Source organism: Mesorhizobium wenxiniae, assembly GCF_002284535.1.
Lineage (GTDB): Bacteria > Pseudomonadota > Alphaproteobacteria > Rhizobiales > Rhizobiaceae > Mesorhizobium > Mesorhizobium wenxiniae.
On record NZ_NPKH01000037.1, the window covers coordinates 1 to 57,671 of the forward strand.

Annotated in this window: 41 protein-coding genes and 10 pseudogenes (1 of these 51 running past the window's edge); 34 read left to right on the plus strand and 17 right to left on the minus strand. The window is 59.4% G+C overall.

The window, feature by feature from the left end:
• Positions 1-782: 782 nt before the first annotated feature.
• Both CIT31_RS28625 and CIT31_RS28630 read right to left on the minus strand, forming a co-directional pair.
• Positions 783-1,442: a DUF2161 domain-containing phosphodiesterase gene (locus CIT31_RS28625; RefSeq protein WP_095521286.1), complete on the minus strand. Its 660-nt coding sequence runs from the start codon at positions 1,440-1,442 to the stop codon at positions 783-785.
• A gap of 139 nt (positions 1,443-1,581) precedes the next feature.
• Positions 1,582-1,878, minus strand: a complete 297-nt coding sequence (locus tag CIT31_RS28630; protein ID WP_029353114.1) for a DUF982 domain-containing protein — start codon at positions 1,876-1,878, stop codon at positions 1,582-1,584.
• A gap of 234 nt (positions 1,879-2,112) precedes the next feature.
• On the opposite strand from CIT31_RS28630, the gene map reads away from it, so the two are divergent.
• The 6 genes and pseudogenes from map to CIT31_RS28665 all read left to right on the plus strand — a co-directional run bounded on the left by map (position 2,113) and on the right by CIT31_RS28665 (position 8,467).
• Positions 2,113-2,940, plus strand: coding sequence for a type I methionyl aminopeptidase (gene map, locus CIT31_RS28635; RefSeq protein ID WP_095521287.1), 828 nt, complete (start codon positions 2,113-2,115; stop codon positions 2,938-2,940).
• A gap of 68 nt (positions 2,941-3,008) precedes the next feature.
• Positions 3,009-3,663 (plus strand): annotated as a pseudogene (locus tag CIT31_RS28640) (JAB domain-containing protein).
• Positions 3,664-3,838: 175 nt separating this feature from the next.
• A complete protein-coding gene (locus tag CIT31_RS28645) occupies positions 3,839-5,080 on the plus strand; it encodes a tyrosine-type recombinase/integrase (protein ID WP_095521288.1) in 1,242 nt (413 codons plus the stop codon).
• A gap of 62 nt (positions 5,081-5,142) precedes the next feature.
• The gene (locus CIT31_RS28650) at positions 5,143-6,057 is read left to right on the plus strand and encodes an HNH endonuclease (protein WP_095521289.1); all 915 of its coding nucleotides are present in this window, start codon (positions 5,143-5,145) and stop codon (positions 6,055-6,057) included.
• Positions 6,058-6,130: 73 nt separating this feature from the next.
• Positions 6,131-7,123: a DUF4365 domain-containing protein gene (locus CIT31_RS28655; protein ID WP_095521290.1), complete on the plus strand. Its 993-nt coding sequence runs from the start codon at positions 6,131-6,133 to the stop codon at positions 7,121-7,123.
• A 438-nt stretch (positions 7,124-7,561) separates the two neighbouring features.
• On the plus strand, positions 7,562-8,467 hold the full coding sequence (locus CIT31_RS28665; RefSeq protein ID WP_095521292.1) for a LysR substrate-binding domain-containing protein: 906 nt from the start codon (positions 7,562-7,564) through the stop codon (positions 8,465-8,467).
• 279 nt (positions 8,468-8,746) lie between these two features.
• Here the strand turns inward: CIT31_RS28665 and CIT31_RS28670 are convergent, their stop codons facing one another.
• From CIT31_RS28670 to CIT31_RS28685, 4 genes are all read right to left on the minus strand, one after another.
• Positions 8,747-9,856 (minus strand): mandelate racemase/muconate lactonizing enzyme family protein, encoded by a 1,110-nt coding sequence (locus CIT31_RS28670; protein WP_095521293.1) that lies wholly within the window; start codon positions 9,854-9,856, stop codon positions 8,747-8,749.
• A gap of 394 nt (positions 9,857-10,250) precedes the next feature.
• On the minus strand, positions 10,251-12,701 hold the full coding sequence (locus CIT31_RS28675) for a GcvT family protein (RefSeq protein ID WP_095521294.1): 2,451 nt from the start codon (positions 12,699-12,701) through the stop codon (positions 10,251-10,253).
• A gap of 73 nt (positions 12,702-12,774) precedes the next feature.
• Positions 12,775-13,704, minus strand: coding sequence for an electron transfer flavoprotein subunit alpha/FixB family protein (locus CIT31_RS28680; RefSeq protein WP_095521295.1), 930 nt, complete (start codon positions 13,702-13,704; stop codon positions 12,775-12,777).
• A gap of 23 nt (positions 13,705-13,727) precedes the next feature.
• On the minus strand, positions 13,728-14,474 hold the full coding sequence (locus tag CIT31_RS28685; RefSeq protein WP_095521497.1) for an electron transfer flavoprotein subunit beta/FixA family protein: 747 nt from the start codon (positions 14,472-14,474) through the stop codon (positions 13,728-13,730).
• Positions 14,475-14,712: 238 nt separating this feature from the next.
• Between CIT31_RS28685 and CIT31_RS28690 the strand changes: the two genes are divergently transcribed.
• The 6 genes from CIT31_RS28690 to CIT31_RS28715 all read left to right on the plus strand — a co-directional run bounded on the left by CIT31_RS28690 (position 14,713) and on the right by CIT31_RS28715 (position 21,534).
• Positions 14,713-15,321, plus strand: coding sequence for a helix-turn-helix domain-containing protein (locus CIT31_RS28690; RefSeq protein ID WP_095521296.1), 609 nt, complete (start codon positions 14,713-14,715; stop codon positions 15,319-15,321).
• A gap of 164 nt (positions 15,322-15,485) precedes the next feature.
• Positions 15,486-17,744, plus strand: coding sequence for an FAD-dependent oxidoreductase (locus CIT31_RS28695; RefSeq protein WP_165778581.1), 2,259 nt, complete (start codon positions 15,486-15,488; stop codon positions 17,742-17,744).
• A 145-nt stretch (positions 17,745-17,889) separates the two neighbouring features.
• The gene (purU, locus tag CIT31_RS28700; protein ID WP_095521298.1) at positions 17,890-18,780 is read left to right on the plus strand and encodes a formyltetrahydrofolate deformylase; all 891 of its coding nucleotides are present in this window, start codon (positions 17,890-17,892) and stop codon (positions 18,778-18,780) included.
• Positions 18,781-18,783: 3 nt separating this feature from the next.
• Positions 18,784-19,689: a bifunctional methylenetetrahydrofolate dehydrogenase/methenyltetrahydrofolate cyclohydrolase FolD gene (gene folD / locus CIT31_RS28705; protein ID WP_425350671.1), complete on the plus strand. Its 906-nt coding sequence runs from the start codon at positions 18,784-18,786 to the stop codon at positions 19,687-19,689.
• 492 nt (positions 19,690-20,181) lie between these two features.
• Entirely contained in the window at positions 20,182-20,478 is a 297-nt protein-coding gene (locus tag CIT31_RS28710) for a hypothetical protein (protein ID WP_133116220.1), read from the plus strand.
• Between the two features lie 42 nt (positions 20,479-20,520).
• The gene (locus tag CIT31_RS28715) at positions 20,521-21,534 is read left to right on the plus strand and encodes an Ldh family oxidoreductase (RefSeq protein ID WP_095521300.1); all 1,014 of its coding nucleotides are present in this window, start codon (positions 20,521-20,523) and stop codon (positions 21,532-21,534) included.
• A 171-nt stretch (positions 21,535-21,705) separates the two neighbouring features.
• On the opposite strand, the gene CIT31_RS28720 is transcribed toward CIT31_RS28715, so the two are convergent.
• Positions 21,706-22,809 (minus strand): mandelate racemase/muconate lactonizing enzyme family protein, encoded by a 1,104-nt coding sequence (locus tag CIT31_RS28720; protein WP_095521499.1) that lies wholly within the window; start codon positions 22,807-22,809, stop codon positions 21,706-21,708.
• Between the two features lie 229 nt (positions 22,810-23,038).
• Between CIT31_RS28720 and CIT31_RS36200 the strand changes: the two genes are divergently transcribed.
• The gene (locus tag CIT31_RS36200) at positions 23,039-23,245 is read left to right on the plus strand and encodes a LysR family transcriptional regulator (protein WP_425350679.1); all 207 of its coding nucleotides are present in this window, start codon (positions 23,039-23,041) and stop codon (positions 23,243-23,245) included.
• Between the two features lie 395 nt (positions 23,246-23,640).
• Here CIT31_RS36200 and CIT31_RS28730 read toward each other — a convergent pair whose 3' ends face one another.
• Complete coding sequence (locus tag CIT31_RS28730; protein WP_165778582.1) at positions 23,641-24,534, minus strand: LysR substrate-binding domain-containing protein; 894 nt, start codon at positions 24,532-24,534, stop codon at positions 23,641-23,643.
• 141 nt (positions 24,535-24,675) lie between these two features.
• Here CIT31_RS28730 and CIT31_RS28735 point away from each other — a divergent pair, with 141 nt between their 5' ends.
• The 6 genes from CIT31_RS28735 (at position 24,676) to CIT31_RS28760 (ending at position 30,461) form a co-directional block, all read left to right on the plus strand.
• Positions 24,676-26,028 carry an NAD(P)/FAD-dependent oxidoreductase gene (locus tag CIT31_RS28735; RefSeq protein WP_095521302.1) on the plus strand — a complete coding sequence of 451 codons (1,353 nt, stop codon included), beginning with the start codon at positions 24,676-24,678 and terminating at the stop codon, positions 26,026-26,028.
• Between the two features lie 22 nt (positions 26,029-26,050).
• Positions 26,051-26,923: a dihydrodipicolinate synthase family protein gene (locus tag CIT31_RS28740; RefSeq protein ID WP_095521303.1), complete on the plus strand. Its 873-nt coding sequence runs from the start codon at positions 26,051-26,053 to the stop codon at positions 26,921-26,923.
• Between the two features lie 82 nt (positions 26,924-27,005).
• Positions 27,006-27,278 (plus strand): hypothetical protein, encoded by a 273-nt coding sequence (locus tag CIT31_RS28745; RefSeq protein WP_133116221.1) that lies wholly within the window; start codon positions 27,006-27,008, stop codon positions 27,276-27,278.
• Between the two features lie 58 nt (positions 27,279-27,336).
• Positions 27,337-27,957 carry a short chain dehydrogenase gene (locus CIT31_RS28750; RefSeq protein ID WP_095521305.1) on the plus strand — a complete coding sequence of 207 codons (621 nt, stop codon included), beginning with the start codon at positions 27,337-27,339 and terminating at the stop codon, positions 27,955-27,957.
• A gap of 70 nt (positions 27,958-28,027) precedes the next feature.
• A complete protein-coding gene (locus CIT31_RS28755) occupies positions 28,028-29,521 on the plus strand; it encodes an aldehyde dehydrogenase family protein (protein ID WP_095521500.1) in 1,494 nt (497 codons plus the stop codon).
• Positions 29,522-29,639: 118 nt separating this feature from the next.
• A complete protein-coding gene (locus CIT31_RS28760) occupies positions 29,640-30,461 on the plus strand; it encodes an SDR family NAD(P)-dependent oxidoreductase (RefSeq protein ID WP_095521306.1) in 822 nt (273 codons plus the stop codon).
• Positions 30,462-30,586: 125 nt separating this feature from the next.
• Here the strand turns inward: CIT31_RS28760 and CIT31_RS28765 are convergent.
• A pseudogene (locus CIT31_RS28765) lies at positions 30,587-30,995 on the minus strand (integrase core domain-containing protein); the annotation flags it as partial.
• A gap of 315 nt (positions 30,996-31,310) precedes the next feature.
• Between CIT31_RS28765 and CIT31_RS28770 the strand changes: the two are divergent.
• From CIT31_RS28770 to CIT31_RS28780, 3 genes and pseudogenes are all read left to right on the plus strand, one after another.
• Complete coding sequence (locus CIT31_RS28770; RefSeq protein WP_095521307.1) at positions 31,311-32,309, plus strand: glycine betaine ABC transporter substrate-binding protein; 999 nt, start codon at positions 31,311-31,313, stop codon at positions 32,307-32,309.
• A gap of 103 nt (positions 32,310-32,412) precedes the next feature.
• The gene (tpa, locus tag CIT31_RS28775; RefSeq protein WP_165778583.1) at positions 32,413-33,786 is read left to right on the plus strand and encodes a hypotaurine--pyruvate aminotransferase Tpa; all 1,374 of its coding nucleotides are present in this window, start codon (positions 32,413-32,415) and stop codon (positions 33,784-33,786) included.
• A 204-nt stretch (positions 33,787-33,990) separates the two neighbouring features.
• Positions 33,991-34,257 (plus strand): annotated as a pseudogene (locus tag CIT31_RS28780) (transposase); the annotation flags it as partial.
• Positions 34,258-34,495: 238 nt separating this feature from the next.
• Here the strand turns inward: CIT31_RS28780 and CIT31_RS28785 are convergent.
• Positions 34,496-35,549, minus strand: a pseudogene (locus CIT31_RS28785) (IS110 family RNA-guided transposase).
• A 65-nt stretch (positions 35,550-35,614) separates the two neighbouring features.
• Here CIT31_RS28785 and CIT31_RS28790 point away from each other — a divergent pair.
• Positions 35,615-36,527: pseudogene (locus tag CIT31_RS28790) on the plus strand (IS3 family transposase); the annotation flags it as partial.
• Positions 36,528-36,542: 15 nt separating this feature from the next.
• On the opposite strand, the gene CIT31_RS28795 reads toward CIT31_RS28790, so the two are convergent.
• Complete coding sequence (locus CIT31_RS28795; RefSeq protein ID WP_095521309.1) at positions 36,543-36,956, minus strand: GMC family oxidoreductase N-terminal domain-containing protein; 414 nt, start codon at positions 36,954-36,956, stop codon at positions 36,543-36,545.
• Positions 36,957-37,242: 286 nt separating this feature from the next.
• Here CIT31_RS28795 and CIT31_RS28800 point away from each other — a divergent pair, with 286 nt between their 5' ends.
• Complete coding sequence (locus CIT31_RS28800) at positions 37,243-38,241, plus strand: glycine betaine ABC transporter substrate-binding protein (RefSeq protein WP_095521310.1); 999 nt, start codon at positions 37,243-37,245, stop codon at positions 38,239-38,241.
• A gap of 195 nt (positions 38,242-38,436) precedes the next feature.
• Here CIT31_RS28800 and CIT31_RS35505 read toward each other — a convergent pair.
• Positions 38,437-38,727 (minus strand): annotated as a pseudogene (locus CIT31_RS35505) (transposase); the annotation flags it as partial.
• 372 nt (positions 38,728-39,099) lie between these two features.
• Here CIT31_RS35505 and CIT31_RS28810 point away from each other — a divergent pair.
• The 3 genes from CIT31_RS28810 to CIT31_RS35515 all read left to right on the plus strand — a co-directional run bounded on the left by CIT31_RS28810 (position 39,100) and on the right by CIT31_RS35515 (position 41,343).
• Positions 39,100-39,945 carry a cupin domain-containing protein gene (locus CIT31_RS28810; RefSeq protein ID WP_133116222.1) on the plus strand — a complete coding sequence of 282 codons (846 nt, stop codon included), beginning with the start codon at positions 39,100-39,102 and terminating at the stop codon, positions 39,943-39,945.
• 383 nt (positions 39,946-40,328) lie between these two features.
• Complete coding sequence (locus CIT31_RS35510) at positions 40,329-40,838, plus strand: LysR family transcriptional regulator (RefSeq protein WP_245316499.1); 510 nt, start codon at positions 40,329-40,331, stop codon at positions 40,836-40,838.
• Positions 40,738-41,343 (plus strand): LysR substrate-binding domain-containing protein, encoded by a 606-nt coding sequence (locus CIT31_RS35515; RefSeq protein ID WP_245316520.1) that lies wholly within the window; start codon positions 40,738-40,740, stop codon positions 41,341-41,343. Before CIT31_RS35510 ends, CIT31_RS35515 begins: the two co-directional genes overlap by 101 nt.
• 185 nt (positions 41,344-41,528) lie before the next feature.
• On the opposite strand, the pseudogene CIT31_RS35520 reads toward CIT31_RS35515, so the two are convergent.
• From CIT31_RS35520 to CIT31_RS28850, 4 genes and pseudogenes are all read right to left on the minus strand, one after another.
• Positions 41,529-42,325, minus strand: a pseudogene (locus CIT31_RS35520) (transposase); the annotation flags it as partial.
• Positions 42,326-42,368: 43 nt separating this feature from the next.
• A pseudogene (locus tag CIT31_RS28835) lies at positions 42,369-42,850 on the minus strand (IS630 family transposase); the annotation flags it as partial.
• Between the two features lie 86 nt (positions 42,851-42,936).
• A complete protein-coding gene (ltrA, locus tag CIT31_RS28840; protein WP_095521316.1) occupies positions 42,937-44,196 on the minus strand; it encodes a group II intron reverse transcriptase/maturase in 1,260 nt (419 codons plus the stop codon).
• Positions 44,197-44,734: 538 nt separating this feature from the next.
• Positions 44,735-45,195 (minus strand): annotated as a pseudogene (locus tag CIT31_RS28850) (helix-turn-helix domain-containing protein); the annotation flags it as partial.
• Between the two features lie 579 nt (positions 45,196-45,774).
• Between CIT31_RS28850 and CIT31_RS28855 the strand changes: the two are divergent.
• The 4 genes and pseudogenes from CIT31_RS28855 to CIT31_RS35525 form a co-directional block, all read left to right on the plus strand.
• Positions 45,775-46,662: an ABC transporter permease gene (locus CIT31_RS28855; RefSeq protein ID WP_095521317.1), complete on the plus strand. Its 888-nt coding sequence runs from the start codon at positions 45,775-45,777 to the stop codon at positions 46,660-46,662.
• Positions 46,655-47,725, plus strand: a complete 1,071-nt coding sequence (locus CIT31_RS28860; RefSeq protein ID WP_095521501.1) for a quaternary amine ABC transporter ATP-binding protein — start codon at positions 46,655-46,657, stop codon at positions 47,723-47,725. The genes CIT31_RS28855 and CIT31_RS28860 overlap by 8 nt, the downstream gene beginning before the upstream one ends.
• A gap of 780 nt (positions 47,726-48,505) precedes the next feature.
• On the plus strand, positions 48,506-51,979 hold the full coding sequence (pyc, locus tag CIT31_RS28865) for a pyruvate carboxylase (protein ID WP_095521318.1): 3,474 nt from the start codon (positions 48,506-48,508) through the stop codon (positions 51,977-51,979).
• A 46-nt stretch (positions 51,980-52,025) separates the two neighbouring features.
• Positions 52,026-52,397, plus strand: a pseudogene (locus tag CIT31_RS35525) (autoinducer binding domain-containing protein); the annotation flags it as partial.
• Here the strand turns inward: CIT31_RS35525 and CIT31_RS28875 are convergent.
• Positions 52,328-52,969 (minus strand): SOS response-associated peptidase family protein, encoded by a 642-nt coding sequence (locus tag CIT31_RS28875; RefSeq protein WP_095521320.1) that lies wholly within the window; start codon positions 52,967-52,969, stop codon positions 52,328-52,330. The pseudogene CIT31_RS35525 and the gene CIT31_RS28875 sit on opposite strands and share 70 nt — an antisense overlap.
• 259 nt (positions 52,970-53,228) lie before the next feature.
• Between CIT31_RS28875 and CIT31_RS28880 the strand changes: the two genes are divergently transcribed.
• From CIT31_RS28880 to CIT31_RS28890, 3 genes are all read left to right on the plus strand, one after another.
• The gene (locus CIT31_RS28880; RefSeq protein WP_095521321.1) at positions 53,229-54,425 is read left to right on the plus strand and encodes a DUF932 domain-containing protein; all 1,197 of its coding nucleotides are present in this window, start codon (positions 53,229-53,231) and stop codon (positions 54,423-54,425) included.
• Between the two features lie 165 nt (positions 54,426-54,590).
• Positions 54,591-56,687, plus strand: coding sequence for a ParB/RepB/Spo0J family partition protein (locus CIT31_RS28885; RefSeq protein ID WP_095521322.1), 2,097 nt, complete (start codon positions 54,591-54,593; stop codon positions 56,685-56,687).
• A gap of 65 nt (positions 56,688-56,752) precedes the next feature.
• A protein-coding gene (locus tag CIT31_RS28890; protein ID WP_095521502.1) for a DUF7146 domain-containing protein crosses the window boundary here: on the plus strand, positions 56,753-57,671 show its 5' portion. Its footprint extends 119 nt past the window's final position; only the first 919 of its 1,038 coding nucleotides appear in the window; it begins with the start codon at positions 56,753-56,755; its stop codon lies off the right edge, out of view.

The following is a 57,671-nucleotide window of genomic DNA, read 5'->3' on the forward strand; positions in this document are numbered from 1 at the left end:
ATGTATTGAACGTCGACCAGATTGAAACCGGCGCTAGCGACTTCTGTGGCGGACCCACCTGCTGCGAAATGAAGTGCCATTGATAATCCTTTTTTCTTAGCGCCCCGCGGTGGCCTGCCTACTCGACGGCGTATATTAGCGCCAAATCAAATACCCACACCCCTCTGATAGAATTTTTGAGATTTTTGGTATTGCATCGAGTGCCGCAGGCCGGATTTCACCGCACAAAGTGCGCGCTCCTGCCAATGTCGAATTCGTGAAAACAATCCGTAGACAGTCTTGATGAACTACCAGAATATTCCTTTTTTGTTCCTAGGCGTGCCGATCCGTTCGACGCGCTTGGTAACGCAAATATCAACATTTGTTGTTTCTGGATGCTGCCTTCACTGTCTCCTGCCACCGCATCGCTCGATTTTTGCGCTCTGGCGTGGCAGTGACAATGGAGGCGACGCGCTGGCCGCCTCATAGCCAGTTTGGACTATTGTTTGAACAATCTTGCCCCGGGCGATCGCAGTTTGCGATATCTCGTCGGCGACGGTGCCCATTGCCGCGTTTGAGTTCGACGCAACTCATCTTGTCGTATTTCGAGGCATCAACGGGTGTGCACAAGGCAGATGAGCAACTCGGAAGAGGCTGTCACGTTTCGCCTGGTGCAATAATGCTTTCCACGGCCAGCGACAAACGATACAGCCCGCGCCGACTCTGATCGTTGCCAAGTCGGGAGAGGTTCGTTGTCTCCCCTGCCCGCGGCAAGCCGCTCAAACAAACTCGGCGCCGCCTCGTTATGGAGCCGGTTGGGGCCAGCGCTGTAACGCAGCACGGCCAACGTCCGTAAGCGCATAGACGCCGCGCTCAGCCCTGGCGAACCAGCCATAGACATTGTGAAGCAGGATCTTGGCGGCGCGTGGTGAAATGGTTTTCAAGTCGCGCGGGCGCTTCGGGCCGTCGACCATCGCAGCGGCGCAGGCCAGCGCATCCTGCCGGTAAGCGGTCATTATCGGCGTACGCGAGCCGCCGCCGACTACAGGGTCGCCGCGCCGGCGACGATGCTCGTCCACCAGGCGCGATCTTCGTCTCGGGTCTCGCCGGGGCGGCAAGGCGGCCGGGCTGAGCAGCAATTCGACGCTGCCGGCGGAACCAACCCCCAGAAGGCCGAAGCCGAGCCGCCGGCAGAGTGCGCGGAACCGGCGATCATGCTCGCGGCCTTTGCCGCGGGCCGACATCCGCGCCGCGAGCCAGACCTCATCGCATGACGCAGCACGATCGAGACCTTGAAGTATGAGTTCGAGGTTGAACTGCAATTTCAATTCGCAGATGACGACCACGGGCGGCTCGCCGTCACGCAGTCCCACGACGTCGCAACCACCAACTTCGCCTTTAACGGTGAATTCCAGGCTCTCAAGAAACCGCTTCACCGGGATGTAAAGAGACGTTTCCTGCATGCCGGAGCCATAGCCGATTCGTGACTGGCTGGCACAGCATTACCGAAGGCATGCCGCTCTGGGGCAGATTTGCCGCTCGTCGAACGCATGGAAGTGTGGGATGCATTAAGCAGTTCGCTGGGACCGCCCGGCTCGGCCGCTAAGCCCGCAGCCCCCTCGCCTCGCCTCCGCGCCTGCGCGGAACCAGCATGTCCCTGGCCAGGAGGCGGCTTACCCGGCAGAACGCCATGAACGCCCGGCAAGCATCCTCGGTCTCGACCAGGTCGACCGTGGCGCCAAAGCAGGCATTGAATGCGGCCTGATAGACCGGGCCCTGCCGGCGAACCGGCCAGCCTTGCAGGAAATCCAGCGCTTGTTCGACGCTGTAGATTTCCTCGACCGGCAGGCCAGGCGCTGTCGTGATGCGCACCGGCACCTCGAATTGCAATCTGTCCATTCGTGTCTCTCCAGAACGCGTTCCCCACTTGTTGCTCAGAAATATGTCGTCAGTGCGGACGAACACCCCGGCACGGGCTGGACAGGCACAGGATGAAGCCGCAAGACATGAATATCGCCGGCTTGAGCCCATCGCCGGCAGTTCGTCCTTGAACCTGGCGCCGTCCGGTGCCAAATCTGAGAGACTTTTCGCGCGGGCTCATCAGAAGCCCTTTCTTCCGGCAAGACGGACACAATGGTCACCTATCTCGACGCCGCCACGGCACCACTCAGAAACACCGGCCAGATCCGCCTCTACGGCGAAGAGGGCTTTGCCGGCATGCGCAAGGCCTGCGACCTCACCGCACGCTGCCTCGACGAACTGGTGTCGATCGTCGCGCCGGGCGTTACCACTGAAACCATCGATCGCTTCGTCTTCGAATTCGGCATGGATCACGGCGCATTGCCGGCGACGCTCAACTATCGCGGCTACACGAAGTCATCCTGCACTTCGATCAACCACGTCGTCTGCCATGGCATTCCCGACAACAAGCCGTTGAAGGACGGCGACATCGTCAACATCGACGTCACCTACATCCTCGATGGCTGGCACGGCGACTCCTCGCGCATGTATCCGGTGGGCACGATCAAGCGCGCCGCCGAGCGCCTGCTCGAGGTCACGCATGAATGCCTGATGCGCGGCATCGCGGCGATCAGGCCCGGCGCCCGCACCGGCGCCATCGGCGCCGCCATCCAGACCTATGCCGAAGGCGAGCGCTGTTCGGTGGTGCGCGATTTCTGCGGCCACGGCGTCGGCCAGCTCTTTCACGACGCGCCGAACATCCTGCACTATGGCAGCGCCAGCGAGGGCGTCGAGATGCGGCCGGGCATGATCTTCACCGTCGAACCGATGATCAATCTCGGCCGGCCGCACGTAAAAGTGCTGTCGGATGGCTGGACGGCGGTGACACGCGACCGCTCGCTGTCGGCGCAGTACGAGCACACGATCGGCGTCACCGAGACCGGGTGCGAGATTTTCACGCTGTCGCCAAAAAACCTCGACCGCCCGGGCCTGCCGGCATAGTGTCCTGCCGGTATAGTGTTCGACAAGTCGCGGGCATCTGCCCGGTAAATGCTGGATATGGGCGGCCTATGGGGAAAACCAGCGACGAAGACGAACGCATCTTCTTTCCCGAAAGACCGATAAAATCGCTCGCGAAAGCCAAGTCGGTCGAAAAGCCGCATTATCTCGGTCATCGCGACCGCTTGCGCCAACGTTTCGCGGCCGCGGGTTCCGACGCCCTCCCCGACTACGAATTGCTGGAGCTCTTGCTCTTCCGCCTGATCCCCCGCTCCGACACCAAGCCCGTCGCCAAGGCGCTGCTGGCGCGTTTCGGCACGCTTGCCGAGGTGCTTGGCGCGCCTGTCGCGCGACTTGAAGAGGTCAGGGGTATCGGCCCCGGCAGTGGCGCTCGATCTGAAGATCGTTGCCGCGGCCGCCCAACGCGCGGCACGTAGCGAGATCAAAGGCCGCGAGGTCTTGTCGTCCTGGACGCAGGTTCTCGGATACTGCCGGTCGGTAATGGCCTTCGAGGAGCGCGAGCAGTTCCGTATCCTGTTTCTCGACAAGAAAAACGCGCTGATCGCCGACGAGGTGCAGCAGGTCGGCACCGTCGACCACACGCCGGTCTATCCGCGCGAAGTGGTCAAACGCGCGCTCGAACTCTCCGCCACGGCGATCATCTTGGCGCACAACCACCCCCAAGTGCCCGTTTCGATCCCGCAGGATCACGTTCTATCACACTGATTCATCTGTATTTTCCAGCTTGTCGTAAACCCGGTTAGCGTGGCAGATTCGAGGTGCCTTTAGGGGGATCAAAACCCCTTCAGACCCCAGTTGCCGACCCTTCTTTTTTGGTGGGTATAAACCCCACTCCTCATCCGTCGGCAAAGTCCACTCTCAACCCAAGGGGAGAACAAGCATGCCGATTATTTCAGATGGAGAAATACGTGCCGCAATCAGGCGGATCGAACAAAGTGGAAAGCAGGAAACGCTTGTTGATGGCGACGGGCACGGCACCGGCCGGCTCATACTCATTCTCAAGCCCATGCCGACCCGCGTGACGGCAGATTGGATGGCGCAACAATGGCGCGACAAGAAGCGCGTCAAAAAGAAGATCGGATCCTACCCGTCGATGTCTCTCGCCACGGCGCGCGAGATTTTCGACCGCGATTTTGCAAGACTTATTCAGAAGGGCCGGAGCATCAAGATCGCGACTGACGCACGGGCCGGGACTGTCCAAGACCTTTTCTCAGGCTATGTCGCCGCCCTCAAGAGCGCGGGCAAGCCCTCCTGGAAAGAGACGGAAAAGGGTCTCAACAAAATCGCCAACACGCTAGGCCGCCACCGCCTTGCCCGCGAAATTGACCCTGAGGAAATTGTGGAGGTGATCCGGCCGATCTATGAGCGCGGCGCCCGCGCCATGGCGGACCACGTCAGAAGCTATGTCCACGCCGCCTATGGCTGGGGCATGAAATCCGAACACGATTATCGGAACTCATCACCGCGCCGGTTCCGGATTCCGTTCAATCCCGCTTCCGCGATTCCGACCGAGCCGAAGGTGCGGGGCACACGCTGGCTCGATGAGGCCGAATTCGCCCGTCTCTATTGGTGGCTCGACTGCCCTGACGTCCCGGTCCACCCCTCCTATCCGCGCGCAATCCAACTCATCATGCTCACCGGGCAGCGCGTTGAAGAGATCGCACGTCTCCATGTGGAACAATGGGATGCGGCCGAAAAGATAATAGACTGGTCGAAGACGAAGAACGATCAGCCGCACGCCGCGCCCGTACCGTCCCTGGCTGCAGAACTCATCGAGTCCATCACTCCGAACGAATATGGCTGGTACTTCCCATCGGCGAACGATCCATCCCGGCCGGTCAGCCACGGCTCGCTCTACAGTTTCGTATGGCGGCAACGGGACCGCGGGGTCATACCTTTCGCGACCAACCGAGACCTACGGCGGACCTTCAAAACCCTCGCAGGCAAAGCCGGCATCTCGAAGGAAATCCGCGACCGCCTGCAGAACCATGCGCTGCAGGATGTCAGTTCGAAGAGCTACGATCGCTGGACCTACATGCCTGAGAAGCGCGCAGCGATGAAGAAATGGGACGCATATGTCAGGAGGCTCATCACGCGGAAGTCGTTCGCACGAGCGGCATAAGGAGTATCTTCCCATCGACAGCATGCTTGCGACGAATGAAAACCTAATGCAATCGTCTTGCCATGGTCAGCATATTCGTCGGCGTCACCGATCAGAACTGGTTCGACTTCCTGTCGGCACGACAATTCACGGAGGTGAACTTCTGGGCGCCGAGTGGAAGGACCAACTTCAAGGCCCTTGATCCAGGCGAATTGTTCCTTTTCAAGCTCCATGCTCCACTCAATTTTATTGTGGGCGGCGGGATATTCTCTCACGCCTCGCTGCTTCCAATGTCGTTGGCGTGGGATGCATTCGGCGAGAGCAACGGGGTGTCATCCGCCATCGAAATGAAGAGACGTATCGGCCGGTATAGAAACGACAGCGATCCAAGATCTGACCCGACAATTGGTTGTCGCATCCTGACACAGCCATTCTTCTGGCCGCGAGAAAAATGGATACGTGTACCGGCCAGTTGGTCGCCGAATATCGTAGTGGGTCGAGGCTATGACACCGCTAACGCTGACGGCCTGCAACTCTGGAACGAAGTTATGGCTAGGGCTGCTTCAATCATTGGGACGGAGGAAATCATCGACCGACCAAGGTTCGGTACGCCTGTCTTGGTCAAGCCTCGGCTGGGCCAGGGTGCCTTCCGGGTCCTCGTGACTGACTCGTATGAGCGCCGTTGTGCGGTAAGCGGCGAGCGAACACTCCCGATCCTCGACGCTGCTCACATTCGGTCATACTCGGCGGGCGGCGTGCACGATCCGTCTAATGGCTTGCTCCTACGCACTGACATTCACAAGCTCTTCGACCTTGGATATGTGACAATCGATGAGGACAAGCGCTTCGTAGTCAGCGGCCGCCTGAAGGCAGATTTTGACAACGGCAAGCACTACTACGACCTGCAGGGCACCCGTCTGCGACCACCCACGACGACCGCGCGAGGTCCGTCCGAGGACTCGCTCAGATGGCATCGTGACCATCCGTTTCTAGGCTAGTACTGTGCTTGAGCCCCTAGGTCGCGGGGCGCGCCAGAACGGGCCAAACATCTCGGTTTCCCAAGGCAGGATTATGAAGACACGGACGAACTTCAGCACAGAACGGGTTGGGGTCAATCACATTAGGACCATCGTCGAAAATGCAGGTTGCTTCTTCAAGGAGGTCGATCTCCTTTACGACGTAGGGCACGACGCAAGTGTGGTGTTGGTGGTGGACAATCACGTCCATGCCAAAGAGATCGCCCTCCAGATCAAGTCTGGCTCCAGCTTCGTGAAGTCGCACCAATGTCGATTCCCTGCGTCTTCAGCGCATCTCGAATATTGGGCCAAACACGATCTCCTAACGCTGGGCGTCGTCTATGACCCCGAAGAGCAAGTGGCATATTGGGTCGACCTGCGCGAAGAGTCCAAGATCCGAATTGGAGCGCGGTCAGGGACCGGAACGAGCATTTCCTTCGAGAAGTCGGCCTGGAACCGGTTCGACCGAGATCAATTCTCGTCCATACTGGTCCCGATGCTCCTCGGCGAGGCACCGCTGCTCTCTTTGAATACTGCGTGCGATTGGCTGAATAGCGCCGAGATGAGCACGCATCACCTGGGCCTTAGGATCCTATGTGCACGGCACAGACAATCTATGTCGGCTTGGCAGTCCATCATCGACGCGTTCAGAGCCAGACCCTTGGACGCCCTAACCGCCGATACTCCGATCGCAATTGCGCGGATGCTGGGACACGACGATATCGGCTTCCATGATATCCCACAAAGTGTCCGAAGTGACGCGGTCGCGCTCGCACTTGACTTCGGACCGCACGAAATAGCCAAGGCACTCGCCCTGGTCGAAGACTCAGATTTCGAGAGGCCGAGCCTCGGCTACAGCATGATGCCGCTGTGGGGCATGACCGCGAGGTCGCCGCAAATACTCGCGTCGATCATGGATGACGCCCGGTTTGACGGGGCGGTCCGAAGGAAAGCAGCGGGCTTGCTCGGGTGGTACCGCAATGACCCGGAATGGTGGCGTTTCTGGCTGCGCGACGGCAGCGACAAGACGGACCGCCCTTCGCTATAAGCGTGCGGCCTGCCGACCTGGTTCGGTCGCCACGAGGGGCTTCACGATAGCTCCGAACTCGGGCGCTGGTTCTTGCTAGACCTGGCCAAACCGGTAGTTCGGGCTTAACGCCTTCGATGCCTGCAGACAGCGCTCCCGGATGGCGCTAAGGTGCGACGGAGAGGCGTAGTGTGATGAAAGAGTTTCTTGGTTTTCTTCGACAGAAAAGGGCCGCGATACTTAAGGCCTACGACTCCCCCCTTGCCTTCTGCCAAACCCTTTCCTCGGCGGCACCTCAAGATGAACTCGCCACCGAGGCAGCGGCTTACCTTCTAGAGTTTACTCCGGATGTTAGGGACTATGCGGTCGCAAGTGCCTACGCCGTACTGATCAGCTAAATCCTGATCTTTGCGAGATTTCGGTAGACAGTAAAGAATCGTCGTGACATGAATCCCAGTCATGTCTCCCCTACGCACCAAAATTCCTTCCCCGCAGGCGCTGTTCGCGTTTGCCGCCGCTGCTGATGCGCTAAACTTTTCTAGGGCAGCGGAAGAGCTCAATGTCACCCAATCCAGCATTTCCCATTCTATCAGGAGTCTTGAACAGCACCTCGGCACACAGCTCTTCATCCGTGCGAACCGAGGAGTGATGCTTACGGGCCATGGCAAGCATTTGTTCAAGGCGGTCAGCGGGAGCTTTGCGACAATTGAGACCGCGATCGACGAACTTCAGCGGCGGGAGCTGAGCTTCATAACCATAGCCGCCTCAACGTCGATGGCAACGAATTGGCTGATGCCCCTTTTTCATGAGTTTCAAAATGTGCACCAGGGGATAAAGCTCAAAATATTGACGATCGACAGGAATGTTGAGCCGGACGACTCTATTGATCTGACCATCCGGCTTCTACCAATCGGGACCGAGCGAAAAAACGCGTGGCTTATGGCGAGGGAGACTGTGTTCCCGGTCTGCTCTCGGCTGTATTTGGAAGATGCTGCGCCATTGGAGAAGATTGACGATCTGCCAAATCATAAGCTCCTCTCCTATGAGGATCCGTACCGGCAAAGGATAAATTGGCCGGAATTTTTTGCGGCCTTCGGTGAGAACCCGAGATCCATCGAGCCGGCGGCAATATTCAATGACTACCAGCTCGTTTTGCACTCTGCGATGGCCGGCGAGGGGATCGCAATTGGCTGGACTCTGACGTGCAAATTTCTTCTCGAGCAGTCCCTGCTTTGCCGTCCTTTGCAGGCGGAAGTGACCACTCAACAAGGCTTCTTCGTTCTGGGGCAACCTGGTAAGTCTCTTCGCAAAGATTCAAAGTTGCTGGTAGATTGGCTACTCAAGCAGTCGTCTGAGCTTCGCTAGGAATCAGAAACGATAGCGGATGCGAGGTGTATTTGCCTCCGACGTCGCCAAGTTGCACGCACTTCTAGACCGGCTGACCACCACCATTGCCACATTCACGACACCAAAAGCGAAAGCTGCCGGTTCAAGTACACCTCTGCCCACAACGCCAAAAAGACAATTCCAGCCATAATGGTCGAACGCGCCTGTGGCAGTTGCACCTTGAAAAGATTCTGCCAAGGGCATCCGAGCGCTGCATCCTGCCCATCGCTACAGATCGTCATGTGATCTTTGAACGCGTCAACTGAAAGACGCCACAGGTTTTCCAAACAGGCTCTCATCCGGAACCACACCGAGGCCCGGTCCGGTGGGAAGACTGATGTGTCCGTCCACGACCTTAACCGCGTTCTCTGGATCGTAGTGGCCTTCCACGAAGGGCTGGGCAATCCATACGCCCTCAAGCAGGCGAGGGTGTACTGTCGCACCTATATGGGTGCTGGCCGCCGCGATAATGTCGCCGCCCCAGGCGTCGTCGCAGGTATGCGGGATTGAACGGGTTTCGCAAATGTCGCGGAATGTTGCCATCGCATGCAGGCCGCCGATCCGGGTGCCCTTCATTGCGAAGCCGTCGCAGATGCCATCGCCGACAGCGCGGAGCACGGTGTTTAGATCTTCGCAGTTCTCGTCGAGGTAAAGACCGTGGTGTAGCTGACTGCGGATCGCCTTGATTTCCTCAATCGTGTTGCAGGGCTGTTCGATAATGAAAGGAATGTCCAGGCACTCCCGGCTGAGACGCAGCGTGTCCCGCGTCGTCAGCGACCTGTTGCCGTCGACGGCAAGCCGCACGCGAGTGCCTACGCGCTCCCAAACCTTCCTGACCATCTCGATATCGACTTCGATCGGGCGGCCGCCGCCGACCTTGAACTGCATGCGCGGATAGCCTTCGTTAGCGCGTTCTTCGGCTATTCTGGCTACCTCGTCCGGCTCCCCGAGGCCGCAGGCATAGTAGGACGGAACGCGTTCGGTCACCGCGCCGCCCAACAGGTCGGCCACGCGCATATTCACCTGTTTTCCTAGAATGTCGTAAGCCGCGATGTCCAACGGGGCCTTGGCATAACGGTGACCGTTGAGAAGGCTGTCCATCCTACGACGTAAAGCCAGCGGCTGAAGCGGATCAGCACCGATAAGTCCCGGAGCCATCTCTTCTAGCGCGGCCAAGGCGCCTTTCGAGTGCTGGGGCTGGTAGGTCGGGCCGATCGGGCAGGTTTCGCCCCAACCGAAGAGATCATTGTCGGCGACGATCTTCACCAAAGTCGTCTCGAGCGCGTAAACGGTGCTGCTTGCAATCCTATAGGGGCCGTTCTTGACGGGCAATTTGTACGAATAGACGTGAATTTCTCTAATCTTCATTTCAGTATCTCCAAATAAGGCGGCCCTTCATGGAAGAAGGCCGGTTGAGGGGAATCAAAATGAATCCCTTGGTGACAAAATTCGACAGAATTTCTGGGAGCTTTAGGGTTAGTGGCATAGTCATTATGACTCAACACAACCGAACAACCGACCGCCAAGGGCGCCCTGGAGAGACCGCGTCGTCGATTTTTCCGCAGTACCCCGCCCATCGCTGGATGACTTATTGGGTCACGGATTGAGGATACAAAACGTCCGCCCTTGCACGGCTCGGTGCATTTCCCGTCGATATGCAATGGGCTTCTCATGAACTTCCTGTTCAAGGGCTCCAAGTAAGGACAACTGGGATAGTTCTGATGTTGACGGTTTGTCCTAAGCGCTCGTAGCGATGCTAAACCTACATCTTGGTACGCTCTGACTTCGGGTCGTACATGGGGCGAAGCGATGCCTCCGCTCCGTATCGAACGCCAGCAATTTCGATCTCGTAGTTTGACGCGAGAACCTGATCCTCGCTTTCACCTTCGCAAGGCACATACCCCATGCCAATCGCGCCACCCAGATAGTGGCCATAGTTGCCGGAGGTGATGATCGAAACAATTTTCCCATCGCGGACCAACGCCTCGTTATGGAAGAGCAGAGGCGCGGGGTCTTTCAAGCGGAACTGGAGCATTCGGCGCTTCAGCCCCTCCTGTTTTACCCGCAGCACCGCATCGCGCCCGATGAAATCGCCCTTGTTCGGCTTGACAGCAAATCCGAGTCCGGCTTCCAGAACATGATCCTCGTCGGTGATGTCGTGGCCGAAATGCCGGAAGCCTTTTTCAATACGGCAACTGTCGAGCGTATGAAGGCCACAGAGCTTCAAGCCGAACTCGTGGCCGGCTTCTTCGATCGCCTCGAAGACATGTGCCGCCTGGTCGCTGGAGACATAAATCTCCCAGCCTAGTTCACCGACATAGGTCACGCGATGCGCACGCGCCAAGCCCATGCCGATTTCGATTTCTTGCGCCGTTCCGAACGGGAAAGCTTCGTTGGAGAAATCATTCGGACTGACGCGGCTGATGACATCACGGGCCTTCGGTCCCATCAGAACCAAAACGGATTCGGCGGCCGTGATATCTGTGATGACGGCAAACTGTTCGGTCTTGATCTGTTTGCGCATCCAAGCGAGATCGCGCTGCAACGTAGCGCCGGGAACCACAGCAAAGAAGGCTGTGTCCGACAAGCAGGTGATGGTCAGATCGCTCTCGATGCCGCCTCGTTCATTCAGCATTTGCGTATATACTATCTTGCCCGGAGCGACATCCATCTGATTGGCGCAAACGCGTTGCAGGAAGGCCAGCGCGTCGCGACCCTCAATGCGTATCTTTCCAAAAGACGTCATGTCGAACAGACCGACGCCATTGCGGATCGCCAGATGCTCTTCTTTCTGGTTATCGAACCAGTTCTGCCGCTTCCAGCTATAGCGGTATTCGCGCTCCTGGCCTTCCTTGGCGAACCAGTTGGCGCGTTCCCAGCCGGCGACTTCGCCAAACACAGCGCCGCGAGCCTTTAAGTGCTCATGCAGGGGCGAGCGGCGCACGCCGCGCGACGTTGCCATCTGCCGATAGGGAAAATGGTCGGCGTAAAGCAGGCCGAGCGTTTCCGACACGCGCTCCTTGAGATAGCGACGGTTCTTCTGGAACGGCTGGGCACGACGGATATCGACCTCCCATAGGTCGAAGGGCGGCTCGCCGTCGTTCATCCACTGCGCCAGCGCCATACCCGCTCCGCCTGAGGAGACGATGCCGATCGAATTGTAGCCGGCGGCAACCCAGTAGCCCTTCAACTCTGGCGCTTCGCCAAGATAGTAGCGGTCATCGGGCGTGAAGCTCTCGGGACCATTGAAGAAGGTGTGGATACCCGCTGTTTCCAGCATTGGCATGCGGTTGACCGCGTTCTCCAGGATCGGTTCGAAATGCTCGAAATCCTCAGGCAGCTGATCGAAGCAAAAATCCTCGCGGATGCCATCCATGCCCCAAGGCTTGGCTTTCGGTTCGAAGGCGCCGAGCAGCATCTTGCCCGCATCTTCCTTGTAGTACGCGCATTCGTCGGGAACGCGCAGCACAGGCAGACGGGCAAGGTCAGGAATCGCCTCGGTGACGATGTAGAAATGCTCGCAGGCATGCAGCGGCAGCGTGACTCCGGAACGGCTGGCGAGATCCCTTCCCCACATGCCGCCGCAGTTGACGACGTGGTCGGTCTCGATCGTGCCCTGTTCGTCGCCCTGCACCCAGGAGACGCCGGTGACACGGCCGTCACGGTCGTGCACCGCGGTAACCTTGACGTTCTCAATCACCTTGGCGCCAAGTTGGCGTGCGCCTTTGGCCAACGCCATGGCGATATTCGCCGGGTCGCACTGACCGTCGAGAGGTAAGTGCACTGCTCCGAGCACATCGGAAATATTGAGATGAGGATAGAGGTTCTTCACCTCCTGTGGAGACACTTCGTGAACATCGATGTCGAAGGCACGAGCCAGGCTGGCCTGACGGTAAATCTCTTCCCTGCGCTCTTCCGTCAGCGCCACGGTGATCGAACCGTTTTGGCGCATACCGGTGGCAATGCCCGTTTCCGTTTCCAGCTTGACATAGAGATCGGCCGAATATTTCGCCAGTCGCGTCATGTTCTGCGACGCACGTAGCTGGCCGATGAGACCGGCGGCATGCCAAGTGGTGCCGGATGTCAGCTGCTTGCGTTCAAGCAGGACAATGTCCGTCCACCCCAGTTTGGCTAGATGGTAGGCGACGGAGCATCCAGAAATGCCGCCACCGATGACGACAGCGCGTGCTTTTGTAGGAATGTTGCTTATCATCCTGGTTCCGTAGAATGGACGCCGGCTAACAGCGCGGTCTGTCTTAAGTGCCAAGGGGGAAGAGCGAAAACTATCAAAGCGCTTTGTGCAACGCCGGCAGGATGGTGAAGAGATCGCCGACGAGGCCGTAGTCCGCGACCTGGAAGATCGGGGCTTCCTCGTCCTTGTTGATGGCGACGATGACCTTCGAGTCCTTCATGCCGGCGAGATGCTGGATCGCGCCAGATATGCCGACAGCGATGTAGAGTTCCGGCGCCACGACCTTGCCGGTCTGGCCGACCTGCCAGTCGTTCGGCGCATAGCCGGCATCGACCGCCGCGCGGCTTGCGCCGACGGCAGCGCCGAGCTTGTCGGCCACCGGCAGGATCACCTCCTGGAACTTCTCCGACGAGCCCAGCGCGCGGCCGCCCGAGATGATGATCTTGGCCGAGGTCAGTTCCGGGCGGTCGCTCTCTGAAAGCTTGTTCTCCACGAAGATGGAAAGGCCCGGGTTCGCGGCAGCGTTAACCGTCTCGACGGAACCCGAACCGCCTTCGCCGGCTGCCTGGAAGGAAGCGGTGCGCACCGTGATGACCTTCTTGGCGTCGGTCGACTGCACGGTTTGGATCGCGTTGCCGGCATAGATCGGACGCTTGAACGTGTCGGCTGAAACGACCTCGATGATCTCCGACACCTGCATCACGTCGAGCAGGGCCGCCACGCGCGGCATGACGTTCTTGCCCATCGTGGTGGCCGGCGCGACGATCGTGTCGTAATTGCCCGCGACGCTGACGACGAGGGCGGCGACCGGCTCGGCCAGGCGCTGCTCGAGCTCGTCGGCTTCCGCCAGCAGAACCTTGCGCACGCCGGCCAGCTTGGTGGCGGCGTCGGCTGCGGCCTTGGCGCCCTTGCCAGCAACCAGCACGTCGACGTCGGAGCCGATCTTGGAGGCAGCAGACAGCGCCTTGGCGGTCTGGTCGGAAAGGGTTGCGTTGTCGTGTTCGGCAACGAGAAGGATAGCCATGTTCTTTATCTCCTATCCGAACCTTAGACGATGCCCGCGCTCTTGAGCGCGCCCACTAGCTCTTCGACGGACTTGACCTTGACGCCCGCCTTGCGGCCGCCCGGCTCCTCGGTCTTCAGCACCTTGAGGCGCTGCTTGACCTCGACGCGGTAGTCGTCGGCAGCCTTTTCATCGAGCGGCTTCTTCTTGGCCTTCATGATGTTGGGCAGCGAGGCGTAGCGCGGCTGGTTCAGGCGCAGATCGGTGGTGACGATCGCGGGCGTCTTGACGTCGATGACCTGCAGGCCGCCGTCGACCTCGCGCGTCACCTTGGCCGAACCGTCGGCGAGCTCGATCTTGGAGGCGAAGGTCGCCTGGCTCCAGCCGAGAAGCGCAGCCAGCATCTGGCCGGTCTGGTTCGCGTCATCGTCGATCGCCTGCTTGCCGAGGATGACCAGGCCCGGCTGCTCGGCATCAGCGACGCCCTTGAGGATCTTGGCGACCGTCAGCGGCTCGACGATCTCGTCGACCTCGACCAGGATGCCGCGGTCGGCACCCATGGCGAGCGCGGTGCGGATCGTCTCGGCAGCCTGCGCCGGTCCTATCGAAACCGCGATGATCTCGGTGACCTTGCCGGCTTCCTTCAGCCGGATCGCCTCCTCGACCGCGATCTCGTCGAAGGGGTTCATCGACATCTTCACATGCGAAAGGTCGACGCCCGTCCCATCAGGCTTCACACGGACTTTGACGTTGTAGTCAATTACACGTTTGACAGGTACGACGATCTTCATGGCTAAGCCCCGGATCTCAAAAACTGTGCTGATCCTGCCGATCATGTGCCTAAACGGCAAAAGCAGTCCCGGATCTTTTACGACAGAAAAATCCTGTTTTCAACCATGAAATTTTTGCCTTGCTTTTTCATGATGGCGCTGCTATCGTATAGTAGTTTGATCGCGCTGCAGTGTTGGAGAATTTCGATGTTGTATCGGTGAATGTATGACGTTATTGGGTAGAGGTGGTTGAGAAGGGATGATCGTGCCACCACGTGCCGCTGAGAGAACTGAGGAAATCGAAGGGTCACCTCGCCAAGAGGACGCCATCGGCTTCCAGATCAGGGAATTGCGGAAAGCGAAGGGCATGACGCTTCAGGGTGTGGCAGACGCTGTGGGCATCTCCGTCGGCTATCTAAGCCAGATCGAGCGCAACCAGTCTCAGCTGCCGATCGGAATCCTGAAGAAGATCAGCACAACACTGGGCGTGCAGATTAACTGGTTCTTTCATGCCAGCGACCTGCCGGCGGATGAAAAAGACATCATCGTTCGTGCGGAGAACAGGCGAAAGCTGACTTTCACCAAGCTGGGTATCCAGGAGGAATTGCTCTCGCCCAATCTCAGCGGACCGCTGGAAATGCTGATGAGCACGATCGACGTCGGAGCAGACAGCGGCGACTACAGTCACGAAGGCGTGGAAGCTGGGCTAGTGATATGCGGCATACTCGACCTCTGGGTCTCAGGTCAGCATTTCCGGCTGAACGCAGGCGACAGTTTCTCTTTCAAGAGCACGGAAACGCATCGTTGCGCCAATCCGGGCGACGAGCCGACCAAGGTCGTTTGGATAATAACGCCGCCTCAATACTGACTGCGCGCCGCATCCGATTGAGCTCGCCCACATCGCTTTGAATTGAAGCGCCTCAACACCACACATGAGCGACCCGCATCGTTCCATGCGGGACATACAACCTGAGTGAAGCGCTTTGGCCGGCCGCAATGCAACAGATAGACAAAAGGTGGAATGGGACCGCAATGAGAAAGCTTGGAACCGTTGAAGCACTTTGGCGATACCCTGTCAGTTCTGTCTGCGGAGAGCGTCTCCAACGTGCCGAGTTCACCGAAGCCGGCCCCGTCGGCGACCGTCTTTACGGTATCTTCGATGCAGAGACCCATGAGATCGTCTTCCCATCGCGTCAGAAGCGCTGGAATCTGGCACCGCTGATTTCAGCCAGGCTCGACCATGACGACCAACTCCAGATGTCCCTGGATGAAGAAAATTGGCACAACCCTGACGACGACCGTTTTCAGCAAAAGCTTGGGGAACTCTTTGGGTGTCCGGTGACTGTCGTAAGGTATGGAGCTGACCTCCTCGACGGGCAGTCTGCCAAACCGCGATACCAACATAGTCCCATCCATCTTCTCAGCCGCCAATCCATCGAGGCTTTGAAAAGGTTGCTTCCGGAAAGCGTGATCGACGAACGGCGTTTTCGCCCCAACGTACTCGTTGATTTCGAAGGAAGTGGCGCAACATCACCGGAATATGGACTTCTCGGAAAGGAGTTTCGCATTGGCAATCTGCGTCTTCGCGGAACGCGCGAATGCGGTCGATGCAGCTTCACGACCTTGGCACAGCTCGGCTTGCCGGAAGACCGTAGTGTACTTCGCGCGTTGAACAGCAATTTCGAGAAGAACTTTGGCATTTACTGCGACGTCCTTGACGAAGGCACGATGGAGAGTGGCGACGAGGTGAGCATCGCCATACCGGCCGAGCAAGAGAAGACGGTGCTAATCGTTGGCGCCGGACAGGCTGGTGGAATGGTTGCAAAACACTTGCGTGACCTTGGCCATGTCGGCCCGATATCCATTTTCGGAGACGAGAGGCATACGCCATACGAACGTCCGCCCCTATCTAAGCCCGCGAAAACACTTGGCCCCGATTTCGCTCTGACGAAGGTTCTTTCTGGTGCGGAGGCGGTTGATCTTGGCGTCGATATTCACCTGGAAGAAACGGTCGTCAGTATCGACCGCGCCAGCCAGACGATCGAAACCGCCACAGGCGCAAAGCATGCGTTCGATTGCCTTGTTCTTGCAACCGGTGGATTGCCGCGTCGCCTTCCTCGCGTCAACCGCGGCTTTAACCGCGTGCATGCGGTCAGAACCGCCGACGATGCAATGATTCTACAAGCAGCACTCAGGAGCGCCAGGCGCATATTTGTTCTCGGCGGTGGCTGGCTCGGCCTTGAGATCGCGGCCATGGCACGTTCGGCATCCATCGAAGTGGATCTCTTTGCGCGGGATGCCCGCCTCTGCTCGAAAACGCTTCCCAGTGCTGTCGGCGATTTCCTCGCGGAGGTTCATCGGGCGAACGGCGTGAAGCTCCATCTGCTGAGCGAGCCGGCATTTGTCGAGACGCCGGACGGTGTAGAAGTATCCCTCGACGGGAGGAAAGCCCATGCAGACCTTCTCGTCTTGGCAATCGGCATTCACCCCAACGATCACCTTGCGCGGCTGTCGGGCCTCGACACGAGAGACGGCATCCTCACCGATGAGAATGGATTAACAAGCGATCCGGCGATCTTTGCGATAGGCGACGTATCGCGCCAGCGCAGCGGTACCTTCCCCGAGGGAATACGTGTCGAGAGCTGGCAGAATGCCAATGAGCAGGCGCAACGGGCCGCCCGCGCCATTCTGGCTTTGGAACAGTTGCCGACCGCGATACCGCGCTTCTGGTCCGATCAGTACGACCTCAGCCTGCAAATTGCCGGAATGCCGGATGCGTCTGCGGTTCCCCTAGCCGTGGATGGCAGCCACAATCCACTTTGGACATTCGAGAATTTCGTGATCGGAGTTAACCGGTCGCGGGATGTCCACCGCTTTGCACAGGCCTTGGCAGGCGATTCCAGCGTTGGAGTAGCGATCCCACACAAAGCGCCTGAGCATGAAGGCGAGACGGTCCCTCAGTTGCTGGGCAACGACATCCAAATGGCGGACGGAGATATAAGGCGCGTTTCATCGGCCGGGCTAGGCGACCTCGCTCTCGTAAGGAAGGGCGACAGATACTTCGCAGTGGAAGATCGATGCCCGCATGCCGAAGCCTCCCTATCCGAAGGTTTTCTGGAAGGCGATCGCATCGTGTGTCCACTCCATTTCGCCGAATTCAACCTCGTCAGCGGCGCAGCATCCAGTGCTCCCAAAGGGTGCCCGAGTGCACGCACATTCCGTGTCGAAGCAAGAGGCAACTCCCTGTTCCTCCATGTCCCGACAGATTTGCCGGCCAGAGGAGGTATTTGAATAGTTGTCTCTCTCCAATTCTCACAAAATCTATACTGATCGGTAAGCCGCAATGGCGGCCCACCTCATTTTGGTCTGACCATCCGTGGCCAGGCACTGGCCACCACTGTCTTGTTATCACACCGCCAACTACTCCGGAGTCCCCGTGACAACGAACAATCTCGTCCTTACCGTCTCGTGCAAATCGACACGAGGAATCGTTGCTTCCATCTCGGGTTATCTCGCGGAAAAGGGCTGCAACATCACCGACAGTTCGCAGTTCGATGATCTCGAAACAGGGCGCTTTTTCATGCGGGTCGGCTTTCGATCCGAAACCGAGGTTGATGAATCTGAAATCCGCGACGGCTTCGCCGAGGTCGCCAAGCGCTTCTCCATGGACTACGCCCTCAATCGAGGCGACCGGAGGACCAAGGTGCTTATTATGGTTTCGCGTTTCGGCCATTGCCTCAACGACCTGCTCTACCGCTGGAAGATCGGCGCCCTGCCGATCGACATCGTCGGCGTCGTGTCGAACCACTTCGACTACCAAAAGCTGATCGTTAATCACGACATCCCGTTCCACCGCATCCAGGTGACGAAGGAAAACAAGCCGCAGGCGGAAGCCAAGCTGATGGAAGTCGTCGAGCAGTCCGGCGCGGAACTCATCGTGCTTGCTCGCTACATGCAGGTGCTTTCGGACGCCGTCTGCAAAAAGATGCCCGGCCGTATCGTCAATATCCACCATTCCTTCTTGCCGTCCTTCAAGGGCGCCAACCCCTACAAGCAAGCCTTCGAGCGCGGCGTGAAGCTGATCGGCGCGACGGCGCACTACGTCACGGAAGATCTCGACGAGGGACCTATTATCGAGCAGGACGTCGCTCGCATCACCCATGCGCAGTCGGCGGAAGACTATGTGTCGATCGGCCGCGATGTCGAAAGTCAGGTTCTGGCCCGCGCCGTGCACGCCCATATCCACAACCGCGTCTTCATGAACGGCAACAAGACCATCGTCTTTCCGGCAAGCCCCGGATCTTATGCTTCGGAGCGGATGGGGTGAACAATGGCCGCTATGGTAATTGATGGAAAGCGAGTTGCGGCGTCGGTTATCGATGATGTGAAGGCAGCCTCTGCAGCGCTTGAAAAGGACGCAGGCGTCAAGACGGGCCTCGCTGTCGTCATCGTCGGCAATGACCCGGCAAGCCACGCCTATGTGGGCGCCAAAAGCAGGACGGCGCAAGAATGCGGCTTCAACTCGGTCCAGCACACGTTGCCGGAGGACACGACGCAGGAAGAACTGGCAGGCCTCGTAGCGGTATTGAATGCCGATGAAGGCCTGCACGGTATTCTCGTACAACTGCCGCTGCCGAAACATCTGAATCCCGATCCGATCGTCCAGTCGATCCGGCCGGAAAAGGACGTCGACGGCTTACATGTCGTCAATGCCGGTAAGCTCGCCACAGGCGATCTCCAGGGCGGTCTCGTCTCCTGCACGCCGGCCGGCGCAATGTTTTTACTGAAGCGGTGGCACGGCAACGATCTCTCTGGCCTCAACGCCGTAGTCATCGGCCGCTCCAACCTGTTCGGCAAGCCGATGGCGCAGCTGCTGCTCGCTTTCAATGCGACGGTTACCATCGCCCATTCACGCACCAAGGACTTGCCCGGCGTCTGCCGCAATGCCGACATTCTCGTCGCTGCGGTTGGCCAGCCGGAAATGGTCAAAGCCGATTGGGTCAAGCCGGGAGCCACCGTTATCGACGTTGGCATCAACCGGATCGCGGCACCCGAAAAGGGCGAAGGCATGACGCGCCTAGTCGGCGACTTGGCCTTCGGCGAATGCGCAAAAGTCGCCGGCGTCATTACACCAGTTCCCGGCGGCGTCGGGCCGATGACCATCGCCATGCTGATGGCCAATACCGTCATCGCCGCGCATCGCAAGGCCGGCAGGCCGGCGCCGAGTTTCCGATAGACAGGGACAGCCGCTTGATGAGCCGCCTCCCGGAACGCCAAGGTATGGGCATTGACGTGGTAATCATTGGCGCGGGCCGGATGTTTGTCGACAGTGATCCGCCTCTAGCAGCAGGTGACGGTCGGCGTTCTGGAAAGGACGCGGAAGTCGGCGCGCATATCCTTTCCGGCGCTGTTGTCGCTCCCATCGCAGCCTGCTGCCCGGCTGGTGATCACGAAGTTTGATCTCCAGAAGCGCCTCGATTCCGGACAAGCCGTATCTCTCTCCCTTCGAGGAGTTCCGCGCTGTCGGGGCCGAAGCTCTCTTTCCCGGGCGGCTGCAATGCCTTGTCTGCCGAAGCCGCTATGCCCCGCAAGTCTGGGCCCGGCCAACGAGTGATCATGGTAGATGTTGCGGTAACTGGAAGGTTGCGGCGCTGCTGGAATCTTGCCGAAGACGGACATCCGTCACATCGTCACGCCCGATGCGCTTGTCGGCAAGGAGCTAGAGCGAATGTCCGTGGACCTACACGTGCGGCGCGCGCTCGCCAGGCTTCGTCTGCGTTTCGTCACCGAAAGTGCGACCAGGCGCTGGCCGGCAAGAAGGCGCGGATCGTTTCGCTGCTCACCGGGCAGAAACAAGAAGTTGAAGGCGGATACATTCGTCTATTCTGCCACCAGCGCGGCGGGCGATGAAGTGTCGCGCAAGCCGGTCAAACGTGGCATTGTCTTCACGGCGCTCGGCGACTGCACGGCCGCTCGGGCAGCTTTCGCTATACATAATGTGCGCAAGGTGGCGCTTGGCCTGTAGCCGCCCCGGGATATTGTGGGTAGCTCAGTCGGATAGGAGTCAATGACTGACGAGCGGGAAACGATCGAGGTTGCAGACATTCGCGAGCTGGCGATAGAGGCCTGCATCGCCTGCGGCGCGAGCCTACCTGTGACGAGCTCCCTCGTGCAGGCCACGCTATCGGCGGCGTTGTTTGGTAACGAGGCGTTGGGATTTCCGCATTTTCTCGACTATCTGGAGAGCTTTCGATCGGGCAGGATCGACGGCCAAGCCGAACCCTATATTGAGCACCCCCTGCCCGCCATTATTTTGTCTGACGCACAGGGGGGCATCGCACAACTCGGCTTCGACCTCGCCTTCGGCAGACTTGTCGAGCATACGAAGAGCTTGGGCGTCGCCCTATTCACGCAACGAAACAGCTACACAGCAGGTGAGCTCGGCTACTATGTGCGGCGGCTGGCGCTGAACGGCCTCGTCTCGGTGGCGGCAACCAACGGTCCGGCGGTGATGGCGGCCGCGGCCGGCAGCCCGCGGGTATACTGTACCAATCCGCTGGCCTTCGGCGCACCGGCCAGCCCGCCGGCAAGTCCCTTGATTATTGATCAGGCGACAAGCGCAACCGCCTTCGTCAATATCGTTCGGGCAGCCGCCCGCAATGAACCTATCCCCGAGGGATGGGCGACAGACAGCCAAGGCGGCGCCACGACCGACGCCTCAGCCGCTCTGCAGGGCGCGCTGCTGCCGTTCGGGGGTTACAAGGGAGCGAATCTTGCGTTGCTAGTCGAGGTGCTATCGGCGGGCTTGTCGGGATCCTCCTGGTCGGTCGACGCGAACGATTTCCGGTCGGGTCATCAATCGCCCGGCATCGGCTTCACGGTCATCGCAGTGTCGCCGACCGCCATTTCAAAGGATTTCAGTGAGCGCTGCGCCGCACACATGGCGCGGCTGCGTGACCTCGGCGTGCACATTCCGGGCTCAAAGGCGGGCGCGGCAGCGCAGGACGCACCGCCGGTCGTCAGTATCGACCGGTCCGTTCTCGACGCTATCCGCACATATGTAGGTCCGCGTGTGGACTGATTATCCGACCCAATACAACGGTTTCCTGTCAGGCAGCGCCTTTCAACGGATGTTGATTGCTGCGCAAACTAGAGGTGTGCGCTGCCGGGCGAGTACGTTCTTGGTTCTGTACTGAAGTGGCGCGCCGGTTATCCAAGATAGAATGCTTTGATACCGGCATTAGCGCACTAGCTAGGAGAAGCTGGTTACGGGTTCTCCTATCAAGCCTCGGTCAATTTCTATGCCGAGGCCTGGGCCAGTCGGAGCTGCTCCAACTCCGTGTCGAACGCGAGGTTGGTAGCCGGCAACGTGCTCTTCCGTCCAGTCGTTAAAGAAGGACGTCTGGAGCAGGTTCGCCGGTCGCGAGCTTGCTGCAACGTGCGACACGGCTGCGGCACTAATATCTCCGCCCCATATATCTTCAATATTGAAATGCATCCCAAGGTTCTGTGCTGTATCGCGCATATTTGCTGCACGAGTGATACCGCCAACCCGACCGAGCTTTAGATTGATACCACCTGCACCAACCTCGTATTTCGCGCGATACAGATCCGCCAACGTTACAACACTCTCATCCATGATCAGGGGAAGTGGGCTCATTTTTCGGAGTAAAGCGCAGTCAGCAAGGTCCGTGCACGGTTGCTCGAACCATATGTTCAGGTCTTCCATCGCACGCATTCCGATGGACGCTTCGAGTAATGTCCACCCAGCATTTGCGTCAACGTAGAAGAAGATATCGTCGTCTGACGCCTCAATGATCGATCGTACACGAGCCGCGTCACGCTGCGGGTCGTCACCGACCTTAATCTGAAATCGTCGGATCCCGGCCGCGCTCCTCTTGGTCACGAAGTCAATATTCGCCTCGGTAGATGAAAGCGGAATGGCCTCAAAGATCGGCAAATTCTCGCCCAGGACCCCTCCCAGAAGCGCAGCGACTGGTAGGCCCACGGACTTTCCAAAAAGATCCCAGCACGCAATATCAAACGCGCTTTTTGCGTTGTTTTGGCCGGTGAGGACACCATCCATTATTCCCTCAATGCGCTTTATCGCCCGGGGATCTTCTCCGATCAAATGCGGCGCGAGCTCTCTTAAGGCTTCGCGTGTCCCGCCGGCGAAGAGCGGGAGATAGTTCCCAGAAAGAATGGCGGCCTCTCCCCATCCCTCCAGCCCGTCGTCGGCAACTATGCGCACCAAGTTGGATGGCTGCTGGCTGGCTGAACGTCCTTTGGACATGGCGTAAGTGCCGTGGGCGTAAGTCAGCCGGTACTCATAGAGTTCAATTGCCTCGATCCTCATAAAACCGATCTCCGCTGTGGGATTTGCTGGGATCGCGACCCGATCCGCTAATGCAAATAGGCGCACGAACCCAGGCCTTGCCTCAACCGAAATTTGTGAAATATTAGACCCAGAAAATCTGGGGCTCCGATGTCAAGCAGCGTGCCGGTCCGAAACGTGCTTCGCCTGAACGCGCTGGGCATTCGAGGCGGCAGCCCGTCTCGGCGGTTTTTCACCGGCCGCAGATGAGCTGTCCGTCACAGCGGGCGCTATCGCGGCGCAGATCAAAGCCCTTGAAGGCGAGTATGGCGCCCCGTTGTTCGAACGCCATGCGAAAGGTGTACGCCTCACTCCGCTCGGCTCGAAAGCCTTGGAACAAAAAGCATCTCTAGGATCGAGATGTGCTCGACGTTCTCTGCCCGATGTATATTCGGGGCCAACTTCGCGCATAGATTGATCTTCCCAACTCCGATCATCCGCTCCCGAATTGAATATGCCAAGGGACGGCGATGTCGCGGTGTGCGCCGGGGAGATACCTATCTCGCCAACCCCTGGTGTTTTCGCCGTCAGAGAGCGGGCGAACAATATCCAAACACTTACGCAAAGTGAGTTACTTAGGATCCTGGGTAAATGCGAGGCAAAGCCCGCTCTCTCTGGTCGGCTTGCTGGGGACTGTCAGAACGTCTGATCATCAAGAACCGCGGCACGCTAAGGCGGAAGGGCAGGATTTGAAGTAGGGGTAAAAATGCGAGGAAGGCTCGTGAGCAGACCTAAGGCAACTTCGCCTACAAATGGTCGGACCCAATTAGCAGGCCACGCGGCAGCCGGTGTGATCACGCATGCTGAAGCGCGCTAGGTTCGTTCGGAAGCTTTCGCCCCTTCTACGATCCATTCAACCAGTAGCTTTGTTTCCTCCTGCTTGGAGTTCCTCTCGTGTGCGATCACGAAGAACGCGTTATCGGTGTGACATTCCTCTTTAAGAGGTGCCACGAGCACCTTGTTGCTCCGCAGCAGATTCGTTGTCAGCGCCCAGCCCAGCAAGATACCTGCGCCGGAAAGGGCTTCCTGGATGGCCAATTGGTAATCGTTGAGAACCAAATCTGGCTGGACGTTAATGGACTCAGCGCCGAAAATCTCAAGCCATTCGCTCCATCCCATCCGCTCGCGGTAAGGATCGGAAGAATGGATGAGACGATGGTTCGTCAAGTCATTGATTGACCTGATCGAGGGTGCGCTTGCCAGATACGACTGGGTACAAACTGGATAGATGACCTCGCCGCACATGTACCAACTGTTGGTGCGCTTAAACTCACGGGGCCTTATCCAGATCGTCATATCCACCTGATGATCGGGTTCGATGTCGCGATCGGTAGTAACGATCTTGATTTTGATGCCGGGATTGTGGCGCTGGAAAACTGAAAGCGTAGGGACGAGCCAGTGAGCTGCAAGGGACGTGGATGCCGCGACGGTAATGTACTTCGTATCGTTGGACGTGATCGCTTGGAAACTACTCTCTATGCCGTCAAACCCCGAGCGAACGCTGTCGTAGAGCAGTAACCCCGCTTCGGTAAGCTTTACCCCACGGTTCTCGCGAACGAACAAAGCGACCTCACAATAGTCTTCCAGGGCCTTGATTCCGTGCGATATGCTCGGTTGCGTTACATTCAGCTCTTCGGCGGCCCGCTTAAAGTTTAAATTCCTAGCAGCTGCTTCGAAAACGAAGAGCGACTGGCTTGAGGGCAGCATGTAACGCAATCTCGACATGAGCGCAGTTTATACCAGACGTTTTTTTTTCGTCTACAGCCTCGCCGTACTGACTGTTACGTTCTGACAAACGCATAAAATGGCGGGTTGGCCGCCGGGCATCGGCTCCACGGAAATACATACATGGGTTCAGGTTCTCCGCCGCCGGGCAGGCGCATCGCCGTTTCGCCACCGCAATTCGAAGAGACGCCCTCGGGGTGGTATTTGACGGCGGGTCCGGAACTTCCGGTGGCACCGCTAAAGGGCGATGTCGATTGTGATTGCCTGGTGATAGGCGGCGGCTGGATGGGACTTCATGCCGCTCGCCGCTATGCGGAGCTAAATCCTGATGCTGCGGTGGTTCTCATTGATGCCGGCCGTATAGGAAACAATGCCTCTGGCCGTTGCATGGGCTTCGCCATCGACCTAGCCCATAATCCGCGCAATCGCGATTTCGTCGAAGACGTCCAGGGCAACCAGGACGAACTGACTGTGAATCTCGACGGAAACGCCTATCTTCGGTCGGCGGTCGAGGAACTGGGTGTCGAATGCGACTGGGACCCGCAAGGCAAGTATCACAGCGCTGCCACCGACCGCGGGGTAGCCGATCTCGTGAGCTTCTCAAAAGCGCTCGATCGGATGGGGCAGCGATACCGTTGGGTAGAGCGAGACGAAATCCAAGCCATCACCGGCAGCAGGCATTATGACCGGGCGCTTTATCATCCCGGTACGATTCTGATCCAGCCAGCCAAGTATTTGAAGAACGCGACCAGACTGCTGCCAAAAAATGTGACAGTGCACGAGAACACCGCGATCACGGGTGTCCAATACGGGACGCCGCATCACTTCTTTGAAGCGGTGCCCGGCACGATACGTGCAAAGAAGGTCATCATCTGCACGGCCGGGCATCTGACGAAGTTCGGATTTTACCCAAACAGCGCAATACCCGTATACACCTTCGCCAGCATGACTCGGCAGCTGACCGAGGCCGAGTTGGCCAAAGCAGGTGATCGGTCGGCTTACGGGCTCATCCCGGCAGACAGTTTTGGCACCACTGTCCGACGCACGATCGACAATCGTCTGTTCCTGCGTAACGTCTACTCCTATGCCGACAATTTTAGGATGACGCATGCAGAGGTCATGGAGACACGCAAGCACCAGCAGGTGGCGTTCGATCGCCGCTGGCCGGAGCTCTCCTCCATGGGTTTCGAGGCTAGCTGGGGCGGCCTCCTGACCCTTGCGCAGAACGGTGGCATGGTGTTCGGCGAGCTGGCCCAAAACGTTTACGGTGCGGCTTTCTGCAACGGCACGGGCGTATCGCGCGGGACGGCTTTTGGTAAAGCCGTTGCCGAACTAGCTACCGGCCGATCTTCGCCCGTGATCGAGATCCTCAAACGAAAGGCTCCGCCGAGCCGGGCCTATCCGCGACTTATCACATCTCTTGGCGTGCGTTTTGTCACCGGCCGGCGCTTCCGGCAGGCCGGTCAAGAAGTCTAATCGATCTAAAAGGAACCGTCCCATGGCTGACCTCAAGGGCATCAATCTGGCGATGCAGACCCCGTTCAATGATAACGGGAGCATCAATTTCGGCGTTTATGAGGAACTGATCGACAGATATGTCGACGCAGGCGTTCATGGTCTGGTTCTCGGTGCCGGAACCGGTCAACATCCCTACCTCACTGAAGACGAGTGCAACAAGCTCTACGAGATCGGCGCAAAGCGGATAGCCGCTCGCTGTAAGGTAATCTGCCAGACGTCCGCGCTGAATATGGACGAGGTGATCCGTCGCTCAAAGCACGCTGAATCAGTTGGCGCGGACGCGCTGATGATCCTGCCGCCCTATTTCGAAGGCCCTTCGGAAGACGATGGTCTGTTCGAGTTCTATCGCGAGATCGACGCGGCCATCGGCATCGATATCGTGGGCTACAACATTCCGCAGGCTACTGGGATTTCCGTCTCGACCGATCTGCTCAAGCGCCTCGTCGAACTGAAGAATTTCAACTACATCAAAGATAGCGCCGGCGATTTGACGACCCATCAGGAGTATCTGCGGGTGACCCAGGGTGTCCTCAATGGCGCGGACACGACGACCGTCTATGCCCTGATGGCCGGCACCAAAGGCGTGATTTGGGGCGGCGCCAACTACATGCCGCACGAAGCCGTCAAACTCTACGAGCTCGTTACGCAGAAGAAATACTCCGAGGCTCTTGAACTCTGGCACCGCATGCTGCCGTCGCTATTGGTCATATGGCGCACCAAATACACGCCCTCTGTCCTGCGCGCTTCGCAACTTCGCGGTTACGGAACAGGCAAGGTGCGTCGCCCACTTCAGAAGCTGAACGATCAGGAAGACAAGGAACTGCAGCGCGCGCTTGAACCGCTGAAAGTCTAGCCGATTTCAACGTGACTCCGCCACTACCCTTCCCGGAAGCACTATTGCGACAGAAAGCACCGACCAAAGGGACGATAGGTTGTTGACCGCAAACCTGCCCGAAGTGGGCGACGATCTTCGGAGGGCCGCCGATGAATCCGTTCTGCCATCGGTTCAGCGGATCGCCGGGCCGGCAACTCCGGCCGTGGTCTCTCTTGTGATGATGTTGCTTGATGGCCTCGTCGGCGCCGATGGCCTCCGACCGGGGGACACGAGGGATCTGACCCCTGACCGGACCTGGTCCGGGCGGGCATGCCTTCCGATCGTCGCCCTCACGATCGTCATGAACCAGGTCTTCCGTGGATCGATTCAGTAAATCTATCTCGCGAAGACGTCAGGAACGCAGCCGACCTGTCACTAAGGAGCGCATTCTCGTGAAAATCGTCCTCATCGGTTCCAGCGGCGTGATCGGCGGAGCAGTCGATGCCAAACTCCAAACGCGTCACGACATCGTGCGCGTGAGCCGAAACGGCGGCGACTTTCAGGTGGACATCGCGAATCCGGCCTCGATACTGGACCTCTACAAAGAGGTGGGGAAATTTGACGCCCTGGTCTGCACGGCGGGCGCGGTCCATTTCGCCCCCCTCGACCAGCTTAGTCCCGAACAGTTCGAGATCGGTCTGCGAAGCAAGCTGATGGGACAGGTCAATCTCGTGACTTTTGGCCTCAAGCATGTTCGCGATGGCGGCTCGTTTACCTTGACATCGGGCCTGACCAACGACGATCCGATCCCGCAAGGCGTGTCAGCCGCGCTGGTGAACGGCGCGCTCGAGGGGTTCGTACGCGGCGCGGCGATCGAACTCGGGCGCGGACTGCGCATCAATCTCGTAAGCCCGACCGTGGTGGAGGAGTCGGTGCCCCTCTACGGCGCCTTCTTCAGGGGAACCAAGCCGGCCCCCGCCAGCGAGGTCGCGCTTGGATACGTCAAGAGTGTTGAAGGTGCCCAGAATGGTCGCGTCTACCGTATCGGCTGGTCCCGAGAAGGAGCGTCGTAGCCTGTCGTTGAACGGCACGATCCGAAGGCGAGACCAGGCTCGGCGACGAGTTAGAATGAAGGAGGACGACATGCGCAATCAGCTCTATATCGACGGCAAATGGGTCCAGCCATTGAAGGGTGGGAAGCTCGATGTCATCAATCCGGCCACCGAAGAGGTCTTTCACAGCGTAGCAGCAGCGACAGCGGACGACATCGACAATGCCGTCGCATCAGCCCGCAGGGCGTTCGACGTCGGCGGCTGGCCCCGCCTCTCCGGCGCGGAAAGAGCGAGATATCTGCGCGCCATCGCCGAAGAGATCCGCAGCCGACTAGCGGAACTCGCAAGGCTTGAAGTGCTCGACAATGGCAAGCCGCTGCCGGAGGCCGAATGGGATATCGGTGACGCGGCAGGATGCTTCGAGTTCTATGCAGGCCTCGCCGAGCAGTTGGACAACAGCTTCGAGGAGGCGATTGAGTTGCCCGACGCGCGGTTCTCGTCGAAGGTCGTCAAGGAGCCCGTCGGTGTCGCGGGCGCGATCATTCCCTGGAACTACCCGCTGCTGATGGCGGCGTGGAAAGTGGCGCCGGCGCTCGCAGCAGGCTGCACCATGGTTCTCAAACCGTCGGAACTCACTCCCCTGACAGCGCTGGAGCTCGGCGCGATCGTCGACGCAGCTGGCTTGCCGCCAGGCGTTCTCAACATCGTGACCGGTCTGGGGAAGGACGCCGGCCAGGCGCTCGCCGATCATCCCCGCGTCGACAAGATCGCATTCACCGGTTCAGTCCAGACAGGTTCGAAGGTGATGGCCGCCGCCGCGCGCGACATCAAGCGCGTCAGCCTGGAACTGGGAGGCAAGTCGCCCTTCCTCGTCTTCGAGGACGCCGACATCAAGCAGGCCGTCGAATGGATTATGTTCGGCATCTTCTGGAACCAAGGCCAGGTGTGCTCCGCCACATCGCGCGTGCTGGTGCACAAAGATATCTATGAGCCGCTGATGGCGCGCTTGGTTGCCGAAACGGAAAAGATCGTGATCGGAGACGGCCTGAAAACCGGCACGCTGCTTGGTCCCCTTGTGTCCGAGCGGCAGTACGACCAGGTCTGCCGTGCTGTCTCCGCCGCACGCGAGGTCGGCGCAACGGTGAGTTACGGCGGTGGGCGCCCCGACGGATTCGCGAAAGGCTACTTTGTTCAGCCAACAATTCTCACGGACGTTCCGGTCGACAGCGCCGCATGGACCGAGGAGATTTTTGGGCCCGTCGTCTGCATACGCGCATTTTCGACTGAGGAAGAAGCGGTCGGCCATGCCAACGACTCCCGGTTCGGTCTTGCGGCCGCTGTGATGTCGAAGGACGACGCGCGGGCCGAGCGAGTTGCGGCTGCGCTTCGGGCGGGCATTGTCTGGATCAACTGTTCGCAGCCGACCTTCACCGAGGCGCCATGGGGCGGCTACAAGCAATCCGGCATCGGCCGGGAACTGGGCCGCTGGGGACTCGAAAACTATCTCGAGACAAAGCAGGTCACCAAGTATGTCACGGACCAGCCTTGGGGCTGGTATATCAAAGAGGGCGTGTTCGCCTCGTAGGTGATGGATTTGACCTTGCCGTTCTTCCGACCCTCTTATCCCTGGAAGCGGCCTGGACACCCTTCTCAGCAGGGATCACCTCATCTGATATCCGCGATCGCCTCGAAGGACGCTTGTCATGAAAACATGGTTCATCACAGGGGTCTCGCGCGGATTGGGTCTCGCACTCGCCAAAGCGGCAACCGCACAAGGCGATCGGGTGATTGGAACCGTGCGTCAGGATACGCGATCATGGCCGGCCGATGACGGACAAGTCCGACTCCTCCGTGGGGACCTTTCCGATCCCGATCGGATCGCCTCGATGGCACGGGAGGCGTTCGATCTGGCAGGCAAGATTGATGTCGTCGTCAACAACGCCGGTTACGGCTTGCTCGGGGCGGTCGAGGATTCGACAGACGAGGAACTCGTGAGCCTTTTCGCCGTGAACGTCTTCGCTCCGGTGCGGATCGTACGCGCTGCCCTGCCATACCTTCGCGCTCAAGGCAGCGGCCACATCGTCAATATCACCTCTGTGGCAGGGCGAGCGCCAAGCATTGGAGCGGCCCTCTATTCTGCGACAAAGCACGCAATGGAGGGGTTCTCCGCCTCTTTGGCGGAAGAGGTGGCGCCGCTCGGTATCAAAGTCACTGCCGTGGCGCCCGGCCAGCTCCGGACGGATTTCCTGGCGGATGGTTCAATCCGCCGAAGTCGGACTGCGGATCCGTCATACAAGGCGTCGGTGGGAAGGGTCACCTCGACGCTTGATCGTGTAAATCACAATCAGCTCGGCGACCCCGATCGCGCCGCCCGCGCCATTCTCGCGGCAGTACAGACTGACAAGCCGCCGCGCCACTTGCTCCTCGGTTCCGATGCCTTGAGACGAGCCTGCGACAAGACCGAAGACCTCACCCGCGAAATCGAACTATGGAAAAGCTGGACACTCAGCACGGACAATGAGTGAGGTTGTGGTCTGTCCTATTGAACTGGTCCTCAAATAGGTATGGCTTTTGAGTCGATTGAGGAGAGACGAGATGGCCAGGAAACGACATACAGCTGAAGGGGTCCGGTGGGCGGGTTGCTTGAGTCCTACGCGCCTAGTTTGATGGTCTCAAGGGTCGCGTAGTGGTTCGCTTCCGCCTCGGCGGGCGGGATGTTGCCGATCGGTTCCAGCAGGCTATGGTGGTTGAACCAATCGAGCATTCGAGCGTCTTGTACTCCAAGGTCTCGAATGACTTCCATGGCCGGAGCCGTTGGATGACCTCGGTCTTGAACAAACCAATCCCGCTCTCGGCGAGGGCATTGTCGTAAGAGTCGCCGACGCTGCCGAGCGAAGGCTCGATCCCCGACTCGGCCAACCGCTAAGTGAACCGGATGCTGTATTGGACCCCTCTATCGCTATGATGCACGAGGCTCTCGCTCAGCCGACGATGCGGCGGGCGTAGACGCCGATGACGAAGGCGACGTAGACGAAGCCGGCCCAGGTGCTCACGTATGTGGGGTGGAGCTCTCGGAGGCCTAGCGGCCGACGGAACTGGCGCTCGAGCGCTGGCGGTCCGGGTATCGGCGGCTGCATATCCTGCTGCGGCGGGAAAGGCATCGAGCTTGAGCCTCACCACAGTCAAACGGTGCCGAATTCACATGAATCAAACTCATATCAGACGCTATTTTTCCGACTACAGCCCTTAGATGATAACTGGTAATTTTGCCAAGTCGTGAAATTCGATGCCTGTCGGCTAATGGGAGCATTGTACGCGATCGACCACGCATCGGCATCGTTAGACCAGAAGTAAACAAAGAGAGGGGACTTGGCATGACTAAATTCCTGTACACCGCAGCCATGGTGGTGATGCCGCTCGTGACCGGTGGTGCTGCGCATGCGGCCTGCGGCGACATCACCGTCGCAGCCTTCAGCTGGCAATCAGCAGAGGTCAACGCCTATGTGGATCAATTCATCCTCAATAACGGGTATGGCTGCAACGTTTCAGTCGTTGCGGGCGATACGGTACCGACTATCACTTCGATGATTGAGCGGGGGCAGCCCGATATTGCGCCGGCATTGTCGCCATCGGCGGTCGGCGAAGTATATGTTAAGGGCGCTGCTGAAGGGAGGATTAGCAAGATCGGCACCGCTATCAGTAACGGGACCGTGACCGGCTGGTATATTCCAAAGTATATCGCCGATGCTCACCCCGACATCAAGACTATCGAGGACGCTTTGAAGCATCCGGAGCTGTTTCCGGCTCCCGAAAATCCGTCGAAGGGCGGCATCATTCAGGGCCCACAAGGCCGAGGTTCCACAATAGTCACCGGGCAATTGTTCAAAGCCTTCAAAGCTGACGAGAAGGGTTTTGAACTCGTTCCGAGCGGATCTGGCGCCGCTCTCGAGGGGGCCATCACAAGGGCCTACGAGCGCAAGCAGGGCTACATAGCTTATCACTGGGTTCCGACATCCCTCCTCGCGAAGTATCCGATGGTACGCCTGGAAGGGCCCGAACACGACGCGGAAGAATGGGGCCGCTGCACGACCAAGCAGGACTGCCCCGATCCGAAGCCGAACTACTGGAAGCCTGCTGAAGAAGTCACAGCGGCGTCGTCACGGTTCTTGGCCCGCGACGACGTCGAACCGGCGAAGGAATACTTTGCTAAGCGCAGCTGGACGCAGGCCGAAGTCGGCCAGGTCATGTTGTGGATGACGGAAAACCAGGCGAACGGTCAGAATGGCGCCCGGTGGTTTATCGAACACATGCCAGAAGTCTGGACCAAATGGGTTCCTGCAGATGTTGCAGAAAAGGTCAAGGCCGCTCTCTGAGCCCTGATGGGATGATGGTGGCTCCGCATTTCGGGGCCACCGAATCTGTGTTGAGTTTTCCGCGGCAAGAGCTTCGCATCCTTGAATCATTTCGGAGCTGATCATGACCGCGACTTCAAACTACCTCACACACGCGGTGGCAGCCGACCGCGCTCATGTCTGGCATCACCTCAGCCAGCACAAGCCCTACGAAAACACCGACCCCAGGGTTTTTGTCGAAGGCAAAGGTCTCAAACTTTGGGACGCCAAGGGAAACGAGTATCTGGACGCGGTGTCGGGCGGAGTCTGGACCGTCAATGTCGGCTATGGCCGTGAAAGCATCGCCAATGTGGTCCGCGACCAACTTATCAAACTGAATTATTACGCCGGCGCTGCCGGCAACGTTCCTGGCGCGATGTTTGCCGAAAGACTCATCGAAAAGATGCCCGGCTTGAGCCGAGTTTACTATTCAAACTCCGGAAGCGAGGCAAACGAGAAAGTATACAAGATGGTGCGCCAGATTGCGCATCGTCACCATGGCGGGAAAAAATGGAAGATCCTGTTTCGTGAACGCGACTACCACGGGACCACGATCGCAACGCTCGCCACCTCTGGTCAGCCACAACGTGCCGATCACTACGGCCCCTACCCCGACGGTTTCGTAATCGTTCCCCACTGCCTGGAGTACCGAAAGCAGTGGAACGTGGAGAATTACGGCGAACGTGCTGCCGACGCGATCGAAGACGTGATCCTGCGCGAAGGACCGGAGAGCGTGGGTTGCCTGGTATTGGAGCCTATCACCGCTGGCGGTGGGGTGATCGTGCCCCCTCCGGGTTACTGGGAACGCGTGCAGGACATCTGCCGAAAATACGACATTCTCCTGCATATCGATGAGGTCGTTTGCGGGCTCGGGCGCACCGGCACATGGTTTGGTTATCAGCACTACGGAATCCAGCCCGATTTTGTGACCATGGCCAAGGGCGTGGCGTCGGGCTATGCGGCGATCTCCTGCACGGTGACCACAGAAAGGGTCTTCGATCTGTTCAAAGACGCGCCAGACGACGTCATGAGCTATTTCCGGGACATCTCGACGTTCGGAGGCTGCACATCCGGCCCAGCCGCGGCCTTGGAAAACATGCGCATTATCGAAGATGAAAATCTTCTAGATAACACCGTGGAAATGGGAGAACGCTGCCTTTCAAATCTGCGGTCGTTGATGGAGAAGCACGCGGTGATCGGCGACGTGAGGGGCAAAGGGCTATTTCTGGGCGCAGAACTCGTATCGGATCGGGCCACCAAGGAACCTCTGGGCGAGAAAATCGTCCAGGCCGTTGTAGCCCGATGCCTTTCGCAGGGCGTGATTATTGGCGCTACGAACCGCTCGCTCCATGGCCTTAACAACACGCTATGCTTGTCCCCTGCCCTTATTGCATCAGCCGATGATATTGACCGGATCACGTCGGCTATCGATAGCGCACTAGCGCACGTGCTTTCCTAAAGATCGGCGGTGACCGCCGAAGCCGCATTCGAAAAGGAGCCGCTCGTTAAATAAAGTCGCACAGGTGCCGAGGTCAATCGCAGCTTCGTTGATGTGGTTGATGTCCACGTGGGTGGCGACTTCCACCGTATCGTCTGACTGACCTGCCACTGAGTTTTTCCTCCATCTGAGATTAGAGTCCGGCCTGGATTGAAGGACGGACAGATGAAGCGGAAGCGATTTAGGGAAGAGCAGATCATCGGGGTTCTGCGTGAGCACGAGGCGGGTGGGAAGGCTGGCGACCTGGCGCGCAAGCACGGGGTCAGCGAGGCGACGCTGTATAACTGGAAGGCGAAGTATGGCGGTATGGACGTGTCCGACGCCAAGCGCCTGAAGGCCCTGGAAGACGAGAAGAACGCGAAGCTGAAGAAGCTTCTCGCCGACCAGATGCTGGAAGCCTCGGCCCTTCGCGAGCTTCTGGCAAAAAATGTATGGTCCGCCCCGTCCGGGCAAGGGTTCGCGACATCGCCAACGACGATTCCAGTTGCATAAATGTATCCGGCCTCTCGCGAGTGGACTGCTGTTGCAGCCAGGCCATGATGAGATCCGCGCACGCCGTTCCCAATAAATGGTTCGGGCACGAAGCCCGCTTTTTTGCACAGGGCTTACGGCATGCTGATCCACTGTTTCGTCATCGCTATTCCCGAGCCTTGCAATCGAGCCGGAAGCTTCAGGCGAATGCAGAATCCCTGCGTTCGTAGAGCGCTCCTGGCTTGTTCAGAATAACCCACACGATGCGCGCCATCTTGGCGGCGAGAGCGACAACAGCCTTGTTCGGATGCATTCGGCTCTGCAGCCCGTCAAGCCAGCTTCCAAGGCGATCGCGAGTTCGATCCAGATGCCGGAAGCAGGATCGCGCGCCATGAACGAGGAGTTTGCGGACGTAGCGGTTCCCGCGTTTGCTGATGCCGAGGAGCTTCTGCTTACCTCCGGTGGAGTGCTCCCGCGGAACAAGGCCCAGCCATGCAGCCAGATCGCGGGCCTTCTGGAACTGACGTCCGTTGCCGACGGCCGCAAGAACGGCGGTGGCGCCCAGTGCCCCGATTCCGGGGATCGTCATGAGCCGACGGGCGACATCTTCTCGGTCTGCAATCGCGGCGATCTCTCTCGTTACCTGGTCGATGCGCTGCTCCAGCCGGCGCAGGTCGGCAAACAAGTCCCCGAGAAGTCTTCGCATCGCCGGCGAGAGGTCGTTCGATGCATCGTCGAGAACCAGCGGCAGGTCGAGCTTGAACAGGCCAGCTCCTTGTCTCAATGCAATGCCGTACTCCAGGCAGAATGCTCGCATCTGATTGATCAGACGAGTTCGTGTTCCGATCATCTGACCGCGCACCCGATGCAGCGCCTGGAGGTCCGGCCTGTTCCTCACTCTTCATCGCAGCGAACCGCATTGTAGGCCGAGTGGCCGCTTCGGCGATGGCCTCGGCATCGATAATGTCGCTCTTGTTCGACTTCACGTAGGGCTTCACGAACTGCGCCGGGATCAGGCGAACCTTGTGCCCCAGCGCTTGCAGTCTCCTGGCGACCCATTGTGACCCGGCGCACGATTCCATACCGACGATCGCGGGCGCCGCGCGCTCAAAGAACTGCATCAGCGTATCGCGCCGGAAGCGAACTCGCCGGACGGGCTCGCCGCCGCTGTCCAGACCGACGACGTGAAAGACGTTCTTGCCGATATCGATTCCATAAACTGCCGCAGGATGCGACGCATTGCGTGTGGACATTGCAACCTCCTTTGGTGTGACCGCTCAGATGATGCTGGGGGAGGACGGGGCGGACCATCCCATTAGTGGTGACGCCCGCCGCCAAGCGCGAAGCCGTCGCGCATCTGCAGGCCGTCATGGGCCTGTCGGAGCGTCGGGCCTGTTCCTTCGTCGGAGCCGATCGCAAGATGATCCGCTACCGGTCGTACCGTGCGCCGGAGACGACGTTGCGCACACGGTTGCGCGACCTTGCCAACGAGCACCGACGTTTCGGATACCGGCGCCTGTTCGTCCTGCTGCGGCGGGAGGGCGAGCCGTCGGGCGTCAACCGCATCTACCGGCTCTACCGCGACGAGGGCCTGACGGTGCGCAAGCGGCGGGCGCGGCGACGCGCAGTTGGCACGCGGGCGCCGATCCTGGTCGAGGCGAAGGCGAACGCGCGCTGGTCGCTGGACTTCGTGCACGACCAGTTCGCCTGCGGCCGACGCTTCCGTGTGCTCAACATCGTCGATGACGTGACGCGCGAATGCCTGGCCGCGATCCCGGACACGTCGATCTCCGGTCGTCGCGTTGCTCGTGAGCTGACGGACGTGATCTCCCGACGCGGCAAGCCGGGCATGATCGTCTCCGACCACGGCACGGAGTTCACCTCGAACGCCATCCTCGCCTGGTCGAAGGATCATCGCGTCGCCGGGAAAGCCGATGCAGAACGGCTATGTCGAGAGCTTCAACGGCCGGATGCGCGACGAACTGTTGAATGAGAGCCTGTTCTTCGGCCTCGACCACGCCCGCAGCGCCATCGCCGAATGGAGGCAGGACTTCAACACCGCGAGGCCCCACTCCTCGCTCGGATACCAGACCCCGGCGGCCTTCGCCGGAACCCTAACCGCAACCGGCTCCGACGCTTCGCCCGAAAAGGGCTTAGCGTCTCCACCGGTTGCTCAACCCGCGTCCTACGGCGTAACAGAAACGGCCGAGGCTCTAATCGACGCTGGATGACAGTTCAGTGGCAGGTCAGTGGGTGTGGCGCTGATCGGAGACGGTTAAGGGGCCCTCCGATCCATGGAGATCGCCAGAAAACCGTTCGTTGGACTCTGCCTTCTTGAAGTAGGGAAGTACGTCTTTGTAGGACCATCCCGTTGCTCCGCCTTCGTGCCAGCCGTCATAATCTTCTGGAATGCCGCGCATATAGACCATCGCGTTGACGGAGCTGCCCCCACCCAAAACACGTGCCTGAACGAAATGTGGAGAGATGCCATTCGGGTGCCTCTGGGGCTCAATCATATAACGTGTAAGGGCGTCTCCCTGCGATGTCATATAGTAAGTGACTGGAAGGTGTATCCACGGGCTCCAATCGCTGCTGCCCTGCTCGAGTAGCAAGACAGTGGTATCCTTGAACTCGGCCCTAAACCGTCTGCGTGACTTCATGCTGGATCATCCTTTTCGTCGGAAGATCCACCTTATGCCCCTGTCTCGGTGTCTCGGAAACCGGGACCACCTCACACGCATCGCCTTCGATATGATCGAGGTGTGCCCACACACATGAATCGAGGTTATATCAGGCGCTACTTTTTTCGCCTACAGCCCGTAGATGATTAAGGGTAATTTTGCCAGGTCATGAAGTTTGATGCCTGTCGACGAATGGGAGCACTGTACGCGATCGACTAGGCATCCGCATCGATAGGCCAGAGGTAAACAAAGAGAGGAGCTTGGCATGACTAAATTCTTGTACGCCGCTGCCGTTGCGATGGCGCCATTTATGGCTGGTAGCGCTGCGCATGCAGCCTGCGGCGACATCACCGTCGCAGCCTTCAGCTGGCAATCAGCAGAAGTCAACGCCTATGTGGATCAATTCATTCTTAACAATGGGTATGGTTGCAACGTTTCGGTGGTTGCGGGCGACACAGTTCCGACGATCACTTCGATGATTGAGCGGGGGCAGCCCGATATTGCGCCTGCTGTGTCGCCTTCCGCGATCGGCGCAGTATATTCTAAGGGTGCTGACGAGGGGAGGATCAGCCGGATCGGTATCGCGATCAGTGACGGGTCCGTGTCCGGCTGGTTTATTCCGAAGTACACCGCCGACGCCCACCCCGACATCAAGACTATCGAGGACGCTTTGAAGCATCCGGAGCTGTTTCCGGCTCCCGAAAATCCATCGAAGGGCGGGATCATTCAGGGCCCACAAGGCCGAGGTTCCACAATAGTCACCGGGCAATTGTTCAAAGCCTTCAAAGCTGGCGAGAAGGGTTTCGAACTCGTTTCGAGCGGTTCCGCCGCTGCTCTCGAGGGGGCCATCACAAGGGCCTACGAGCGCAAGCAGGGCTATATAGCTTATCACTGGGTTCCGACATCCCTCCTCGCGAAGTATCCCATGGTACGCCTCCAGGGTCCCGAGCACGACGCGGACGAATGGACGCGCTGCACGACCAAGCAGGACTGCCCCGATCCGAAGCCGAACTACTGGAAGCCTGCTGAAGAGGTCACGACGGCGTCGTCACGGTTCTTGGCCCGCGACGACGTCGAACCGGCGAAGGAATACTTTGCTAAGCGCAGCTGGACGCAGGCCGAAGTCGGCCAGGTCATGTTGTGGATGACGGAAAACCAGGCGAACGGTCAGAATGGCGCCCGGTGGTTTATCGAACACATGCCAGAAGTCTGGACCAAATGGGTTCCTGCAGACGTTGCAGAGAAAGTCAAGGCCGCTCTCTGAGTCCTGCCGTGATGAATGGTGGCTCCGCGTTTGGGGCCACCATAGGCCGTAGGCGCACCCGAATCTCACAGATCTCCTTGATCCGCTGCTTCAATCCGGCCTGCTCGCCGGGCCTGCACTTGTAGAGGGAGTGGTCGATCCGCAGGGCTTCGCATCACTTGCGAATCGACACCTTCCAGGCCGCCCGCATCTGATCGACAAGCTGGCGCCGACGGGCCGGCCTCAGAGCTTTTTGCAGCACATCCTGCAACATCGCCTTGTCCGGCGACAGGTCGGCTACGATCCGCTTCAGCTTGGCGTTCCCCTCCTCGAACTGGCGCAGCCGCTTCACCTCGGACGATATCAGACCGGCATAGCGCTTGCGCCAATTGCAGAACGTCGCCTCGGATATCCCGAACTTCCGGCAGACCTCGCCGACCGCCGTTCCGTCCTCACCAGCTTCAAAACGAAGGCGATCTGCGCCTCCGAGAACTTCGATTCCTTCATGAGGCATCCTCCTCGGTCCAATTGAGGGATCACAAGTGAAAAATTCCAACCAAAAACGCTCCGATTCAGCGGGGGGCACGTCAGACAAACCAAGCGTGCTGCGGCTTCGAAAGCTCGAGTGCGTTCCAATGAAGCGCTTAACGGGTGTATCGTTCCAAATATCTAGCCCAATTTCTTCTAGGCCTAGCATTTAAGAAAACTCGTGCTTTGCATAGCGCTTCGACCAACTACATTCGTTTGCGAAGAAATCGCATCTCTCTCTCCCTCCCGCAGTAACGCGATAGAGAAGCAAATGACAATCAGTCCAATCGAGCTTCAAGAACACAATCAAGTGTCAAATTGACAGTGGGCCCGAAACATGGTGGATAAAGTATGGCGACAGAACTTAACGACGAAGTTGCAAGGGGATATACTACGGCGCATTTCGTGCACACTTCTGGCCAAGACAATGTGGCGCCAAAATTCTGGCACGGCATCAAGGTAAGTTATGAGGAATTGGAGGCCGAAGCACAACGCCTCATTTCCATCAAGAAACAGAGTGCCGTTCGTCGGTCGTTCATTGTACATCCTCAATCGAAGACCAATACGCTCACCCCGGGCATTCGAGCGGCGATCGAAGTCACCATGCCGGGTGAGGCGGTCGAACTAACGCAGAAGAACAGTTCCAGCGTTGGACTTTCGATTGCAGGGACCGTTAGTGCGCGCATAGATGGCGCGGAACTTCGGATCGACAAGTACGATGTCTGGTCGGTTCCCAACATGGCCAAAGTGATCTACATCAACGAGGGCAGCGAACCTCACGTTCGGTTGACATTCAGCGACTCTCCTCTCTTCGAGTTCCTGCATGCGCTTTATCTGTCCGACGGCGAAATGGCACCCGCAACACCGGGCGATCGTCAGCGTGATCCAATGGCCGATTTCATCCATCGTCTTCCGACCGGCGGCAGCGCGATAAAAACTTACCATGCTTTCATCGATCCCGAGGCGGTAGAACAATCCGCATGCCTCTGGAAATGGGAGGAAGTCAAAGATTTCCTAAACAAAATCGAGAAGGATACTCCTGACCTGCGGGCAGCCATCATCGGATTGTTATGGAATCCGGCGACGGGGCGTACGAACGGATCAACCAATACGCTGACAGCATGTATGAACGGAGGAGTCGTCCAAATTGGACAGGCCCAAAGTGGAACATGGCGCGGCCCCATCGTCACAATGTAGCCGCCCTCAATTATGGGATCGTCGGCCAATGGAGAACGATCGTCGAGGGTAAGGAAATCTTTGGGGGCCGGGCGATTTGGTACTCACGGCGCCCGCTTGGGCGGTCCATTCTAACGGCAGGATGGATCGCGAAGCCTACACCTTCACAGTCCACGACAACGCACTCCTCGGCGCGCTCAATGCAACCATAATGCAAGAGTATCTGCACAAACCCCCGTTGCACCTTGGGGCTCGTCCGGGATTCCGCGCGTAGGTCCTGAGGCGCATACTTCAAGAGCAGGTAAATGCCTGGGGTAACGCATTTTCTGACTCCGGCTGGAAACCCCAGGCCTTGCCTCAACCGAAATTTGTGAAATATTAGACCCAGAAAATCTGGGGCTCCGATGTCAAGCAGCGTGCCGGTCCGAAACGTGCTTCGCCTGAACGCGCTGAGGGCATTCGAGGCGGCAGCCCGTCTCGGCGGTTTTTCACCGGCCGCAGATGAGCTGTCCGTCACAGCGGGCGCTATCGCGGCGCAGATCAAAGCCCTTGAAGGCGAGTATGGCGCCCCGTTGTTCGAACGCCATGCGAAAGGTGTACGCCTCACTCCGCTCGGCCTGAGAGTCAGCAAAAAATTCACGCTAGCATTCGACGCGCTCGAATCCGCGGCGCGCGATTTAAGANCGCCTCACTCCGCTCGGCCTGAGAGTCAGCAAAAAATTCACGCTAGCATTCGACGCGCTCGAATCCGCGGCGCGCGATTTAAGACAGCAAGCTACGCCCCAGAGGGTTCACATCGTTACTTCCCCTGCACTGGCCCAACTTTGGCTCGAACCTCGACTCGGTGCAATCGCGGAGATGGCAGGGCCCGTCGATATATCTGTAACCGCTGCAGACGAACCCCCGAACCTTAAGAGGAGCCCGTTCGATATTTGTCTTTTTTACACTGAAAATCTCGAGAAAACCCAAAGTAGACTGTTTAACGAGGAGATAGAGCCGGTCTGCACGCCTGCTATCGCGAAAACGCTGCACGAACCGCTCGATCTTATGCATGTGCGCTGTATTCCCGACGTAGTGTGGACTGATTGGTCGATTTGGGCAGCTGCGAAGATGCCGGGGGGAGTTTTCACCCCCGATGGTCCGGCATTCTCTCTTTATTCCGTTGCAGTGCGACAAGCGCTGAATGGCGTAGGCGTTCTAATTGGTCGGAAAAGTCTGTTGCGGGAGCATCTTGCGACTGGTGCGCTGGTTGCACCGTTCAATGCACCGACTCCTTTAGGCCTCACGCTTGCTACATGGATGCTGCCCGAGAGCCGTTCCAACTCCGTCGTCAAGGCCGTGGCAGACGCTCTTCAAGCGATGGCTTTGACTCCGAAAACCTTGGAACATCAACCATCGCCAAAATCACGATGCAGTTGACTTGTTCCGTAGCCGCCATATATCCGCGGCCAATTCTAGCAAATCAATTGGCATCCGACTGGCCTGGCTGCGCCTTTCAACTCCGATCATCCGGCCTCGGATTGAACGTGCAAAGGGATGTCGGTAGTGTAAAACTTGATTAAGTTATTTTGAAACTCCCTCGTGTCACGTTCTCGTTCGTCGGCCATCAGCGGACAGCCGCGACGCTCGGCAATCGCATCCAGCTCCCGCGTCACAGGCTCGCCGGAGATCGAGTTGTCAGCCACTGTCGCCAGGCATTCCCGGGTGAGTTCATCGATGAGCACAGAATGCCAAAGCGCGCCTATCAGCCAGAGGTCGGAGGCAAAGTCGAGCCTCCAGCGCTGGTTCGTATCTTGTGGGATCGTCATCGGCGTGCGCGTTCCCAGAGCCCGCTTGCGGCCGCGCCGCTTCCTTACGTCAGCCGTTCCTCGCGGTAGAAGCGATGGAGCTTCTCACACTTGACCTCGATGCCTCGCGCTTCAGCAAAAGGTGCAGATGGCGATGGCCGAAGCGTCGGCGTTGTGATGCCAGTTCCTTCACCTTCAGTCTCCCACCTGGTTCGGCATCATCCAGCCGCGTCGACCGATAACGGTAGACCCGCGGATCAATACCCACCAGTACGGGGGCTCGGTGCTGCGAACAGCCCTTCTCTTCCGTAGCCCAGCTCACGGCGTTCCTCGGCGACCCGGGCGTCAGGAGCCTTTTTTTAAAGCAGGTCGCGCAGAGTCGACACGTCCATTATCGACTCCGCCAGAAGCTTCGTCAGCTTTGCGTTCTCTTCCTCAAGCGTCTTCAGCCGCCTGGCCTCTGACATTTCCATGCCGCCATGCTTCTGGCGCCAATTGTAAAACGTCGCATCCGAGATGCCGTCCATGCGACACATCCCAGCGGCGGACAGTTCCGCCTGATGGTTCTTCAAGATGCCGATGTTCTGTTCGTCCGTGAACCTCGATCGTTTCATCGCCCGACTCTTTTTCAACGGAACAGGCTAGAGCACGTCCTGTTTAATCCGGTTCATATCCTGCGGCCTTAAAGTAGTTTGCGCATTCGGCTGGCGTGAAGAGGTCGAGAAGCGGACCGACGGCGTCCCACAAAGCCTTGATGGTTCTCTCGGCCTTTGCTCGCAACAACGCCTTGAGCTTGGAGAAGGCGTTCTCGATTGGGTTGAAGTCGGGACTGTAGGGCGGCAGGTAGAGCAGGCTCGCGCCTGCGGCCTCGATCGCGTCGCGCACGCCGGCGGCCTTGTGGGCGGGCAGGTTGTCCATGACGACGACGTCGCCCTCCGACAATGTCGGGACCAGCACCTGCTCGAGATAGGCCACGAATACGTTGCCGTTCATAGCGCAGTCGTAGACGAAGGGCGCTGTCATGCCCGTCAGCCGCAGCGCTCCGGTGAAGGTCGTGGTCTTCCAGTGGCCATGCGGCATGCCGGCCGGCAGCGCTCGCCGCGCGGCGCTCTTCCACGCAGGCGGGCCATCTTTGTGGAGAGGCCGGGGTGAGTAGGCCGGAGGAATTTCACCTGCCGGCCTCTCGCAGAACGGTGCGTGAACCTCTCGATTCACACCGCTCCCATCAGGCAAACGTATTCGTTCCGAACGCCTTCCTGTGCACAAACAGTCCTGGATTTTCCCGCGCCAGCTTTCTCACGAAGAGGCTGGCACGCGTCTTATGAGACTGAAAGCGCTTGAACTTACGCATGATCCACGCCCTGAGCTTCCGGTTGACGTAATCAGCCAGAGTGGACAGGGCCGAACGGCTGTAACGGCCGTAATAGGCTATCCATCCCCGAAGGAGTGGATTGAGCTGTTGGGCAATTTCAGCCAGCGTCCCCGGCGTTTGCCGCGGGATGTTCAAGCTTTTGATCGTGGCTCGCATCGACTTCATTGCCGTTGGGCTGGCCGCAGGCGTGTAGCCACAGAAGAACTCATCTCGCTGTGTGTTCGCCACGCGTCGCGGTCGGAACTGATACCCGAGGAAGTCGAACACGACATTCGGGTATTCCCCTCTGCGCCTTTGGTCTTTGCAATAGACGATCTTGGTCTTTGTCGGATGCATTTGGAGCCCGCATGCTACCAGTCGAGCACCAAGCTCCGCCTTGAGGGCTTCTGCCTGCTGCTCATTCCGGCAATGCACAAGGCCATCGTCCGCGTATCGACACCATGGCAGGTCAGGGTGTGTCCGCGTCATCCACAGATCAAATGCATAGTGCATGAAGAGATTCGACAAGATCGGGCTGACAACGCCCCCTTGCGGGGTACCTCGTGTGCGCTCGACTACTTCTCCGTTCTTCTCCATCGGCGCTGCCAGCCATCTTTCGATGTAGAGCAGAGCCCACTTGCATGCGACGTGTTTCCTGACCGCCTTCAGCAGGAGATCGTGCGGAAGATTGTCAAACAGCCCTTTGATGTCGAATTCCAGAACCCAGTCATACTTCCAGCACCGCTGCCGCGTCACCCCCACGGCATCCAGAGCCGATTTTCCCGGCCTGTAGCCGTAGGAGTCTGGAAGAAAGAGGGAATCCAAATCCGGCTCAATCATCTGCTTGACCACCATCTGCGCGATCCGATCGCTGACGGTGGGCACACCCAAAACCCTTTCGCCCCCAGTCTTCTTCGGAATGGAGACAGCGCGAACCGGCGGTGGGAAGTACGTCCCTGAGGACATCCGATTCCAGACCTTGTAGAGGTTTACTGCAAGGTCCTTTTCGAACATCTCCAGGGTCTGCCCGTCCACCCCGGCTGCGCCATGGTTGGCTTTGACCGCTTTGTAAGCTTCGTACACTTGACGTTTCTCTATTCGAAACGGCTTGTCTGTCGTACTTTCCGAAGTCATCCTGTTTCCAGTTGTTCCAAACAATACGACGGCCTGATCCGCCCCCTTTGCTCTGACCCCATTATAGGGTCCTCGACGCTCATACGGGGCGGTCCGCCCCAGTCTCCTGCATCGGTACTCTCGCCTTGCGATTTGCTCCGCTTGAGCTTCTCCCTTTGCATCAGGAGCCTGGTTCCTGCAGTTCCGCGTGAAAGCCTATGTCCAACTCACGCCCCCTCTACGCCGGTCGCCGCCCGCCCGGTCATCAGGCGTCTGGCGGACTTGTTCCAGGATGACGAAACGGTCCTGGTTTCGACGACACTTACGTTCATAACGACGCGTCCTCGGAGGGTTCACTTTCGTTCGTCTTTTGGACATGCACCTGCTCGGGTCTCGCCCGAACGTTTCATCCGACGCTCACTACCACGGCTCTTTACCGCAGCAGCTCGGACTGGTTTGGGACCTGCCCCTGAAAGCCGATCCCGGAGGGCCGTCCTCCATCATTCACGCAGCTTCACGTTACGGGGTTAGCTCATACTGAACTCCTTCCGTGCCTCTGCAGCACACTCTCGTCGATGAACACGAGCTTCGCCGGATCGAGATCGAGCTGGCCGTCGAACCAGTCCCGGCGCCGCTTCAGGACGTCGGGGCGATCCTGCTCCAGTGCGTGCGCGGACTTTTTTTGAATGTCCAGCCGTGGCCGCGAAGCCAGGCGCTCAAGGCGCTGCGGCTGATCCGCACCGAATGCTCGGCGCTGAGCCGCTCCACCATCTCGTTCAGCGTGATGTCCTTGCGCTCCTCGATCAGCCCGACGATGAAGGCTTCATGCGCATCGAGGCAGGAGGCGCGGCGGCGGCCCTGCGGGCGTGGCGCCAGTTCGCCGATCTTCGCCCGCGCAATCCAGCGGATCGCGCTGGACACTCCCACGCCGAACCGCGCCGCCGCTTGCCGCGCCGACATGCCCTCGTCCGAAGCCTTCAAGACCCGCGACCGAAGATCCCCGCTCAATGCTCTTCCCATCGTCCACCTCCATCGAGGTGGATGTTGAATCAGCACAAAACGCAGCCGTCACATCACAATCGATTCATCGATCACAGGACGTGCTCTAACCTCGAAGCGACGACTTTCCAGGGGAGCAGGTCAGGATAGAAAGGTTGTCGCATCGAGCCCCCTCACGGTCAGGACGGGTAGTACTGAACTCATATGAATCAAATTTATATCAGCCTCCGTTTTTTCCACCTACAGGCCGGAGATCACAACGGGTATCTTGGCAAGCTGTGAAGTTTTGATGCCGGTTCGGGAGTCGGCACAATGCAGCGATCACATGAAATTGGCATCGAGAAAACAAGCGTAATAGAGAGGAACTTGATATGGCTAAATTCTTGTACGCCGCTGCCGTTGCGATGGCGCCGTTCATGGCCAGTAGCGCTGCGCATGCGGCCTGCGGCGACATCACGAATTTTCTGTAGCAAGCGATTCCGCAATCCTTGCCAACAACCCGGCCCCTGGCCGGAAATTACGCATCAAAACGGTTGCAACAATTTGACGATCGAAACCAGTCAAGGTTGCTGATGGTGCGAGTTCATCAAGGTAAAAGATATGGACTGGTTTTTTAAATTTCCTCAATTGAGCCCTGAACTACTCCTCGCCGTCACACGCACCGTCGACGGTTCTCTCAGGACTCTCACGCGGGCTTATGGCGACAGCATCGAGGCCTTCTTCAAGCCTCTCTTTTACTTTCTCGTGTTCATCGAGAATATGATGTCCAACGCTCCCTGGCCGATCGTCGTGTTCGCAATGGCAGGTATCGCATGGATCGTCGCGCGGAATTGGGTCGCCGTAGCCGCTGTTATCGGCACATTGCTGCTGATCGGGCTCTTAGGTTTATGGCTTGACACGATGAAGACTATTTCTCTTGTCCTTTCATCAACGCTCTTTGCGATTGCCATAGGAATACCGCTCGGAATCGTAATGAACCGCTTCAAAAATGTGGCTGGAGTCATGCGGGCTGTCCTCGACGTGATGCAGACAATGCCACCCTTCGTCTACCTCATTCCGGTTGTAATGCTGCTTGGGATCGGCCGCGTGCCGGGCTTCATCGCTGTTGTGATCTACGCAATTCCTCCGATCATCCGACTTACCGATCTCGGCATACGCCTAGTCGAAAAGGAAGTTCTGGAGGCAGCCGACGCCTATGGCTGTTCGCGATGGCAGAAACTCTGGAAGGTTCAGATGCCGCTTGCCATGCCAACCATAATGGCCGGTATCAACCAGACGATCATGATGGCGCTCGCAATGGTGGTCATTGCCTCAATGATTGGCGTCCAAGGGCTTGGCCTCAACGTGTTGCAAGCGATCGCCAATCAGTACTTCACGCAAGGTATATTTAGCGGGTTTGCAATAGTGGGTATCGCGATCATATTCGACCGCATCAGCCAGGCCTACGGCCGCCGCTTGCAAAAACATCGGGGTGCCGGACGTGACTAAGAGCGACGCATCCATCGAGATCCGCGATCTCTACAAGATATTTGGTAATGCTCCAAAGCACTACGTCGAAGCCGTGCGCAACGGACTCTCAAAAGCCGATCTTGCGAATAAGCACGGACATATCCTTGGGTTGAACAACATCAACATCGTAATCCCTGCAGGAAAGATACAAGTCATCATGGGATTGTCGGGCTCCGGCAAGTCCACATTGATCCGTCACATCAACCGTCTCATCGAGCCGACAGCGGGCTCGATCGTGATCGACGGGCGCGATATCCTCGGTATGTCCGAATTGGAACTGCGAGAGTTCCGACGTAACCGGACGGCGATGGTTTTCCAGAATTTCGCCTTGTTGCCGCACAGGACCGTCATCGACAATGTGACGTTCGGCCTCGAGGTCCGGGGCTTCGATAAAGCCAGAAGCCGGGAGACCGGCATGAGGTGGATCGACCGAGTCGGCCTTTTGGGCTTTGAAAACCGCTATCCAGACGAGTTATCGGGTGGCATGAAGCAGCGAGTTGGTCTCGCGCGCGCACTCAGTAGCGATGCATCGATCCTCATGATGGACGAGGCGTATTCGGCTCTGGATCCTCTGATCCGAACCGACATGCAGACCATGCTGCTAGATCTTCAGATGGAGTTGAAGAAGACAATTGTCTTCATCACCCATGACCTCGACGAGGCGCTACGACTGGGCGACCGCATAGTTATCCTGCGTGATGGGACCATCGTTCAGCAGGGGGACGGCCAGGACATTCTTTTGCGCCCGGCAGATGACTACATCCAAAGATTTGTCAAGGACGTCAATAGAGGGCGCTTCATCAAGGTCGAGGCGGTCATGGATGAAGCTCCCCGGGCCGATAGCACTTCACTGCCAAGATTAAAGGTAAGCACAACGCTCGAGGTCGCGGCTAAGGAACTGACGAACTCCCCGTACGATGAAGCAATTGTTGTCGACGTGGTTGGTAAGCCCATGGGGCTGGTGTCCCTTCGCCAGATCACCGCGGCTTTGTCAGCAACGGGAGAGACAGATCGTAAGAAAGTAGAGCTAACTTTGAAATGACGTAATGTATCCCTCAATGCCATCCTTCAAGGCGCGCGTATCGCTCCAGCATGGAGGACGATGTCCCGCTTCGGTGCCGCCAACAATGTCACTCAGGTATCCTCATGCCACCTGTCATCATTTCAGGCGCGACTGAGGAGATGCCCGCCATCCAGGAGACCCATTGCGGCGACAACGCGCTTCGACACCGAGAAGGAGGCGCTTCAACTCGCGAACACTGCCAATATTGGCTCGCCGGCTCCGTCGGCGGGCGAAGCAGATGGTCGGGCGATAAACGCTGGGCCACCGATGCCTTGAGCGCCGCCTGACCTTCCGTTGGTGTGCTGAAGGGAGTGCATTCGAAAGTCCGTGTCGTTCACGCCGGACGAGCACTGAGTGAGACAGCCGCAGGAGAAGGTGAATGCAGATGTGATCCCAGAGCTTAGTTGACGTATCGTCTGTCGCGTCGGCAGGCCGTGGACCTCGGTTTCGGCGGCAAGCTAGCCATTCATCCGCGCCAGATCGCACCTCTCTGGAGGCTTCGCTCCTTCCGCCGCTGAGATCGATTGGGTCAGGCGCATCCTTGCGAGCGCCGATGGTGCCGTCGCGCTCGACGGCGTCATGATAGACGAGCCGGTTCGGCTTAAAGACAAGAGCGTTGTGAAACGTCCGCGGCTGCAATCGTCAAGTCAGTGGCCCGGGATGCGGGTGCCACTCTCGAATCGGAGCGTGAACATGGCTGCAGATGGTCAGTTGCTAAACGACACAGGCGTCGGCGGGGCAGATCAGGCAACGAGTAAAATGTCAGCATTCTCAGCGAAAATAAGAAAGATCCTCGTCGCTAATCGTTCGGAAATCGCAATCCGCGTCTTCCGGGCCGCCAACGAGCTCGGAATCGAAACGGTCGCGATCTGGGCGGAAGAGGACAAATATTCGCTACACCGGTTCAAGGCCGACGAGAGCTATCAGGTCGGGCGCGGCCCACATCTTTCGAAGGACATGGGGCCGATCGAAAGCTACCTGTCGATCGAGGAGGTGATCCGCGTCGCCAAGCTGTCCGGCGCCGACGCGATCCATCCCGGCTATGGACTGCTGTCCGAGAGTCCGGAATTCGCCGACGCCTGCGCCGAAAACGGCATCGTCTTCATCGGCCCGAAGCCGGAGACGATGCGCAGGCTCGGCAACAAGGTCGCCGCGCGCAATCTGGCCATCGAGATCGGCGTGCCGGTGATCCCCGCCACCGATCCGCTGCCCGACGACATGGAGGTTGTGAAGAGGCTGGCGCTCGAGGTCGGCTATCCGCTGATGCTGAAGGCCTCGTGGGGCGGCGGCGGGCGGGGCATGCGCGTCATCCGCACCGAAGCCGAGCTCGCCAAGGAAGTCACCGAAGGCAAGCGCGAAGCCAAGGCCGCCTTCGGCAAGGACGAGGTCTATCTCGAGAAGCTGATCGAGCGGGCCCGCCATGTCGAGGTGCAGATCCTTGGCGACACGCATGGCAACGCGGTGCATCTGTTCGAGCGCGACTGCTCGATCCAGCGGCGCAACCAGAAGGTCGTCGAGCGCGCGCCGGCACCGTATCTTTCGAGCGAGCTGCGCGAGGAACTCTGTGGCTATGCACTGAGGATCGCCGACGCCACCGCCTATATCGGCGCCGGCACGGTCGAGTTCCTGCAGGACGCCGACACCGGCAAGTTCTATTTCATCGAGGTCAATCCGCGCATCCAGGTCGAGCATACGGTCACCGAGCAGGTGACCGGCATCGACATCGTCAAGGCGCAGATCCACATCCTCGAAGGCGAAGCGATACGCACGCCGGAATCGGGCGTGCCGTCCCAGGAGCACATCCGTCTCAACGGTCACGCGCTGCAGTGCCGCATCACCACCGAGGATCCGGAGCAGAACTTCATCCCCGACTACGGGCGCATCACCGCCTATCGTGGCGCTACCGGCTTCGGCATACGGCTGGACGGCGGCACGGCCTATTCGGGCGCTGTCATCACCCGCTTCTACGATCCGCTGCTGGAAAAGGTCACCGCCTGGGCGCCGACGCCGGACGAGGCGCGGCTGAGGATGGACCGCGCGCTACGCGAGTTCCGTATCCGTGGTGTTGCCACCAATCTGACCTTCCTCGAAGCGATCATCAATCACCCCAGCTTCAAGGACAACTCCTACACCACGCGCTTCATCGACACGACGCCGGAACTCTTCGCCGCCGTGAAGCGGCAGGACCGCGCCACCAAGCTGCTGAACTACCTCGCCGACGTATCGGTGAACGGCCATCCCGAGACGCGCGGCCGGCCGATGCCGAAGGCGGATCCGGCGGCTCCGCGTGTGCCCATCATCGGCGGTGAGATCTCTCTCGGCACGAAGCAGCTGCTCGACCAGCTCGGCCCCGAGAAGTTCGCGCAGTGGATGCGCGACCAACGCCAGGTGCTGGTCACCGACACGACGATGCGTGACGGCCATCAATCGTTGCTGGCGACTCGCATGCGCACTTTTGACATAACGGCGGTGGCCGGCACCTATGCGCGCGCACTGCCGCAGCTTCTGTCGCTCGAATGCTGGGGCGGAGCGACCTTCGACGTCGCCATGCGCTTTCTGACGGAAGACCCGTGGGAACGGCTGGCTAGGGTGCGGCAGGCCGCGCCGAACATCCTGCTGCAGATGCTGCTCAGGGGCGCAAACGGCGTCGGTTACACAAACTATCCCGACAACGTCGTCCAGCACTTCGTCAAACAGGCGGCTGCCGGCGGCATCGACCTCTTCCGCGTCTTCGATTGCCTGAACTGGGTGGAGAACATGCGCGTCGCGATGGACGCGGTGCGCGCCGAGAACAAGTTGTGCGAGGCGACCATCTGCTACACCGGCGACATCCTCGACCAGGCGCGAGCGAAATACGATCTAAAATACTACACCGCTCTCGCTCGCGAACTGGAAGCGGCCGGAGCGCACATCATCGCGCTGAAGGACATGGCAGGCCTGCTCAAGCCGGCGGCCGCGCGCGTGCTGTTCAAAGCGCTGCGTCAGGAGACCGGCCTGCCGATCCACTTCCACACGCACGACACTTCGGGCATCGCCGCCGCCACGGTGCTGGCAGCGGTGGAGGCGGGTGTCGATGCGGTGGATGCGGCGATGGACGCCTTCTCCGGCAACACCTCGCAGCCCTGCCTCGGCTCGATCGTGGAGGCTCTGAAAGGCTCCGAACGCGACACCGGCCTCGACGCTGCCTGGATCAGGAAGATCAGCTTCTACTGGGAGGCCGTGCGCAACCAGTACGCCGCCTTCGAGAGCGACCTGAAAGGCCCGGCTTCGGAGGTGTATCTGCACGAAATGCCGGGCGGCCAGTTCACCAACTTGAAGGAGCAGGCGCGCTCTCTCGGCTTGGAGACGCGCTGGCACGAGGTAGCGCAGGCCTATCATGACGTGAACCTGATGTTCGGCGATATCGTTAAGGTGACGCCTTCCTCCAAGGTGGTTGGCGATATGGCGCTGATGATGGTCAGTCAGGACCTGACCGTGGCCGACGTCGAGAACCCAGCCAAGGATATCGCCTTCCCGGATTCAGTCGTCTCAATGCTGCGCGGCGATCTCGGCCAGTCGCCCGGCGGCTGGCCGGAAGCGATCCAGAAGAAGGCGCTGAAGGGCGAGAAGCCGATCACCGCGCGCCCCGGTTCGCTGCTGAAAGACGCCGACCTCGGAAAGAGCCGCAAGGACGCCGAGGAGAAAACCGGGCGCGCGCTCTCGGAATTCGAGTTCGCCTCCTACCTGATGTATCCGAAGGTTTTTTCCGACTTCGCCGCCGCTCAGGAAACCTACGGCCCCGTCTCGGTGCTGCCGACGCCGACCTATTTCTACGGCATGAAGGCGGAGGACGAGATCCTGGTCGACATCGAGCAGGGCAAGACGCTGGTGATCCGCTGCCTCGCTATCGGCGACCGCGACGACAAGGGCATGGTTACCGTCTTCTTCGAGCTCAACGGCCAGCCGCGCCGCGTCAAGGTGCCGGACCGCGTGCACGGCGCCGCGAACGGCAAGGCCCGTCGCAAGGCCGAACCGGGCAACGAGGCCCATGTCGGCGCGCCGATGCCAGGCGTGATCTCGACACTGTCGGTCAAAGCCGGCCAGTCGGTCAGCGCCGGCGACGTATTGTTATCGATCGAGGCGATGAAGATGGAGACCGCGCTTCACGCCGAGCGCGACGGCACGATCGCCGAGGTGCTGGTCGCGACCGGCGACCAGATCGACGCCAAGGACCTGCTGATGGTGATGCAATAGCAATAAGGTAGAAGAACCTTGTGATTGACCGAACTTAGAGACCGCTATGCAGACTTGGTTCCAGCGATTGATTGACCTGACCTCGGCGTCCTCCTCTGAGGCATCGCTGAAAGCGGCTCTATCAGGACTGGTTCGCGAACTTGGCTTCGACTGTTATGCCTATCTCAATGTCCAACCCGTCCGAACCTACGCCGTGTCCAACTATCCCGCGGAGTGGCAGGCTCGCTACCTATCTCGTAGATACACGCACATCGACCCAGTCGTTGCATCAGCGCGGGCAAGATTGGAAGCCTTCACGTGGGAGGCAGGTAGTCAAAGACAGGCGACCTCAAAGGCGGTGAGGGTCTTCTACAAGGAAGCGGGCGACTTCGGCATCCGCTCAGGCATCAGCATCCCGGTCAGAACCCCGTTCGGACACATGTCGATGCTCACGCTAGCGTCGAGCCGCCCGTCCCTTTCGCTAGAAACGGACATCGACCTGGTCACCGCGGCCACCGCTGTGGCGGGACGCAGGACCACGACCTGACGGTCATGATAAGGCGCGATATCTGCGCCAGGTTCGGTGGTTAGCATGGCGAAGGCCGGGCTGGAGCCATCTCCGCCTTCGCGCCATATGCCGGCGATCGCCATGAATGGCGCATCGTTCAGCGTGAACCGATGTTTTGCTTTCGGGTATTTCTTGCCAGTGAACTCGAAGAAGGCCGATGCGGGAATGAGGCATCGGTTGCTCTTGTCGAAATGCCTTCCGTCTGACCGGTAGTTGAAGACCGGGCCACCCTTCGGATTCGATGGTGGGAAGCTGAAATTCATGGGCACCAATTCAATGCCATTGCCGGCGGCGCGCATCACCGGCGCCGTGTCATTGATGCGGATATCGTCGCTTTCCGGCAGATCGAGTTCGGTCTGTTGCGTCGGGATGCCAAGCTCAAGCGCCTGCATCATCTGGACGTATTCGACCCATTTCACATGCTGTTCGTAGGCATTGCACATGCCGCGCACTCTATCGCGAAACGCAAATGAGTCGAGATGGGCGTCCCTTGGGGCCGGGCTCTCGGCTGGCGCTGAAGCCCCGCTCTGCGGGTCTTCACCCTTCAGGCTTCCATCCCTGACGCGGCACGGCGCTGACAGCGCGTAGCCCCCTCCTCTCAGTGTCGGTCTTGCGCATCGCGAGAGTGAGAGGACGGTCTGCAGGGCCATGACGGTGAAGGGCTGGGAGAGAGGCTTCCGGCGCCCGTTATGGAGAACTCTCATGAACAATTCAGTGACTATCGATGCCGGCCGCGACGCACCCATTGGCTACAAAGTGGATGCGAGCCGCGGCGAGCGCATCGGCCGCGTGTCCTCGGAATGGTTCAACCGTCCGGCTGATGAGCGCTACCTGTCCCTGTCCGAGTTGATGGCTTCAGTGCAGGGGCGGTCCGAGTGCAGCCGGACCCGTACCGTCGAGAGCGCGGCGATCCGGGTCGAAGCCAGCCGCGACGATGCCGAGCGGCTTGCCCTGATGCTTCCGGGTACGGATAGACCGGTTGCCCCGACACATTGGAGCTTTGGCCAACTGGCCGGCATCGTAGGCGCCCCGGCGACCTATTTGCGCCAGCTTCCGGCTCCGCTCGCCGGCATCAACCTGCAATACGGCTTGGCCGCGCACCGCGCCGAGCAGGTCAAGACGCTCGAGGTCGAGAACGGCCGGGTCGAACTCCGCGCCGTCACCGGCCCGGACTATGGCCGCATCTATGATCACGAACTGGTTGCCGCCGTACAGAAGATTGCCGGCAATGGCACCGGCGACACGCGCTGGAAGATCCCCGGTGTGCTCGACTGGTCCACCGGCATCTACAATCCCCGTGTCGACATCACCTCGGACACCACCACGCTCTATGCGTCGGATCGCGATGTGTTCCTCTTCCTGGTCGATGATCTCAATCCGATCGAGGCTGGCCGGCTGCCGGACGGATCGCCCGATCTATATTTCCGGGGCTTCTACTGCTGGAATTCGGAGGTCGGGGCGAAGACGCTTGGCATTGCGAGCTTCTATCTCCGCGCCGTATGCCAGAACCGCAATTTGTGGGGCGTCGAGGATTTCGAGGAGATCACCATCCGCCACTCCAAATATGCCGCCTCACGCTTCGCACACCAGGCAGAGCCGGCGCTGACGCGGTTCGCCAATTCCTCGCCAATGCCGTTCGTCAACGGCATCCGGGCGGCGCGCGAAAAGATCGTCGCCCGAAGCGATGACGATCGCGCGGAGTTCCTGCGCAAGCGTGGCTTTTCCAAAGCCGACACGGCGAAGATCATCGAGACTGTGCTCGCCGAGGAAGGTCGCAAGCCCGCGAGCGTCTTCGACTTCGTGCAGGGCATCACCGCCGTCGCGCGGGACAAGCCGCACCAGGACGCCCGGCTCGAGCTTGAGGGCAAGGCCAAGAAGTTGCTCGACCGGGCCGCCTGATTTCAGCAAAGCCGGCGATGCGGATTTACGTGTCTCCAGCTGCGTGGTTTTCCGGAACGCCGGATGTGCGGCGCCGTCCTCGGAGTGAGAGGGCGGCGCCGATCTTCGTGACGGGTTGGAGGTCGAGAGAGAGGCTCCCGGCCGCCCGTCGTGGAGTAAATCCCCATGGCTAGCGCCAAGAAGAAGCCCACCATGACTCTGTCGCCCTCGCGCGACATCCCCTTCAACCAGCTCGTCCTGAGCCAGTCCAATGTCCGGCGCATCAAGGCCGGCGTCTCGGTCGAGGAACTGGCGGAGGACATCGCCCGCCGCGGCATCCTGCAGGGTCTCACGGTCCGCCCTGTCGTTGCTGAAAACGGCGCCGAGACCGGCATGTTCGAGGTGCCGGCCGGCGGCAGGCGCTTCCGGGCGCTGGAACTGCTCGTCAAGCAGAAGCGCTTGGCCAAGACCGCCCCAGTGCCCTGTGTCGTCCGCGAGGGCGGTATTGCCGAGGAGGACTCGCTCGCCGAAAACGTCCAGCGAGCGCCGCTGCATCCGCTCGACCAGTTCCGCGCGTTTCTCACCCTGCGCGAGAAGGGTCAGGCCGAGGAGGAAATCGCCGCGACCTTCTTCGTCTCGGTGAACGTGGTCAAGCAGCGCCTGAAGCTCGCTTCGGTCTCACCGGTGCTGCTCGATATCTATGCCGAAGACGGTATGACGCTCGCCCAACTCGAGGCGTTCACCGTCTCGGGCGACCACGCTCGCCAAGAGCAGGTGTTCGAACGGCTGAAAGCTTCCTACGACAAGTCGGCCTATGCCATCCGGCGCATGCTGACCGAAGGCGCCGTCCGTGCCACCGATAAGCGGGCGCAGTTCATCGGCATCGAGGCCTATGTGGACGCCGGCGGCACGGTGCTGCGTGACCTGTTCGAGGGTGACGATGGCGGCTGGCTGCGGGATGTTGCCGTCGTCGATCAGATGGTGGCCGACAAGCTCAGCGCCGAGTCCGAGGCGATTGCCGCCGAGGGCTGGAAGTGGACCGAGGTCGCGCCTGATTTTGCCTATGGCCACACCTATGGTCTGCGGCGGCTCGTCGGCGAACCCCTACCGCTCACCGCAGAGGAGGAAGCCGCGCGTGGCGCGCTCAAGGCCGAATTCGACCGGCTGGTTGCGGAGCACGAAGGCGCGGACGAGCTTCCCGACGAGGTCGACCAGCGGCTCGGCGAGCTCGAGACCGCGCTCGACGCCTTCGACGAACGGCCACTGTCCTTCGATCCCGAGGAAGTCGCCCGCGCGGGCGCCTTCATCAGCATCGCCGGGGACGGCCACTTGCGCGTCGATCGCGGCTACGTCCGGCCTGAGGACGAGGCGCCAGTTGCGTCCGAAACCCAGGGGTCCGATGACGGAGCAACGAGCGCCGGGACGTCAGCCAGTGACGATGGCGACGACGCAGGTGGTGTCCGTGGTGACGTCACGGCTGAGCCCGAGGAGGACGAGGGCCTTTCGCCGATCTCGGACCGATTGATGACCGAGCTTACGGCGCATCGGACGCTCGGCCTTCGCGACGCCCTCGGCGAGCATCCCGACGTCGCTTTCCGCGCAGCGTTGCACGCCCTGACGCTCAAGATCTTCTACCAGTATGGCTCGGATAGCTGCCTTGAGTTGGACCTCAAGACCGTCAGCTTCGGCGCCCAGGCGCCGGGGCTGAACGACAGCGTCTCGGCCGAGGCGATCCGGGCCAGGCATGAGAGCTGGACCAAGACTCTGCCGAAGGACTCGGCCGACCTCTGGGACGCGCTAGGCGACTGGGACAGCGACAGCCGCGCCGCGCTGTTCGCCCATATCGTCAGCCTCTCGGTCAACGCCGTCAGCGAAGCCTGGAACCGTCGGCCACGAGCCCTCGCCCATGCCGATCAGTTGGCCCAGGCCGTCGATCTCGACATGGCCGCACGCTGGAAGCCGACCGTCGACACCTTCCTCGGCCGCGTGACCAAGGCGCGCATCCTTCAGGCAGTCGCCGAAGCGAAGGGACAGCGGCCCGCTGACCGGATCGCCCATCTGAAGAAGGGCGACATGGCGACGGAAGCGGCGACGCTGCTCGACGGGACCAGTTGGTTGCCGGAGCCGCTCCGTACGCCGGGCCGGGAGACAGTCGCCGACATATCGGCCGTGGAACTGGCCGTCGTGGAAACGGCGGAGGTAGCGGACGAAACGGCCATGGCCGACGACAACGGCATCGCCGATGATGACGATGTCGCGGCAATGACCATCGCGGCCGAATAGCCTCCCATGACCCTCATACCTGGCCCGCCGGCGACGGCGGGCCTTTCTTTTTGAAGGAGGTCACCATGCGCGAACCGCCGCATGAGTTGGCACGCCGCCTCGCCGACCGGGCCGAGGCGGTCTGCCGGCATTATCTCTCCAATGGCCGGCGCCAGGGGAACTATTGGACCGTTGGCGATGTGCGCAACACCCCTGGTCGCTCCATGTTCGTTCGACTTGCCGACTCCCCAAGAGGTCCGGCCGGGCGCTGGACCGACGCCGCTACCGGCGAGCATGGCGATCTGCTGGACGTGGTGCGCGAAGCGCTTGGGCTCGGAACCTTCGCAGATGTCGCCAGGGAAGCCCGGGTCTTCCTCGGCCAGTCGCCTGAACCAGCGCGTAGGGAGCCTGCAGCCTCTCAGCGCGCACGCGCTCCGGCTGGGTCAACGGAGGCCGCCCGCCGGCTGGTGGGCATGTCGCAGCCGATCATCGGAACCATCGTGGAAACGTATTTGCGTGGTCGCGGCATTATGACTTTGCACGGAACGGGTTCACTGAGGTTTCATCCGCGCTGCTACTACCGGCCGGACGATCATGGACCGACCGAAACCTGGCCAGCGATGATCGCCGCCGTCACCGATCTCGACGGGCGACTGACCGGCGCGCACCGCACCTGGCTTGCGCCGGACGGTCTGGGCAAGGCACCCGTCGACACACCGCGCCGGGCCATGGGCGATCTGTTGGGCAACGCCGTCCGCTTCGGAGTGCCCGGCAACGTCATGGCTGCGGGCGAAGGCATCGAGACGACGCTTTCGCTCAGATGCGCCCTGCCCGACATGGCCATGGCGGCAGCTCTCTCGGCGGCGCATCTCGCTGCCATCCTGTTCCCGCCTACGCTGAACCGGCTCTACATCATCCGCGACAACGATCCCGCCGGTAACAGTGCCCGCGACACCTTGATCGAGCGGGCGACCGATGCCGGGATTGAGGCGATCGTCCTCTCGC

What these genes read in the sequence shown, in the direction of transcription:
- map (WP_095521287.1), top strand. Translation starts at nt 2,113, where the DNA reads ATGGTCACCTATCTCGACGCCGCCACGGCACCACTCAGAAACACCGGC.
- CIT31_RS28770 (WP_095521307.1), top strand. Translation starts at nt 31,311, where the DNA reads ATGACTAAATTCCTGTACACCGCAGCCATGGTGGTGATGCCGCTCGTG.
- CIT31_RS28880 (WP_095521321.1), top strand. Translation starts at nt 53,229, where the DNA reads ATGAACAATTCAGTGACTATCGATGCCGGCCGCGACGCACCCATTGGC.
- CIT31_RS28670 (WP_095521293.1), bottom strand. Translation starts at nt 9,856, where the DNA reads ATGAAGATTAGAGAAATTCACGTCTATTCGTACAAATTGCCCGTCAAG.
- CIT31_RS28810 (WP_133116222.1), top strand. Translation starts at nt 39,100, where the DNA reads ATGGCGACAGAACTTAACGACGAAGTTGCAAGGGGATATACTACGGCG.
- CIT31_RS28735 (WP_095521302.1), top strand. Translation starts at nt 24,676, where the DNA reads ATGGGTTCAGGTTCTCCGCCGCCGGGCAGGCGCATCGCCGTTTCGCCA.
- tpa (WP_165778583.1), top strand. Translation starts at nt 32,413, where the DNA reads ATGACCGCGACTTCAAACTACCTCACACACGCGGTGGCAGCCGACCGC.
- CIT31_RS28650 (WP_095521289.1), top strand. Translation starts at nt 5,143, where the DNA reads ATGGTCAGCATATTCGTCGGCGTCACCGATCAGAACTGGTTCGACTTC.
- folD (WP_425350671.1), top strand. Translation starts at nt 18,784, where the DNA reads ATGGCCGCTATGGTAATTGATGGAAAGCGAGTTGCGGCGTCGGTTATC.
- ltrA (WP_095521316.1), bottom strand. Translation starts at nt 44,196, where the DNA reads ATGACTTCGGAAAGTACGACAGACAAGCCGTTTCGAATAGAGAAACGT.
- CIT31_RS28695 (WP_165778581.1), top strand. Translation starts at nt 15,486, where the DNA reads ATGAGAAAGCTTGGAACCGTTGAAGCACTTTGGCGATACCCTGTCAGT.
- CIT31_RS28675 (WP_095521294.1), bottom strand. Translation starts at nt 12,701, where the DNA reads ATGATAAGCAACATTCCTACAAAAGCACGCGCTGTCGTCATCGGTGGC.
- CIT31_RS28685 (WP_095521497.1), bottom strand. Translation starts at nt 14,474, where the DNA reads ATGAAGATCGTCGTACCTGTCAAACGTGTAATTGACTACAACGTCAAA.
- CIT31_RS28855 (WP_095521317.1), top strand. Translation starts at nt 45,775, where the DNA reads ATGGACTGGTTTTTTAAATTTCCTCAATTGAGCCCTGAACTACTCCTC.
- CIT31_RS28625 (WP_095521286.1), bottom strand. Translation starts at nt 1,442, where the DNA reads ATGCAGGAAACGTCTCTTTACATCCCGGTGAAGCGGTTTCTTGAGAGC.
- pyc (WP_095521318.1), top strand. Translation starts at nt 48,506, where the DNA reads ATGTCAGCATTCTCAGCGAAAATAAGAAAGATCCTCGTCGCTAATCGT.
- CIT31_RS28645 (WP_095521288.1), top strand. Translation starts at nt 3,839, where the DNA reads ATGCCGATTATTTCAGATGGAGAAATACGTGCCGCAATCAGGCGGATC.
- CIT31_RS28680 (WP_095521295.1), bottom strand. Translation starts at nt 13,704, where the DNA reads ATGGCTATCCTTCTCGTTGCCGAACACGACAACGCAACCCTTTCCGAC.
- CIT31_RS28630 (WP_029353114.1), bottom strand. Translation starts at nt 1,878, where the DNA reads ATGGACAGATTGCAATTCGAGGTGCCGGTGCGCATCACGACAGCGCCT.
- CIT31_RS28710 (WP_133116220.1), top strand. Translation starts at nt 20,182, where the DNA reads ATGTCCGTGGACCTACACGTGCGGCGCGCGCTCGCCAGGCTTCGTCTG.
- CIT31_RS28755 (WP_095521500.1), top strand. Translation starts at nt 28,028, where the DNA reads ATGCGCAATCAGCTCTATATCGACGGCAAATGGGTCCAGCCATTGAAG.
- CIT31_RS28730 (WP_165778582.1), bottom strand. Translation starts at nt 24,534, where the DNA reads ATGCTGCCCTCAAGCCAGTCGCTCTTCGTTTTCGAAGCAGCTGCTAGG.
- CIT31_RS28665 (WP_095521292.1), top strand. Translation starts at nt 7,562, where the DNA reads ATGTCTCCCCTACGCACCAAAATTCCTTCCCCGCAGGCGCTGTTCGCG.
- CIT31_RS28885 (WP_095521322.1), top strand. Translation starts at nt 54,591, where the DNA reads ATGGCTAGCGCCAAGAAGAAGCCCACCATGACTCTGTCGCCCTCGCGC.
- CIT31_RS28875 (WP_095521320.1), bottom strand. Translation starts at nt 52,969, where the DNA reads ATGTGCAATGCCTACGAACAGCATGTGAAATGGGTCGAATACGTCCAG.
- CIT31_RS28800 (WP_095521310.1), top strand. Translation starts at nt 37,243, where the DNA reads ATGACTAAATTCTTGTACGCCGCTGCCGTTGCGATGGCGCCATTTATG.
- CIT31_RS28760 (WP_095521306.1), top strand. Translation starts at nt 29,640, where the DNA reads ATGAAAACATGGTTCATCACAGGGGTCTCGCGCGGATTGGGTCTCGCA.
- CIT31_RS28715 (WP_095521300.1), top strand. Translation starts at nt 20,521, where the DNA reads ATGACTGACGAGCGGGAAACGATCGAGGTTGCAGACATTCGCGAGCTG.
- CIT31_RS28795 (WP_095521309.1), bottom strand. Translation starts at nt 36,956, where the DNA reads ATGAAGTCACGCAGACGGTTTAGGGCCGAGTTCAAGGATACCACTGTC.
- CIT31_RS28690 (WP_095521296.1), top strand. Translation starts at nt 14,713, where the DNA reads ATGATCGTGCCACCACGTGCCGCTGAGAGAACTGAGGAAATCGAAGGG.
- CIT31_RS28720 (WP_095521499.1), bottom strand. Translation starts at nt 22,809, where the DNA reads ATGAGGATCGAGGCAATTGAACTCTATGAGTACCGGCTGACTTACGCC.
- CIT31_RS28655 (WP_095521290.1), top strand. Translation starts at nt 6,131, where the DNA reads ATGAAGACACGGACGAACTTCAGCACAGAACGGGTTGGGGTCAATCAC.
- CIT31_RS28740 (WP_095521303.1), top strand. Translation starts at nt 26,051, where the DNA reads ATGGCTGACCTCAAGGGCATCAATCTGGCGATGCAGACCCCGTTCAAT.